The sequence below is a fragment of the Streptomyces sp. NPDC048479 genome (genome assembly GCF_040651435.1).
Taxonomy (GTDB): domain Bacteria; phylum Actinomycetota; class Actinomycetes; order Streptomycetales; family Streptomycetaceae; genus Streptomyces.
In genome coordinates, this window is record NZ_JBEZKA010000024.1 from 57,672 (window position 1) to 112,935 (window position 55,264).

At 69.6% G+C, this 55,264-nt stretch carries 48 protein-coding genes and 2 pseudogenes (1 of these 50 running past the window's edge); 10 read left to right on the plus strand and 40 right to left on the minus strand.

Features of this window, described 5'->3' with window-relative positions; genetic code table 11:
• The 6 genes and pseudogenes from AB0D12_RS30805 to AB0D12_RS30830 form a co-directional block, all read right to left on the minus strand.
• On the minus strand, positions 1-1,859 hold the 5' portion of the coding sequence (locus tag AB0D12_RS30805; RefSeq protein ID WP_362689951.1) for a hypothetical protein. Its footprint begins 439 nt before the window's first position; 1,859 of the gene's 2,298 nt are visible here — the first part of the coding sequence; its start codon is at positions 1,857-1,859; its stop codon lies beyond the left edge, outside the window.
• Positions 1,856-2,752 carry a hypothetical protein gene (locus AB0D12_RS30810; protein WP_362689954.1) on the minus strand — a complete coding sequence of 299 codons (897 nt, stop codon included), beginning with the start codon at positions 2,750-2,752 and terminating at the stop codon, positions 1,856-1,858. Before AB0D12_RS30810 ends, AB0D12_RS30805 begins: the two co-directional genes overlap by 4 nt.
• Before the next feature lie 75 nt (positions 2,753-2,827).
• Entirely contained in the window at positions 2,828-3,556 is a 729-nt protein-coding gene (locus tag AB0D12_RS30815) for a Crp/Fnr family transcriptional regulator (protein WP_362689957.1), read from the minus strand.
• 208 nt (positions 3,557-3,764) lie between these two features.
• Positions 3,765-6,320, minus strand: a complete 2,556-nt coding sequence (locus AB0D12_RS30820; protein WP_362689960.1) for a polynucleotide kinase-phosphatase — start codon at positions 6,318-6,320, stop codon at positions 3,765-3,767.
• On the minus strand, positions 6,317-7,855 hold the full coding sequence (locus AB0D12_RS30825; RefSeq protein WP_362689963.1) for a 3' terminal RNA ribose 2'-O-methyltransferase Hen1: 1,539 nt from the start codon (positions 7,853-7,855) through the stop codon (positions 6,317-6,319). The genes AB0D12_RS30820 and AB0D12_RS30825 overlap by 4 nt, the downstream gene beginning before the upstream one ends.
• A 286-nt stretch (positions 7,856-8,141) precedes the next feature.
• A pseudogene (locus tag AB0D12_RS30830) lies at positions 8,142-8,639 on the minus strand (diaminopimelate decarboxylase); the annotation flags it as partial.
• Between the two features lie 204 nt (positions 8,640-8,843).
• Between AB0D12_RS30830 and AB0D12_RS30835 the strand changes: the two are divergent.
• Together AB0D12_RS30835 and AB0D12_RS30840 are read left to right on the plus strand one after the other, a co-directional pair.
• Positions 8,844-10,754, plus strand: coding sequence for an amino acid transporter (locus tag AB0D12_RS30835; RefSeq protein ID WP_362690085.1), 1,911 nt, complete (start codon positions 8,844-8,846; stop codon positions 10,752-10,754).
• Between the two features lie 480 nt (positions 10,755-11,234).
• Positions 11,235-13,298 carry a SpoIIE family protein phosphatase gene (locus AB0D12_RS30840; RefSeq protein ID WP_362690088.1) on the plus strand — a complete coding sequence of 688 codons (2,064 nt, stop codon included), beginning with the start codon at positions 11,235-11,237 and terminating at the stop codon, positions 13,296-13,298.
• A 216-nt stretch (positions 13,299-13,514) separates the two neighbouring features.
• Here the strand turns inward: AB0D12_RS30840 and mmuM are convergent, their stop codons facing one another.
• The 21 genes and pseudogenes from mmuM to AB0D12_RS30945 form a co-directional block, all read right to left on the minus strand.
• Positions 13,515-14,432, minus strand: coding sequence for a homocysteine S-methyltransferase (mmuM, locus tag AB0D12_RS30845; RefSeq protein WP_362689966.1), 918 nt, complete (start codon positions 14,430-14,432; stop codon positions 13,515-13,517).
• Between the two features lie 29 nt (positions 14,433-14,461).
• Positions 14,462-15,385, minus strand: a complete 924-nt coding sequence (locus AB0D12_RS30850; protein ID WP_362689969.1) for an LLM class F420-dependent oxidoreductase — start codon at positions 15,383-15,385, stop codon at positions 14,462-14,464.
• 319 nt (positions 15,386-15,704) lie between these two features.
• Positions 15,705-16,154, minus strand: a pseudogene (locus tag AB0D12_RS30855) (DUF6099 family protein); the annotation flags it as partial.
• A gap of 182 nt (positions 16,155-16,336) precedes the next feature.
• A complete protein-coding gene (locus AB0D12_RS30860) occupies positions 16,337-16,669 on the minus strand; it encodes a nucleotide pyrophosphohydrolase (protein WP_362689972.1) in 333 nt (110 codons plus the stop codon).
• Positions 16,666-17,814, minus strand: coding sequence for an ATP-binding protein (locus tag AB0D12_RS30865; protein ID WP_362689975.1), 1,149 nt, complete (start codon positions 17,812-17,814; stop codon positions 16,666-16,668). Before AB0D12_RS30865 ends, AB0D12_RS30860 begins: the two co-directional genes overlap by 4 nt.
• Before the next feature lie 56 nt (positions 17,815-17,870).
• Entirely contained in the window at positions 17,871-18,275 is a 405-nt protein-coding gene (locus tag AB0D12_RS30870; RefSeq protein ID WP_362689978.1) for a cell division protein SepF, read from the minus strand.
• Between the two features lie 160 nt (positions 18,276-18,435).
• Positions 18,436-19,845 (minus strand): NADP-dependent succinic semialdehyde dehydrogenase, encoded by a 1,410-nt coding sequence (locus AB0D12_RS30875; RefSeq protein ID WP_362689981.1) that lies wholly within the window; start codon positions 19,843-19,845, stop codon positions 18,436-18,438.
• Positions 19,846-20,064: 219 nt separating this feature from the next.
• Positions 20,065-20,439 carry a hypothetical protein gene (locus tag AB0D12_RS30880; RefSeq protein ID WP_362689984.1) on the minus strand — a complete coding sequence of 125 codons (375 nt, stop codon included), beginning with the start codon at positions 20,437-20,439 and terminating at the stop codon, positions 20,065-20,067.
• Between the two features lie 90 nt (positions 20,440-20,529).
• Positions 20,530-20,739, minus strand: a complete 210-nt coding sequence (locus AB0D12_RS30885; protein WP_362689986.1) for a DUF6381 family protein — start codon at positions 20,737-20,739, stop codon at positions 20,530-20,532.
• Between the two features lie 99 nt (positions 20,740-20,838).
• Positions 20,839-21,846 (minus strand): glutathione synthase, encoded by a 1,008-nt coding sequence (locus tag AB0D12_RS30890; protein WP_362689988.1) that lies wholly within the window; start codon positions 21,844-21,846, stop codon positions 20,839-20,841.
• Between the two features lie 45 nt (positions 21,847-21,891).
• Positions 21,892-23,079: a hypothetical protein gene (locus tag AB0D12_RS30895; RefSeq protein ID WP_362689990.1), complete on the minus strand. Its 1,188-nt coding sequence runs from the start codon at positions 23,077-23,079 to the stop codon at positions 21,892-21,894.
• Positions 23,080-23,121: 42 nt separating this feature from the next.
• On the minus strand, positions 23,122-24,141 hold the full coding sequence (locus tag AB0D12_RS30900; protein WP_362689992.1) for a TauD/TfdA family dioxygenase: 1,020 nt from the start codon (positions 24,139-24,141) through the stop codon (positions 23,122-23,124).
• Positions 24,138-25,262: an aspartate kinase gene (locus AB0D12_RS30905; RefSeq protein ID WP_362689995.1), complete on the minus strand. Its 1,125-nt coding sequence runs from the start codon at positions 25,260-25,262 to the stop codon at positions 24,138-24,140. The genes AB0D12_RS30900 and AB0D12_RS30905 overlap by 4 nt, the downstream gene beginning before the upstream one ends.
• The gene (locus tag AB0D12_RS30910) at positions 25,259-26,302 is read right to left on the minus strand and encodes an aspartate-semialdehyde dehydrogenase (RefSeq protein WP_362689998.1); all 1,044 of its coding nucleotides are present in this window, start codon (positions 26,300-26,302) and stop codon (positions 25,259-25,261) included. Before AB0D12_RS30910 ends, AB0D12_RS30905 begins: the two co-directional genes overlap by 4 nt.
• Before the next feature lie 67 nt (positions 26,303-26,369).
• Complete coding sequence (locus AB0D12_RS30915) at positions 26,370-27,065, minus strand: HAD family hydrolase (RefSeq protein ID WP_362690001.1); 696 nt, start codon at positions 27,063-27,065, stop codon at positions 26,370-26,372.
• Positions 27,066-27,120: 55 nt separating this feature from the next.
• Positions 27,121-28,350, minus strand: coding sequence for an MFS transporter (locus AB0D12_RS30920; protein ID WP_362690004.1), 1,230 nt, complete (start codon positions 28,348-28,350; stop codon positions 27,121-27,123).
• 5 nt (positions 28,351-28,355) lie between these two features.
• Positions 28,356-28,574: a hypothetical protein gene (locus AB0D12_RS30925; protein WP_362690007.1), complete on the minus strand. Its 219-nt coding sequence runs from the start codon at positions 28,572-28,574 to the stop codon at positions 28,356-28,358.
• 36 nt (positions 28,575-28,610) lie between these two features.
• On the minus strand, positions 28,611-29,861 hold the full coding sequence (locus AB0D12_RS30930; protein ID WP_362690010.1) for an ATP-grasp domain-containing protein: 1,251 nt from the start codon (positions 29,859-29,861) through the stop codon (positions 28,611-28,613).
• Entirely contained in the window at positions 29,854-31,095 is a 1,242-nt protein-coding gene (locus AB0D12_RS30935; RefSeq protein ID WP_362690013.1) for an ATP-grasp domain-containing protein, read from the minus strand. Before AB0D12_RS30935 ends, AB0D12_RS30930 begins: the two co-directional genes overlap by 8 nt.
• Positions 31,092-32,120, minus strand: a complete 1,029-nt coding sequence (locus AB0D12_RS30940; protein WP_362690016.1) for a pyridoxal-phosphate dependent enzyme — start codon at positions 32,118-32,120, stop codon at positions 31,092-31,094. Before AB0D12_RS30940 ends, AB0D12_RS30935 begins: the two co-directional genes overlap by 4 nt.
• A gap of 150 nt (positions 32,121-32,270) precedes the next feature.
• A complete protein-coding gene (locus AB0D12_RS30945) occupies positions 32,271-33,413 on the minus strand; it encodes a hypothetical protein (protein WP_362690019.1) in 1,143 nt (380 codons plus the stop codon).
• 260 nt (positions 33,414-33,673) lie between these two features.
• Between AB0D12_RS30945 and AB0D12_RS30950 the strand changes: the two genes are divergently transcribed.
• The 5 genes from AB0D12_RS30950 to AB0D12_RS30970 all read left to right on the plus strand — a co-directional run bounded on the left by AB0D12_RS30950 (position 33,674) and on the right by AB0D12_RS30970 (position 39,541).
• Positions 33,674-34,171: a cobalamin B12-binding domain-containing protein gene (locus AB0D12_RS30950; protein ID WP_362690022.1), complete on the plus strand. Its 498-nt coding sequence runs from the start codon at positions 33,674-33,676 to the stop codon at positions 34,169-34,171.
• Positions 34,168-35,451, plus strand: coding sequence for a methylaspartate mutase (locus AB0D12_RS30955; protein WP_362690025.1), 1,284 nt, complete (start codon positions 34,168-34,170; stop codon positions 35,449-35,451). The genes AB0D12_RS30950 and AB0D12_RS30955 overlap by 4 nt, the downstream gene beginning before the upstream one ends.
• A gap of 129 nt (positions 35,452-35,580) precedes the next feature.
• Positions 35,581-37,578 (plus strand): FAD/NAD(P)-binding protein, encoded by a 1,998-nt coding sequence (locus tag AB0D12_RS30960; RefSeq protein WP_362690028.1) that lies wholly within the window; start codon positions 35,581-35,583, stop codon positions 37,576-37,578.
• 42 nt (positions 37,579-37,620) lie between these two features.
• A complete protein-coding gene (locus tag AB0D12_RS30965; protein WP_362690031.1) occupies positions 37,621-39,387 on the plus strand; it encodes an AMP-binding protein in 1,767 nt (588 codons plus the stop codon).
• 1 nt (position 39,388) lies between these two features.
• A complete protein-coding gene (locus AB0D12_RS30970; protein WP_362690034.1) occupies positions 39,389-39,541 on the plus strand; it encodes a (2Fe-2S)-binding protein in 153 nt (50 codons plus the stop codon).
• Between the two features lie 126 nt (positions 39,542-39,667).
• On the opposite strand, the gene AB0D12_RS30975 is transcribed toward AB0D12_RS30970, so the two are convergent.
• From AB0D12_RS30975 to ectB, 10 genes are all read right to left on the minus strand, one after another.
• Complete coding sequence (locus AB0D12_RS30975; protein ID WP_362690037.1) at positions 39,668-40,618, minus strand: DMT family transporter; 951 nt, start codon at positions 40,616-40,618, stop codon at positions 39,668-39,670.
• A gap of 236 nt (positions 40,619-40,854) precedes the next feature.
• Positions 40,855-41,451, minus strand: a complete 597-nt coding sequence (locus AB0D12_RS30980) for a cupin domain-containing protein (RefSeq protein WP_362690040.1) — start codon at positions 41,449-41,451, stop codon at positions 40,855-40,857.
• 51 nt (positions 41,452-41,502) lie between these two features.
• The gene (locus AB0D12_RS30985) at positions 41,503-42,525 is read right to left on the minus strand and encodes a LuxR C-terminal-related transcriptional regulator (RefSeq protein ID WP_362690043.1); all 1,023 of its coding nucleotides are present in this window, start codon (positions 42,523-42,525) and stop codon (positions 41,503-41,505) included.
• Positions 42,526-42,708: 183 nt separating this feature from the next.
• Positions 42,709-43,902 carry an MAB_1171c family putative transporter gene (locus AB0D12_RS30990; protein WP_362690046.1) on the minus strand — a complete coding sequence of 398 codons (1,194 nt, stop codon included), beginning with the start codon at positions 43,900-43,902 and terminating at the stop codon, positions 42,709-42,711.
• The gene (locus AB0D12_RS30995; protein WP_362690049.1) at positions 43,892-44,422 is read right to left on the minus strand and encodes a hypothetical protein; all 531 of its coding nucleotides are present in this window, start codon (positions 44,420-44,422) and stop codon (positions 43,892-43,894) included. Before AB0D12_RS30995 ends, AB0D12_RS30990 begins: the two co-directional genes overlap by 11 nt.
• A 42-nt stretch (positions 44,423-44,464) precedes the next feature.
• A complete protein-coding gene (locus tag AB0D12_RS31000) occupies positions 44,465-44,968 on the minus strand; it encodes a hypothetical protein (RefSeq protein ID WP_362690052.1) in 504 nt (167 codons plus the stop codon).
• A gap of 193 nt (positions 44,969-45,161) precedes the next feature.
• Positions 45,162-46,019, minus strand: a complete 858-nt coding sequence (locus tag AB0D12_RS31005) for an SDR family oxidoreductase (protein WP_362690055.1) — start codon at positions 46,017-46,019, stop codon at positions 45,162-45,164.
• A 58-nt stretch (positions 46,020-46,077) separates the two neighbouring features.
• Positions 46,078-47,115, minus strand: coding sequence for a pyridoxal-phosphate dependent enzyme (locus AB0D12_RS31010; protein ID WP_362690058.1), 1,038 nt, complete (start codon positions 47,113-47,115; stop codon positions 46,078-46,080).
• Positions 47,108-48,061 carry a hypothetical protein gene (locus AB0D12_RS31015; RefSeq protein ID WP_362690061.1) on the minus strand — a complete coding sequence of 318 codons (954 nt, stop codon included), beginning with the start codon at positions 48,059-48,061 and terminating at the stop codon, positions 47,108-47,110. The genes AB0D12_RS31010 and AB0D12_RS31015 overlap by 8 nt, the downstream gene beginning before the upstream one ends.
• Positions 48,042-49,346 carry a diaminobutyrate--2-oxoglutarate transaminase gene (ectB, locus tag AB0D12_RS31020; RefSeq protein WP_362690064.1) on the minus strand — a complete coding sequence of 435 codons (1,305 nt, stop codon included), beginning with the start codon at positions 49,344-49,346 and terminating at the stop codon, positions 48,042-48,044. Before ectB ends, AB0D12_RS31015 begins: the two co-directional genes overlap by 20 nt.
• A gap of 605 nt (positions 49,347-49,951) precedes the next feature.
• On the opposite strand from ectB, the gene AB0D12_RS31025 reads away from it, so the two are divergent.
• Together AB0D12_RS31025 and AB0D12_RS31030 are read left to right on the plus strand one after the other, a co-directional pair.
• Positions 49,952-51,163: an ATP-grasp domain-containing protein gene (locus AB0D12_RS31025; protein WP_362690067.1), complete on the plus strand. Its 1,212-nt coding sequence runs from the start codon at positions 49,952-49,954 to the stop codon at positions 51,161-51,163.
• Between the two features lie 114 nt (positions 51,164-51,277).
• A complete protein-coding gene (locus AB0D12_RS31030; RefSeq protein ID WP_362690070.1) occupies positions 51,278-52,513 on the plus strand; it encodes an MFS transporter in 1,236 nt (411 codons plus the stop codon).
• A 58-nt stretch (positions 52,514-52,571) separates the two neighbouring features.
• Here the strand turns inward: AB0D12_RS31030 and AB0D12_RS31035 are convergent, their stop codons facing one another.
• Positions 52,572-53,213, minus strand: coding sequence for a TetR family transcriptional regulator C-terminal domain-containing protein (locus AB0D12_RS31035; protein WP_362690073.1), 642 nt, complete (start codon positions 53,211-53,213; stop codon positions 52,572-52,574).
• 82 nt (positions 53,214-53,295) lie between these two features.
• Between AB0D12_RS31035 and AB0D12_RS31040 the strand changes: the two genes are divergently transcribed.
• On the plus strand, positions 53,296-53,790 hold the full coding sequence (locus tag AB0D12_RS31040; RefSeq protein ID WP_362690076.1) for a DUF1453 domain-containing protein: 495 nt from the start codon (positions 53,296-53,298) through the stop codon (positions 53,788-53,790).
• 211 nt (positions 53,791-54,001) lie between these two features.
• Here AB0D12_RS31040 and speB read toward each other — a convergent pair whose 3' ends face one another.
• Together speB and AB0D12_RS31050 are read right to left on the minus strand one after the other, a co-directional pair.
• Positions 54,002-54,991: an agmatinase gene (gene speB / locus AB0D12_RS31045; RefSeq protein ID WP_362690079.1), complete on the minus strand. Its 990-nt coding sequence runs from the start codon at positions 54,989-54,991 to the stop codon at positions 54,002-54,004.
• 126 nt (positions 54,992-55,117) lie between these two features.
• A partial coding sequence (locus tag AB0D12_RS31050) for a carboxyl transferase domain-containing protein (RefSeq protein ID WP_362687761.1) occupies positions 55,118-55,264 on the minus strand: 147 nt, incomplete at its 5' end.

A 55,264-nucleotide genomic window follows, 5' to 3' on the forward strand; every position in this document is an offset into this window, starting at 1 on the left:
TTCAGCCAGTCGGCGAGCCGGCCGGTCACCGTCTCCGGCTCACCGGAGGCAAGCAGCCGCATAACGCTGAACGAGGCCGTGCCGAGCACGTCGACGTCGTCGTCCTCCTGCCTGCGCACCACACTGACCAGCGCGTCGAGCGAGGCGCTGACCGAGCCGGCCGGCAGGACATAGCCGTGGGCCAGCACGGCGGTGGCAAGCAGCGCGTCGTCGTCGCTCTTCGCCCACTCCTTCACCAGCGACTTGACCGCCGGCTGCACCTTCGGGTCGCGCGCCGCCTCGGCGAGCGCCGTCGCCGCGGCCATCTGCGGTACGGGGTTGTCCAGTGCGGCCATGGGGCGCACCAGTTCACCGAATCCGTAGATCCAGTCCCAGGAGCAGAGAACACCTGCCGCGATGGAGGCGCGCACCCATACCTCGGGGCGCGGGTCGTCGCACAGGATCCGCAGCCAGCGCGCCATGGGGCCGCGGACATTGTGGTAGCCGTGCCACACCTCGCGGAGCACGGCCGTGGCCAGGCTCTCGCCCTGGAACCGGATGGCGCGCATCGGGACCCGGGCGTCTCCGAGGTCGATCTCGCCGTCCTCCAGTACGGACCGGGCGACCATCGGGCGGATCTCGGCGTGCGTACCGAAGAGCCGGCGCCCCACGGGCTGTTCCGGGTCCAGGGTCACCGCCAGCTCCCACGCGAGCAGTTCGGCGGCTTCCGCGGTAAGGCTGTAGGCGGAGCCGTTGAACACGGCCACGGCGATCCGGAAGGCGGCGGCGCTCAGCGTCGGCAGTGCCTCGGGAAGCATGCCGGGCCGGTCGGCTCCGGCGAACCACGCCCGCGCCTGTGCCCGGACGAAAGTGGCGCAGTCGTCGAGCAGTTGCTCGTCCGTCAGCTCCCCCTTCTGGCGGCGGGCCAGATGGTCGGCGAGCCGTGCGGCCTCGCGGGGCCGCAGTTCGTCGAGGCCGAGGGCCTCGGTGACATCGGAACGCCCGGCGAGCGCCCGCGCACTGTCGAGAGCGCCTTCGGGCTCGCCCTTCAGCAGCACCCGCAGATGACGGTGGAGCACCTCTTCGGCGGGTGCGGGCGGGCAGTACATGCCGTAGCGGCCGCTGAGCAGCCGGTCGGCCAGGTCTCCGCTCTCGACCAGCACCACTCCGTACGCATGGGATTTGCGCAGCAGTTCGCTGAACCTGTCGAGGTGGAGCTCGGAGAGGCGGCTGGGCCTGCGGGGCTCCTTGCCGGTCTCGCCCCGGCGGCGCTCGGGCTCCCGGCGTCCGTCGTCCGGCGGCAGCTCCAGGAGATGGCCGGCCCCGGCTTCGATCATCTGCTCGGTGATCTCGTGCACCGCGTGGCTCGGATCCAGCCGGGTCACTTGATTGTCCGCCAGTTCGGAGAGCAGGGCGAGGGCAGTGGCCTTGCGGCCGCTCCCGGATTCGCCGCACAGCACCAGAAGCCCGTCCGTACGCAGGAGTTGCTTCATCCGGTGGTAGCCGGAGGCCTCGCAGTAGACGTCGGCGAGGTGCTTCAGCGCCTCCAGCGGGACCGAGCCCTGGACCACGGGCGGGCTGCTGTCGGGGCCGAACTGACCTATGAAGTAGTTGCCTTCGAATACCTGGCCGTCGCCGCGGATCTCATAGGTGCGTTCGGCGCGGCCCGGCGCGAAGGTGCGGCGCGCGGCGTGTGCGGTGCCGGCGCCACCGGTGCCGCCCGAGCCGCCCAGCGGGTTGCGTCCGGCCTGCTCGAAGGGGTTGGCCTCGGGCTGCTGCTCCGCTGTGTCGGTACCGCTGTTCTCCGAACCGGAGGCCGGCGGTGACTGCGGTTCCTCGTTCTTCTCGTCCTGCGGTGGGGAGTCGTCCTGGTCGCTCATGCGTCGCCTCCCTCGCCGCGGGCGGAGCGGTCCCGGCCCTTGTTGATGCCGGTGAATCCGCCGCGGATCTCATTGCCCTTGAAGATCTGCATGTCTCCCTGGGCGTTGTACTGATTCGCGTAGTCCTGATCCGCGTAGTCCTGATCCGCGTAGTCCTGATCCGCGTAGTCCTGATCCGCGTAGCCCTGATCCACCGGCGACGGGGCGCCCGGAACCGGGTCGCCGGGTGTCCGGCCGCCGGGCGTAGGTGGCGGTGGGCCGTCCCCCTTCACCGGCCCACCGCCGGTCTGCTCCGCCGCCCGGTCGCCGAGCGGCGGCTCGGGCCAGCGGGGTATGTGGAACCAGGCGGTCTCGTCGGTCTCCTTGTACTGGACCGGCGCCTGGCGGTAGTGACCCGGTTCGACGTAGCGCCCACCCTCGGCGACCACGTTCACGTACAGCCAGTCGGAGACCACGATCAGCAGGTCGGCCTTGTCGGCGGTGGTCATGATCTGCTTCGCCGTGGGGCTGTCGCAGAGTCGGCAGGCAAGATCCACCGCACGTCCCACGAGGCCCTTGCCGTCGTCGAGGACGAGGCCGGCGTTCATACCGACGCGTAAGCGCAGTGGCCGTGCGATGCCGTTGTTGAGTTCCCGCAAGCTCTCGTACAGGGTGTCGACCCACCGGCCGACCATGAGGGTCGGCGGCACCTCGGGCCGCAGGGCCACGAGAATGCCGTCTCCCCTGTCCTCCTGGTGGACCCGTCCCGGCTCGATACCGACGGACGCGTGCGCCTCGGAGAACGCCTCGTACATGGCGGAGCGCATCCGCTTCTTGGCTTCCAGACCCAACTTCCCCGATCCACAGGCGTCTCCGAAGATCACCAGTCTGTGGACGGCTCCCGCACTGCTCACTAGGACTCCCTGCGTGCTGTGGCGCTTGGTGACAGGTCAACTCTGGGCGCGCGCGGCGGCCGGCGATGTAGCGGTTTACACAGCCGGCGGAGATTTCTCGGGTGGCTGTGTCCCGGGTGGCTGCCCGCGGCCCTGGGCGAGGAGGAGCAGCACCTGCATATCGGTGACGATCACCCGGCGGTTGGCCGTACGGACCACGTCCTGCTCCCGCAGCAGGCGGAGCGCCTTGGCGACCGCCTCTCGGGTCGCTCCTATGGCTGCCGCCAAGTCGTGTTGCGGCAGCGGGAGTTGCAGCACGGTGCCGTCGTCGCCGCGGCGGCCGGCCCGCTCGGCGAGCTCCACCAGCCGGGCGGCGAGCCGCTGCAGCACGGTGCCGGAGGCGAGGGAACGGCGCTCGATGTCCGCGCTGCGCAGCCGCGTGCTCAGCTGGCGCATGATCAGCGAGGTGGCGTGCGGCCTGGCGGCCAGGAAGCCCCTGAACCGGACTCCGGACACGGCCACCGCCTCCACCCGGCCGAGTGCGGTGACGGTGGCGCTGCGCGGCCCCTGATCGACGGCGGCGAGATCGCCCACGACCTCCCCCGCACCGCGCAGGGCGAGTATGAGCCGGGCGCTGCGCTCCGTCTCGACCGAGACAACGGCCCATCCGGAGAGCAGCGCCAGCACATACGTCGTTGTGTCGCGTTCGCGGATCATCACGTCACCGGGTTCGTACGCCCGCGGTGCACCCGCACCGAGCAGCGCACGGCGGTCCTGAAGGGTGAGGGCGTCGAGGAACGAGCGGTCCTGGCCGAACAGACTCATCGTTCCCCCACAACGATCCATCTGGCCCTTTCCGGGGGACCACGCGATCTGCCGGTGTGCTCTTCCTCCCACGTCACGTGGCGCCCTCAGCACCAGAATCGATGGCTTGAAGTCGTCAGGCGGTGGGGTGAAAACGCTAGGTGCTCGTCGAGACAGACGTCAACGAGAACAAACCGTGCGCCCCCTCAACCGCACCTGTGCGCCCCTTTTACAGCCGCGGGTCAACCGGCTCCGACTCCAGTGCGAGCACCGCGAAGACCGCTTCATGAATCCGCCACAGCGGCTCGCCGTCGGCCAGCCGGTCCAGGGCTTCGAGCCCCAGCGCGTACTCCCGCAGCGCCAGCGAGCGCTTGTGGTTGAGGAACCGGTTGCGCAGCCGCTCCAGGTTCTCCGGGCGGGTGTATTCGGGGCCGTAGATGATCCGCAGGTATTCGCGGCCGCGGACCTTGATGCCCGGCTGCACCAGTCGGCCCTTCTCGTCGCGCGCGAGTGCCTGGAGCGGCTTGACGACCATGCCCTCGCCGCCTCTGCCGGTCATCTCCAGCCACCAGTCGACACCGGCGCCGACCGAGGCCTCGTCGCCGGTCTCGACGACGAGACGCCGGGTGACCTGGAGCAGGCCGGTCGGGTCATGCTCCACCAGCCGGTCCAGCCACGCCAGTTGCTCGTCGTGCGGTACGGCGGCGAGCGAACGCCCCTGTACCGCGAGGATCTGGAACGGAGCGAGACGCACCCCCTTCAGCCCCTCGGTCGTCCAGCAGTAGCGCCGGTACGCGTCGGTGAACGCGGCGGCGTCGGCGGCGCGTTCACGCTGCTCGGCCAGGAGTCCGTCCACATCGACGCCGCGCCCGACGGCAGCCTCGAGAGCCGCCGTGGCACCGGGGAAGACGGCGCCGGACGCGGCGCCGACCGCCGCGTACTGCGAGCGCAGCAGTCCGGCCGCCTTGAGCGACCAGGGCATCAGCTCGGCGTCGAGCAGCAGCCACTCCGTGTCGAACTCGTCCCACAGGCCGGCCGCGGTGACAGCCGTACGCAACCGGTCGAGGACCGCCTCGGTGACGGACTGGTCGTCGAAGAAGGGCCGTCCGGTACGGGTGTTCAGCGCGCCGGTGGGGCCGTCGACCCCGAACCGCTCGCGCGCGGCCACGGCGTCGCGGCAGACGAGCGCCACCGCCCGCGAGCCCATGTGCTTCTCCTCGCACACGACCTTGGCGATGCCGTCCGCCCGGTACTGGGCGAAGGCCTCGGCCGGGTGCTCCAGGTATCCGGGCTCCTTCGATGTCGCGGTCGGCGACATGGTCGGCGGAAGGTAGGCGAGCAGTCGCGGGTCGACGGCGAAACGGCTCATGACCTCGAGCGCCGCCGCGGCGTTCTCCTCGCGCACACCGATACGCGCCATGTGCCGGGTCTCCACGACCCGCCGGCCGTGCACATCGGCGAGGTCCAGGGGACGGCCCTCGCGGCCGCCCGGCGCCTCGGTGGTGAGCGGCTTGGCCGGCTCGTACCAGACCTTCTCGGCCGGTACGTCGACGAGCTCGCGCTCCGGCCAGCGCAGCGCGGTCATCCTGCCGCCGAAGACCGCTCCGGTGTCCAGGCAGATGGTGTTGTTGATCCACGAGGTGCTGGGCACTGGTGTGTGCCCGTAGACGACGGCTGCCCGTCCTCGGTAGTCCTCCGCCCACGGGTAGCGCACGGGCAGGCCGAACTCGTCGGTCTCGCCGGTCGTGTCGCCGTACAGCGCGTGTGAGCGGACCCGTCCCGAGGTGCGCCCGTGGTACTTCTCCGGCAGACCGGCGTGGCAGACCACGAGCTTGCCGTCGTCGAGTACGTAGTGGCTGACGAGTCCGTCGATGAACTCCCGCACCTGCTCGCGGAAAGCGTCGTCCTCCTTCTCCAGCTGCTCGATGGTCTCGGCGAGTCCGTGCGTGTGCTGGACGTTCCTGCCCTTGAGCCAGCGTCCGAGCTTGTTCTCGTGGTTGCCGGGCACGCACAGGGCACTGCCGTCGGCGACCATGCTCATCACGCGGCGCAGCACACCGGGGCTGTCGGGTCCCCGGTCGACGAGGTCGCCGACGAAGACCGCCGTGCGCCCTTCGGGATGAACACCGTCCTGGTAGCCGAGCTTGGCGAGCAGGGTCTCCAGCTCGGAGCGGCAGCCATGGATGTCGCCGATGATGTCGAAGGGGCCGGTGAGGTGCCTGAGGTCGTTGTAGCGGCGCTCGAGGACGACCTCGGCGCTCTCGACCTCCTCCACGCTGCGCAGGATGTGCACCTTGCGGAAGCCCTCGCGCTCCAGTCCGCGCAGCGAGCGGCGCAGTTCGCGCCGGTGGCGCTGGATGACATGGCGGGGCATCCCGGCCCGGTCGGGGCGTGCGGCGTTGCGTTCGGCGCAGACCTCTTCCGGCATGTCGAGGACGATCGCGATGGGCAGCACGTCGTACTGGCGCGCCAGCTGCACAAGCTGCCGGCGGCTCTCGGGCTGCACGCTGGTGGCGTCGACGACGGTCAGCCGCCCGGCCGCGAGCCGCTTGCCCGCGATGTAGTGCAGTACCTCGAACGCGGCACCGCTCGCGCTCTGGTCGTTCTCGTCGTCGGCGACGAGCCCGCGGCAGAAGTCGGAGGAGATGACCTCGGTGGGCTTGAAGTGCTTACGGGCGAAGGTGGACTTGCCGGAGCCGGTGGCTCCGATGAGGACGACGAGGGACAGGTCGGTCACCGGGAGCGTGCGCTTCGCCGGCGCGGTGGTCGGAGTGGTGCTGGTCATGCGGCCTTCGCCTCCTTCTCGGCCTCGGTCTTGCCGGTGTTCCGGTTCTTGCCGGTGTTGCGGGTCCTGCCGGTGTTCTTGGTCTTCTCAGTCTCGTCGCTCCTGGTGAAGACAGCCATCTGGGTGGGCGGCCCCACCTCGGGGTCGTCGGGCCCCACGGCGACGAACTCGACGCCGTAGCCGTCCCGTTCGCCGACGGCATGCGCCCAGGAGCGGAATTCCGCGCGCGTCCACTCGAAGCGGTGGTCGCCGTGGCGCACATGCCCGGCGGGCAGCGTCTCCCAGCGGACGTTGTACTCGACGTTCGGCGTTGTCACGACCACGGTCTGCGGCCGGGCGGACCCGAACACCGCGTACTCCAGCGCGGGCAGCCGCGGCAGATCGAGGTGTTCGATGACCTCACTCAGCACGGCGGCGTCGTACCCGCCGAGCCGCTTGTCGGTGTACGTGAGCGAACCCTGCAGCAGCTTGACGCGCGCGGCCTGCCGCTCACCCATCCGGTCCAGCTTCAGCCGGCGCCCCGCGATGGTGAGCGCCCGCACGGACACGTCCACCCCGACGATCTCGGTGAAGCGCACATCCTTGAGCAGCGCCTGCACCAACTGGCCCTGCCCGCAGCCCAGGTCGAGTACCCGGCTCGCCCCGGCCGTGCGCAGCGCCTCAAGAATCGCGTCCCGCCGCTGCTCGGCGAGCGGCACCGGCTTCTCCTCGGTGTCCGTCGTCTCGTCCACGGCGTTGTCCACGTCCTCGACCTCGAGGTCGTCGGCCTCGGCCAGCCGCACCAGCTCAAGACGTTCCATCGCCTGCCGGGTCAGCCCCCAGCGGCGCGACAGATAGCGGCTGGTGATCAGCTTCTGCTCGGGGTGCTCGGCCAGCCAGCCCTCGCCCGCCCGCAGCAGCTTGTCCACCTCGTCGGGCGCGACCCAGTAGTGCTTGGCGTCGTCGAGCACCGGCAGCAGGACGTACAACTGCCGCAGCGCGTCGGCCAGCCGCAGCTCCCCTTCTAGCACCAGCTGTACGTAGCGGGAGTCGCCCCATTCGGGGAACTGCGCGTCCAGAGCCACCGGCTCCGCCTCGACCGAGGCCCAGCCCAGCGGCCCGAAGAGCTTTCGGACCAGCTCGGCGCCACCGCGCGCGGGCAGCGCGGGCACCTCGACGCGCAGTTGCATCGGCTCCTCGGCTCGCCCGGGCAGCGCGGCGCACACACCCCGCAGGGCGCTCTTGAACACGGCGCTCAACGCGACGGCCAGCAGCGAAGACGCGGCGTACGGCCGGTCGTTGACGTACTGCGCGAGCGCCGAATCCGGCGCGCCACCGCGGCCCTTGCCCTTGCCGCGCCGCACCAGCGCCACCGGATCCACCTCCAGCAGCAGCGCGGACGTGCAGCGTTCGGCGGACGCCTCGGGGTAGAAGACATGCGCCGTGCCGTGCGAGGTGGAGAACGTCTGCGCCTTGTCGGGATGCTTGTGCAGCAGAAAGCCGAGGTCGGTGGCGGGACGTTCGGGGGTACCGGTCGTACTGATCGTCAGGAACATCCGACGTACCTCTTTGACCTTCGCTTATACGGGCTGAAACGGCTGTGACCTGCTAGGACGGGTTTCAGAGGCTATCGGAGGCAGTCAGCGGCAGCCACTGAGTTTCGACCCGGATTCGATCCGGATTCGATCCGGTCGGCTCGGAGCCAGTCAGAGGCAATCCGTCCGATCCGGGCTCCGGGCCGGCCCGAGTCAGTCGGTGTCGAGCAGCGGTTCCCCTCTGGCGGCCCTCTGGTTCGGCCTCGGTCGAGCCGCGATGGGGACGTCTGCCTCCACCTCGGACTTCGAGCTCGGCGCGGATCCGGCCGGCCAGGACGCCCACATCGAGGCTCTTCTCGCCGGGCCGGTAGGCGATGGCGTGCCCGCCGCCGATGTCCAGCTGTGGGAGGGCAATGCCGTGCTGGTCCCGTATCCGGACCATCAGACCGATCATGCGCCGCACCGCGGCGGCGTACGGCTTGACCGTGGCGACCTGCGAGCCGATGTGGCAGCGCAGCCCGACGAGCTCCAGGGGAGGCTGGCCGAGGACCCGGGCCACCGCGTGCTGGGCGGAGCCGTCCGTGATGGAGAGGCCGAATTTCTGGTCGTCCGTGCCGGTGCGTATCTTCGTGTGCCCGCCGGCCGCGATGCCCGGCACCACCCGCACCATGACCTGCTGGCGGGTGCCCGCGGGTGTGATCGCGGACAGCCGGGCGATCTCCGATGCGCTGTCCACGACGATCCGTCCGACGCCGAGCCGGACGGCGGTGAGCAGGTCCTCGGGGCTCTTGGCGTTGCCGTGCATCCAGTGGCTGCGCAACCCGGAGCGCCAAGGCTCGCATCGATGCCGTGACCAGCCGAATCACCCACAGGCGGCGTTGCGTACGCTGACTGCGCCGTCCCATCGACGGCTGATTCCGTTTGCATACGACAGGAGTACCCGGTGGCCAGCCCCGCCCCTGCGGCTTCCGATTCCGCCGTCACCCCACGGCAGCGCCTGCGCGCTTGGATGCTGGAGGGCCTGTCCGACATGGCCAGGCACCAGCAGGGGCCGCAGGCCGAGACGGAATCCGCGCCCGCGCACAAGGGGCAGCGGTGGTGGCGGGTGATGTGCCTGACCGGCGTCGACTACTTCTCCACACTGGGCTATCAGCCGGGCATCGCCGCGCTCGCGGCCGGGCTGTTGTCGCCGGTGGCCACGATCGTCCTGGTGATCGTGACCCTGGCGGGCGCGCTGCCGGTGTACCGGCGGGTGGCCGAGGAGAGCCCGCACGGCGAGGGCTCGATCGCCATGCTGGAGCGCCTGCTGTCGTTCTGGAAGGGCAAGCTCTTTGTCCTGACCCTGCTCGGCTTCGCCGCCACCGACTTCCTGATCACCATCACCCTGTCGGCGGCGGACTCCTCCATTCACCTGGTGGAGAATCCGCATGTGCCCAGCGTGCTGCACGGACAGCAGATGGTCGTCACGCTGGTGCTGATCGCGCTGCTGGGGGCGGTGTTCCTCAAGGGCTTCCTGGAGGCGATCGGCGTAGCCGTCGTCCTGGTCGGGTTGTACCTGGCCCTGAACGCGGTCGTCGTGGTCGTGGGCCTGTGGCACGTCGCCACGGCCGCGCACGTGGTCACCGACTGGTCCAGCGCACTGACCACCGAGCACGGAAACGTTGTGGCCATGGTCGGGGTGGCGCTGCTGGTGTTTCCCAAGCTGGCGCTGGGCCTGTCCGGCTTCGAGACCGGCGTGGCCGTCATGCCGCACGTCGAGGGCGATGCCGGCGACACCGAGGAGAAGCCCGCAGGACGTATCCGCGGCACGAAGAAGCTGCTGACCACCGCCGCGCTGATCATGAGCGTGTTCCTGATCGCCACCAGTTTCATCACCACCCTGCTCATCCCGGCAAAGGAGTTCGAGCCGGGCGGCGAGGCCAACGGGCGCGCGCTCGCGTATCTGGCGCACGAATACCTCGGAGACGTCTTCGGCACGGTCTACGACGTCGCCACCATCGCCATCCTGTGGTTCGCCGGCGCCTCCGCCATGGCCGGACTGCTCAACCTGATGCCCCGCTACCTGCCCCGGTACGGCATGGCCCCGCACTGGGCGCGCGCCGTACGCCCCATGGTGATCGTCTTCATCCTGGTGGCGTTCCTGGTCACCTGGATCTTCGACGCCGACGTCGACGCCCAGGGCGGTGCCTACGCCACCGGCGTACTGGTGCTCATCTGCTCCGCGGCGATCGCGGTGACCATCGCCGCCCACCGCGCCCGACAGCGCAACTGGACGATCGCCTTCGCCGTCATATCGGCGGTCTTCCTCTACACCACCGTCCTCAACGTCATCGAACGGCCCGACGGTGTGAAGATCGGCGCCTGCTTCATCGCCGGGATCATCCTCGTGTCGCTCCTGTCGCGGCTCGCCCGCGCCTTCGAGCTGCGTGTCACCAGCGTGACGCTGGACGACATGGCGGAGCGGTTCGTACGCGACATCGCCAGCCGCAGGATCCGGTTCATCGCCAATGAGCCCGACAACCGCGATCTCGCCGAGTACCGCGAGAAGATCGATCAGATCCGGAAGGACAACGACGTCCCGTCCCAGGAGGACTTCGTCTTCGTCGAGGTGACCGTCCTCGACCCTTCGGAGTTCGAGGCGGGCCTGAACGTACGTGGCGAAGTCCTGCACGGCCGCTACCGGGTCCTGACCCTGGAGTCCTCCTCCATCCCCAACGCCCTGGCCGCCCTGCTCCTGCACGTCCGCGACACCAGCGGACAGCAGCCGCACGTCTACTTCGAATGGACCGAGGGCAACCCCTTCACCAACTTCCTCCGCTTCTTCCTCTTCGGCCAGGGCGAAGTCGCCCCCGTCACCCGCGAAGTCCTGCGCGAGGCCGAACCCAACCGGTCGAAGCGACCTCGCGTCCACGTCGGCTGAGCTGCGCCGCGCTACGGCAATCGGAGCACGGGTCGCCGCGAGGCCCGCGTGAGCGGTAGGGCCCGGAAGGAGGGCGGACGGCTCCCGCTTCCCCTTGAGCGCCGGTCTCCACGTGTCGTCGCGATGGGGCGGACGTATTGTCCGTATATGGGTGATGGTGGGTGTGGCTGGTGCGGCGCAGCCCTGCCGGAGTCGGCGGGACGTGGCCGCCGCCCGCCGGGGCCGGCTGGCGGGTGCCATTGTGCTGTGGTTGCCGAGGTTCCGCAGTGGGCGGGGCAGCTGGTGCACTGGGCGGTGCCGGTCGACCGGCAGGCCGGTGCGAGCTGGGCGGAGATCGGGGCGGGCCTGGGCCTCAGTGGTGTGGCGGCCAGAGCGCGTTTCGGTCGGATGCGGGGCTCTGCGCCGGCCGATGCCCGGGGAGGCTGAATGAGTCAGAAACGGGCCGGCTTCCCTGCCGATGCGGGTCCCGGCAGGCAGCTGATGGACGCCGCGTTGGTGGACGTGGTGCGGGAGAGCGTCGCGTCCAGGGGCATGCTGTATGTGCTGCCGCCGGACGGAGACGCTCTGTGGCTGGCGGCGGTCACGGGGACTCCGCGTGAGATCGCGGCTCCGTGGACACGTGTGGGGCTGGCCGATCCGATTCCGGTGGCGGACGCCGTGCGGGAGCGGGGCCTGGTCTGGGTCGGCGGCATGGAGGAGATGGCTCGCCGTTACCCGCGATTGTCGCTCGTGCTGCCTTATGACTTTGCGTTGACTGCTGCCCCACTGGCTTCCGGCAGCACGGTGTGGGGCGGGCTGGTGCTGCTGTGGCCGGGGTCGCATCCGCCGCAGCTGAGCCCCGGCGAGCGTGACGCCATCGACGCAGGCTGCCACCGTCTGGGCCGCATCCTGCGGGAGGTTGCCGATCACGGCGACCTGGTGCCGCAGGACCGGCCGCGGATCCTGGTCCCAGCGCCCGGCCGCGCACTGGGACCGGCCGAGGAGATGGCTGCGCTCATCGACCGCTTGCCTGGCGGGTCCTGTGCGCTGGACCTGAGCGGCCGGATCACCTTCATCACCGCAGAGGCCGCCGACCTCGTCGGAGCCGACGCCGGCGATCTGCTGGGCGCCCGGCCCTGGGAGGCGCTGCCGTGGATGGACGTCCCCGAAGTCGAGGACCGGTACCGGGCTGCGCTGGTCGGCCAGCTGCCCACCGCGTTCACCGCGCTGCGCCCGCCGGATACGTGGCTGTCGTTCGAGCTGTATCCGGATACTTCCGGCATCAGCGTCCGCATCACCCCCAGCAGCCCCGCCGAGGACAGTCCTGCCACCCAGCCCGCGTCGGCAGCCGGGCCGAGCCGCGCCACTGTGCTCTACCACTTGATGCACCTGGCCGCCACGCTCACCGAGGCCGTCGGAGTGAAGGACGTCGTGGACCAGACGGCCGACCAGCTCCTGCCCGCACTCGGGGCACAGGCCATGGCGTTGATGGCCGCGGAGGAGGGCCGTCTGAAGATCCTCGGCTACCGCGGCTACAACGACGCACTCATGGACCGCTTCGACGCCATCCCGTTGACGTCGGACACCCCCGCTGCCCGCGTGCTGGCCACCGGCGTCCCGAGCTTCGTCACCAGTTTCGACGACCTCAAGCGCGCCTACCCTCCGGCCGTGGATCAGGACGGCATGGCGTCCTGGGCCTTTCTGCCGTTGATCGCCTCCGGCCGCACGATCGGCTCGCTCGTCCTCGCGTACAACCGGCCCCAACGTTTCCCGCCCACCGAACGCGCGGTTCTCACCTCACTGGCCGGACTGATCGGTCAGGCCATGGACCGCGCCCGCCTTTACGACACACAGCACAACGTCGCCCACCGCCTCCAGGCCGCCCTGCTGCCCCACACCCTCCCCCACATCCCAGGCCTGAACGTGGCCGCCCGCTACCTGCCCGCCGGACACGGCCTGGAAGTCGGAGGCGACTTCTACGACCTCATCCGCCTCAATGACACCACCGCCGCCGCGGCCATCGGCGACGTCCAGGGCCACAACATCGACGCCGCCGCCCTCATGGGACAAGTCCGCACCGCTGTCCACGCCCACGCCACCATCGGCGTGCCCCCCGGCGACGTCCTCAGCCGGACCAACCGTCTGCTCATTGATCTCGACCCGGGCCTGTTCACCAGCTGCCTCTACGCCCACCTCGACCTGGCCCGCCACGCCGTCTGTCTGGCCAGCGCAGGCCACCCCCGGCCCCTGGTGCGCCACGCCGACGGCCACACCGAAGTCCTGCGCGTACCTCCCGGCCTTCTGCTCGGCATCGACCCAGAAGCCGACTACCCGGCCCTGGAGCTCCCCCTGCCGCCCGGCTGCGTGCTCCTCTTCTACACCGACGGACTCATCGAAGAACCCGGAGTCGACCCCGACGACGCCATCGCCGCGCTCGCGGGACTCCTCGAACACGCAGACGCCGGCAACCTCGATGCCATGGCCGACACCCTGATCCGGCACGCCCCCGCCCCCGTCGACGACATCGCCCTGCTCCTCATCAGCCTCCAACAGACCCTCGAATGACCAGGCACCACCGCCCCCTGCCAGCGCTCAACGTCAAATGAGCTGTTCAGGATGTAGCTGTGGCGGCCCGTCCGCCCTCGCCGCCTCCGGACTCGGCCGGGCCGCGTTCCACAAGGGCCGGATCCTCACCGTGGCCGCCACGTACTTCCTCGGCAGCGCCTACGAGGACGTCGCCGCCGACACCGCGTCAGCGGTTCACCCCGCGGCGGACCGGCCCTACAGCTCGCCTCCCGCAGAAGTCGCGAGTGCCGCGAGTTCCTCGATCTGTCCCGGTCCCACTCGGCAGCAGCCGCCGACCAGCCGGGCCCCCGACGCCAGCCAAGCCCGCACTCTCAGCGGGTCGTAGGTGACTCCGCCGCGCCACGCCCTCTGGGCAGCGTCCCACCGCTCTCCACTGTTCGGGTAGACGACCACCGGCTTGCCCGTCACCGCCGCCGCGAGCTCCACCGCACGGTCCGCGTCACCCGGCTCGCAGCAGTTCACCCCGACGGCGATCACCTGCTCCCGGCCGGCGGCGAGCGCGAAGGCCGCCATCAGCTCCTGGCCTGCCCGGGTCCGCTCGCCGGCGATGCTGTACGAGAGCCAGACCGGCACTCCGCACCCCTCGACCGCCCGCAGCAGCGCCTCCGCCTCGTCCGTATCCGGCACCGTCTCCAGGGCGAGCACATCGGGGCCCGCCGCCGCCAGGGCTTCGATCCTCGGCCGGTGGAAGCGCTCCAGCTCCGGCACGGACAGCCCGTACCGGCCCCGGTACTCGCTGCCGTCCGCGAGCATCGCGCCGTAAGGCCCCACCGAGGCCGCGACCCACACCTCCCGCTGAGCCGCGTCACCCGCACTCCGCGCCAGATCCACGCTGCCGGCGAGCAGCTCAGCGGCCTGCTCCCGCGCCACGCCTCTGCGCGCGAAGCCCTCGAAGGTGGCCTGGTAGCTGGAGGTGATGAGGACCTGGGCGCCCGCTCGTACATACGCCGTGTGGGCCGCTTCGATCTGCCGTGGATCGTCGGCCAGCGGCCGCGCCGACCAGAGGCCGTCGGACAGATCGCAGCCCTGTGCCTCCAGCTGGTTGGACAGCCCGCCGTCGAGGACGACGACCCCTTCGGCGAGCGCGGCGGCGAGTGTACGGCGGGGTTTCACGAGAACTCCCGGGTGCTCGGGTCGGCGGCTCAGCCCAGCTGGGACTGGACCTGCGATGAGATCAGCTCAAGATGGTCGAGGTCATCGAGGTCCAGCACCTGGAGATAGATCCGGGACGAACCGATCGCGCCATACCGCCCGATCTTGTCGACAACTTCGGCGGGCGAGCCGGCCAGCCCGTTCGCCTTCAGCTCGTCCACCTCCCGTCCGATGACCGCCGCTCGGCGCGCCACCTCCGCGTCGTCCTTGCCCACGCAGACGACCAAGGCGTTGGAGTACACCAGGTCGTCCGCCCCGCGTCCCGCCGCCTCGGCTGCGGCGCGGACCCGGCCGAACTGCCGCTCGCTGTCCTCGATGGAGGCAAACGGAATGTTGAACTCGTTGGCGTACTGCGCGGCCAGCCGTGGGGTGCGGCTCGCCCCGTGCCCGCCGATCAGCACCGGCACCTTCCCCTGGGCGGGCTTGGGCAGCGCGGGCGAGTCGGCCAGCTGATAGTGCGTGCCCTCGTACGAGAAGGTCTTGCCGACCTCTGTGGCCCACAGTCCCGTGATGATGGCCAGTTGCTCCTCCAGCCGCCCGAACTTCTCCTTCGGGAACGGAATGCCGTACGCCTTGTGCTCCTCCTCGAACCAGCCTGCGCCCAGGCCCAGTTCCACCCGGCCGCCCGCCATCTGGTCGACCTGCGCGACCTGGATGGCCAGCACGCCCGGCAGCCGGAACGTCCCGGCGGTCATCAGCGTGCCGAGGCGGATTCGCTTGGTCTCGCGTGCCAGCCCGGCCAGGGTGATCCAGGCGTCGGTCGGCCCGGGCAGTCCGTCGGCGGAGCCCATGCACAGGTAGTGGTCGGAGCGGAAGAAGGCGTCGAACCCGAGGTCCTCGGTGGCCTTGGCAACGGTCAGCAGGGTGTCGTAGCTCGCCCCTTGCTGGGGCTCGGTGAAGATTCGAAGATCCATGCATCCATCCTGCACCTTCGTACGGCCGTCAACCCCACCGTCCCTGCCATGCCCCCACCGGCTCGCTCGGGTGAAAACCGTCAACCCGGCGGCCCGAAGGAAGCCGTACCCGAGGTCACGACGGCCCCGCCGCCGAGTCCACCGCATCCATCTCATCCGCTTCCTCCACCGAGTCGGACAAAGAAGGCGAAGAAGGCGAGGAAGGTGAGGAGCGCGGGGTAAGCAATCGAGGCGGCGCGGGGGGAGGTGAGGGAGGCGAGTCCGAAATCCCCTCCCGCGCAGCCACCGGCCCGGCTCTGCCCCGGATGGTGTCGGGCGGTCTCTCCGAATCCCGCACCGCGAGCCTGCGCAGCATTCCCCGCACCCGGTCGCTCGACTCGTCAGCGGCGTCTATCGCCTCGATGCACTGCCAGTACAGCCCCTCCTCGTCGGTGGCGCACGCGACCCCGACCAGAGCGATCCCCACATCGCCCAACAGCACTCCCAGCCCGATCAATGTCCGCCGCGCATCCACCACCTCGGACAGCTGCGCGGCACGGACCCCGCCGCTGCGCACCATCGGATGGTCGAGCACCCCGCACCCTCGACCACCGATCTCGCTGAGCCCGCGCGCCTCGCTTCTCAGCTCCAGTGGCCCGTACAGCGCCAGCCGGCTGCCGATCGCCTGGGCGAGGGCTTGCGCCTGCCAGGCCTCGGCGACGATGTCCGGCACTGCCCGGCTCTGCGCCAAGGCGTGCCGACTGAGCCCGATCAGCCGTTCCGCATCCATGTGTACGCCACCCCCGCTCGTACGACTTTCTGCCCACTCAGTTCATTACCCAGAGTGAAGGTCGTTGAGCCTGAAAGCCAGGGGAATTCGGAAATCTGTGGACACCAAGCCCGTTGTGGATAACTCAACAACTCCATAGAGTGACGAAGGCCTGCGTGGAGGGGCCGCGAACCGGTCGAAAATCACCTCGCCGGGAAGCGAATCTCATTCCGGTCGATCTTGTCGGAGAGCGCCGCCAGCGCGTCGATCCCGAGCACCTCGCAGAACTGCAGCAGATACGCGAGCACATCCGCGACCTCGTCCCGCACCCGGTGCGCCGCCCCCTCCTTCTCCATCACTCGCGCCGACTGCTCGGGCGTCAACCACTGGAAGATCTCCACCAGTTCGGACGCCTCGACGCTCAGCGCCACCGCCAGGTTCTTCGGGGTGTGGTAAGGCTGCCAGTCCCGCGCCGCCGCGAACTCGGCCAGCCTGCGCTGCAACCCCGCCACATCCAGTCCGTCTTCTCTCGTCACGGCACCAGGTCTACCACCGTCACACCGTCCACCCCGCGCGCATACGACGCATCGGCGACCGCCCCCACCAGCCGGATGTGCCCGCGCGCGCACATCTCCGCGCCCAGCGACAGCAGTTCGCGCGACTGCCGTGGGTCCAGGCAACGGTCGAAGCCGTCCGCCAGAACGGTGAGCGACTGGTACGCCGCCGGCACCTCGGCCGCCTGGTCCATGGCCAGCACCCCCGGCCCGGTGAGCAGTACCAGCGCCAGCGCCAGATATCTCAACTCGCCCTCGCCGAGCCGCCCCACGGGCGTCGCTCCCCGCGCACCGCTCCGGCCGAGCAGCGCCCGTACCGTCCCGTCGCCGAGCTCTTCGACGGCCAGATCCGCGACGTCTCCCGCGCATCCCACCCGCGCCGCCGCGGCCAGCCGGGCATGCCGTTTGGCGCACTGGCTCCGCGTGCGGTGCAGCACCTCCGCCAGGTTGTCGCAGCCGCGCCGCAGCCTCCCCTCCCCCGCCGCCACCGGCTCGCGCATCCGCTGCGGCTGCGGGTCACAGGCGAAGACCGACCGCAGTGCCACGATGACCTGCTCGGCAGCAGCGAGGACTTGTAACTGGCCTTGCGTCTTGCCGGCCACGCGCAGCGGCAGCAGCGCCGTGCCGAGCCGGTCGTCCGGCAGCGGGGCCCGCGTCACGGTCGCGGCGCCCGCCGTGTGCCAGGCAGCTTGTACCGAGGACCGTCCGGGATCGCGCAGCGCGGTGGTCAGCAGGGTGCGCCCGCCGCTGGTCAGCCGCTCGCCCACCACGCGCAGTTCGGGTTCCGCCTGTACTGCGAGATCGAGCTGTACGGGACCGGCCGGGCCGTCGACCGTGCAGCCGATCCGAAATCCCCGTCGGCCCTGCCCGTCGGCCTCCGCCCACTCCGGCACACAGGCCGCGGGTTCCGGGAAGGCCGTTTCGAGCTCGTCGCCCGCGCCGAGCCGCGCCAGCGCCTCGTACATCTGCAGGACGCTCGACTTGCCGCTGCCGCTCGCGCCCGCGAAGAGGGTCAGCGGACCGAGGGGCAGGACCACGCCCCGGTGCGATTTGAAGGCGGAGAGCCGCAGTTCGGTGACTGTGGGGCGGGTGCAGTTCGCGCCGTTGAGCAACGTGGTTACGTCCATGAGCGGGACGGTACGCAGCAGGAAATGCGCCGAACCGTTCCGCCTCGATGACCTTCCTACGAACGGGGGACGGCGGCGGCGATCCCCTCGACCTCCGTGCCGACCGGGGCGAGCAGGAAGACATTCCGGTCGACCCGGTGCATCCCGCTGCCAAGACCGAAGACGACTCCACTGCTGAAATCCAGGATGCGCTTGGCCACTTCGGTTTCGGCACTGGTGAGGTCCAGCAGTACCGGGATCTGGGCGACGAGATACTCGGCGACCTCGCGCGCGTCGGCGAAGACCTGCACCCGCAGCACGACAAAACGACGCTGCTCGGCGGCCGCGTAGTCCTGCGGGATCGTGTTGTGGTCGACCCGCGAAGGCCACTCGTTACGGCTGCGCAATGGGACGACCTGCGCCAGCCCCTCCCACTGTTCGTCGGTGACGTCGTACCTCTCGTACCTACTCATGCGCCCCATCCTCGCCCCCCTCACCCGTTCGGCCCAACAGCGACACGGGTGAGTGGGCCGCGGATCGGCTTGTTCGAATCGTCGCGAACGGCCCCGGCGATCCGTCCGGCCGCGACCTCGGCCCCATGTCCGGGCGAGAGGTCTGCCGGGGGTCAGCTGCGTCGTCCGATCAGCTGGTCTCGTCCGGCTCGGCGCCGTGCCACACCGTGGTGACATTGCAGAACTCCTGGATACCGTGCCTCGACAGCTCCCTGCCGAAGCCGGAGCGCTTGACGCCACCGAAGGGCAGCGCGGGGTGGGAGGCCGTCATTCCGTTGAAGAAGACGCCGCCGGCGGCCATGTCGCTCACGAAACGCTCCACTTCCCCTTCGTCGCGGGTCCACACATTGGAACTCAGTCCGAAGGGAGTGTCGTTGGCGATGGCCAACGCCTCGTCGAGGCCGGCCGCGCGGTAGACCGTGGCCACCGGGCCGAAGGCCTCTTCCTGGTGGATCCGCATGCCGACGGAGATGTCAGTGAGGACGGTGGGCTCGTAGTACCAGCCCCGGTCCAGCTTCTCGGGACGCTTGGCTCCGCACCGTGCCGTCGCGCCGAGGCTCAGGGCGTCGTCGACCAGCGCTTCGAGATCCGTACGGCCCTGTTCGCTGGCGAGCGGGCCGACATCGGTGGACTCCTGCATCGGGTCGCCGACGGTCAACTCCCGCATTCCCGCGGTGAAACGCTCGCAGAAGTCTTCATACACGTCGGCGTGTACGATGAAGCGCTTGGCCGCGATGCAGGACTGGCCGTTGTTCTGCACCCGGGCCGTCACCGCAGTCCGGGCCGCGCGTTCGACATCGGCCGACGGCATCACGACGAAGGGGTCGCTGCCGCCGAGTTCCAGTACGGTCTTCTTCACCTCGTCGCCGGCGATGGCGGCGACGGAGCGCCCGGCCGGCTCGCTTCCGGTGAGTGTCGCAGCAGCCACCCTGGGGTCGCGCAGGATGTTCTCGACCGCGCCGGATCCCACGAGCAGCGTCTGGAAACACCCCTCCGGGAAGCCGGCCCGGCGGAAGAGGCCCTCCAGGTACAGAGCGGTCTGCGGCACGTTCGAAGCGTGCTTGAGCAGGCCGACGTTGCCGGCCATGAGCGCGGGGGCCGCGAACCGTACGACCTGCCAGAGCGGGAAGTTCCACGGCATCACGGCCAGGACAACGCCGAGCGGACGGTAGCGGACGCTGGCGCGGGAGGCACCGGAGTCCTTCAGGTCGGCGGCCGAAGGATGCTCGTCGGCGAGGAGTTCCTCGGCGTGCGCGGCGTACCAGCGCATCGCCTTCGCGCACTTCGCCGCCTCCGCGCGGGCGGCCACGATCGTCTTGCCCATCTCGGTGGTCATGGTGCGGGCGATGTCCTGCTGGTCGTGTTCCAGAAGGTCCGCGGCGCGGTTGAGCAACTCCGTCCGCCGGCTGAACTCCGTGGTGCGGTACTGCCCGAAGGCGGTCACGGCGAGCGCCAGGCGCCGTTCGATCTCCTCGGCTCCGAGCGCGTCGAACGTCCTGAGCGTCTCTCCGGTGGCGGGATTCACCGTGGCGATGGGCATGGAGCTGTCCTCCTCGAGCTCGGTCTTTCGACACTTGCGCGGTACGGACGGTCTGGCAACGCAGAGCGCCCGGGTGTCGGCCGGACATCCGGGCCGGACGCACTGGCGGACGCCGGGCCGGACAGTCGGCTTCCCGGACGCACTGGCGGACGCCGGGCCGTACTGGCGGACTCTCCGCACTGGCGGCTTCCGGGCCTGCCTGGTGTCTCCTGGACCGGACTAGCGGATTCCGCTCTCGAGTCGCATCTGGACGTCTTTCTCCTGATCGCCGGCGGCCATTCCCTCCACCTGCACGACGAACGCGGCTGCCAGCGTCTCGCCCAGCCGGTCCACCCCCCAGTAGGTGCCCTGCACACCGACTACGCACGGTGCTGTCAACTGCACAGGTACGGCAGGGGCGTGCGTGGGGCTCACCTCGAACGTCGAGGTCCACACGGTTGTGTGCGGGTGGGACGTGTACTGCGGTGCATCGTCATCGGCACGGTCCGAGGTGAAGGACTGCGCCAGCACGCGGAAGACGGTGTCGGCGTCCTCCTTCGAGCAATCGCTGAGCGTGACGACGACCGGTGTCGTTTCCTGCTGATCGCTACTCACGGTCATTCCTGCCTTTCCGTACCTTGCCTGCCGATGGCCTCCAGTCCGCACGGCGGACTGGAGGCCATGGGCCTGTGATGGCCAGGTGCTTCACGCAGGCGGGGACTGCTCCTGCCCACCCATCGAGCCCATCGAGCCCATCGAGCCCTCTTGCTGGCTCTGCTCCTTCAGTCGGCGCGCCTTCTCCTGCAGCTTCTGACGCTCCTGCGGGTCAGTCGCGCGCTCCGCAGCTTCGGACAGCTGCTGTGCCTTGTCGCGCATCTGCTGCGATCGACCTCGGGATTCGCCTGCAACGCTCATTGTCACTCCTTGACAGTAGGGAGAGCGGGCTCAACCAGCGAACCAGGACCTCGTCACCCCCGCACGTCGAACGGTGACTGTCCGCTATCGCCCCAGGTCTTATGACAGCTTTCCGGCGGTGCGCAGGGCGGCCAGCACCGTGTTGACGGCCTCGGACGACTGGTCCTCGCCCGTGACGCGCCGGTGATAGTTCAGTCCGCCAGGGTTCTCCATGTTGATCTCAATCACATACGGGAAGGCGAGGTCGACGCCCACGTAGAAAATGCCGTGGTCCATCATGCGCTTGCCGAGCCGGCGTACGAACTCACGCTCCTCGGGGGTGAGTTGCAGCACCTCGTAGCGTGCTCCCACAGTGGCGTTGGCCCGGTTGTCGTTCTCGCGGTGGAAGCGGAGAAAGCCGGAGACCGGGGTGTCGCCCGCGAGGATCACACGCTTCTCATTGGTGCGTACGTTGGGAATGTACTCCTGGACCGCAGTGTGGCGTTTGGCCATTCCGATGATCTCGCGCCCATAACTGACGTACCGCGACGTCGCGTTGCCCGTTGCGGAACTCAGCAGCGCGGAACGGTTGCGGTCCTTCTCGTTCACGACATAGACATCCGCGCCGCAACCGCCGTTGGTCGGCTTGATGACCCAGGAGCGGTCGGTGTCGGACTCGACGAGCCCGTTGAGGAAGTCGAAGTCGTTGGACACGTAGGAGACCGGCAGATGCTCGGGGGGCACAACGGCGCCGAGGTTGATCTTCGTGTTGAGGTAGAAGAGCGCGGACGCGTCGTTGACGAAGGGCACCCGCTGGTTGAGCAGCCACAGCAGCTGGAAGTAGTCGGTGGCCGCCTCGGGGTGCGTGCCCGCGAGAACCCACACCAGGTCGAAGTCCTCGGCGGAGGCATGGGGCTCGCTCAGCTTCGGGAATTCACCACCGGTGACGAACTCCTCCGAGAGCTGCATCCGGTCGCACACGACGACGGAGTCGTGCACGCCGAGCGTGTCGATATCACCTATGTGGACGTCATGGCCTTCCCGGTGGAGGGCGCTGGGAATGATCGAGTGGTTGTCCAGCTTGAACTTGGACGCCTCCGACACCAGGACCAGGATCTTGTAGGGCACCTAACTCGACTTTCTCGGACGGGGTATGGCGGTGGGGAATGCCGTTCACGCGCCCGGCGCTTCTGGTTCTTCCAGGTTCTCCAGAAGCCAGGCCTCGGCCTCGAGGAGACGCTCCTCCACTTGGGCGGTGTCGGCGCCGCTCACGATGACGAAGCACAGGTGTGAGGCGCTGTAGGTCGTCACCGCGCCGAGTTCGAGCCGTTCGTTCACCTCGTAGTGCCGCACCCAGTCGAACGGCGGCCTGCCGGGCGCGCGCACCGGGCGGCCCTGCGGCAGGATGGAGACCGAACCGTGCACCTCGGCGGGCGGGGCGGTCGGTGGCGCGTCGACGAGCAGGCCGCATGACTGGCGCAGCACGGCGGTGTGCAGGTCCACGCCGTAGCTGGCGCGGGTCAGGGCGGGGATGCGGTCACCACCGACGCGTGCGGCGATCTCGCACAGCACCAGCTCGTCCTCGGGGGTGTGGAACACCTCGAGGTGGTACGCACTGACCTCCGGGGTGTCGAAGGCTTCGAGCAAGCGGTCGAAGTACTCCTCGAGACGTCCGGCGAACGTGTCCCCCGGGCGCAGCTGCACCGAGCCGTTGTTCTGCCCCGAGAACACTCCGAGGCAGCTGCGCAGATAGCGGGAGGAGGCGACGAACCGGTAGCCGTCCGCCAACACCGCGTCGACGTGGTACATCGGGCCCTCGACGAATTCCTCGACCATGAGGTCCTCGCGCCAGGGCCGGCGACTGAACGCCACGAGGTCCTCCTCGCCCCGCAGCACCACGATGTCGCGTGAGCCACCCTGCTTCACGGGTTTGACGACCACGGGGTACGTGCCCTCGCCGATGAAGTCGGTCAGGTCGACAATCGTGGTCAGCCGGGCGAAGCGGGGCGTACGGACGGTACGGCTCGCGACCTCCTTCATCACGACCTTGTCGCGGAACGACAGGGCGCTGGCCGAGGACTGGCCGGGAATGCCGAAGTCCTCCCGGATACGGGCGGCCCGTTCGAGGTCGTACTCGTTGTCCGTGATGATGTGGGTGAACGGCTGCTCGCGCGCAAGCCGGCGAATCATCAGTTCCACATACGGCACGGACTCGCAGTCCTCGACGTACTCGTACCGGGCCAGATTTTCGGTGTTCTTCAGCTCGTGGTGACTGAACACCTGAAGGCTGTCGGCCAGGTCCGGGAACATGGCGGCATAGTCGAGCCAGGGGCTGTAATTGATCACTGCGACATTGGTCATGGAGGGTCGGCCTCGTGTGTCGTGGGCGGGCGTCGTGAGTGGTCAGTGGAGGCGGCGGCGGCCGGCGGCGGCCCGGTAGCGGATGTCCCACTGGTTGCGCCGCACATAGGTCCGCTGGAGCCAGCGGTCCCGCCCGTCGTAGCGTGCGGTGAAGCGCGAACGCGCATGCAGGCCCTTGCGGTTGTTGATCAGCAGCGCCTGCCCGGGGCGCAGGAACACCTCGTGCGCCACCTCCCGGCAGGCCGCCTGGAGACGGTCGAGGGCGGACCGCGCGCTGTCGTTCATCGGGCGGACGCCGTTGGCGGCGGCGGCAGCCTCGGGAAAGGCTCCGGGTCCGCTGATCATGGGGACCGGCTCGGACAGCACCTCGGCCCCGCCCGCGACATCACGGACGTAGCTGCCGGGGGCGTTCATCCGGAACAGGGGGCTGCGGAGAGTCTCCAGCGTCCGCTCGTCGACGGCACGGCAGATGTCGCGGGCGTCGGCGTAGTACGTGCGCGCCACCCCGTCGTGATCGGCGCGCAGACAGCTGAGGACGAGGAAGTCGGGGCTGGCGACGTCGTAGCGGCCGATCGCGTCATGGACGACGTCGTTGTGGAAGTTGAGGAAGACGGAGGATCCCTGGTTGGTCTGCGTCATGGCCCCGCCCTCTACGGGTATCACGTCGTGCACCAACTGACCGTTCTTCTCCGTCATGAATCCGACCGGCTCCCCGATCAGGCCACTCAGACCCAGCAGCACACCCTCGACCACGAACGTGGCCTTGTCCGGGCTGGGCTTGCCGTCCCGGGGTGTTTCGGGCAGCCGTTCGTCGACGGGGAGGTTGCGGACGTAGCCCACGCCGGGGGTGTCGGGGTGCCTGCCGAAGTCCAGGATCTGCTGGAGCGTCTCGGTGGGCAGCTGGGCGAAGACCTGCTGGTAGCGGGCCATCGACCAGTCGAAGTTCCGGGTCGGGTCGGGCGTGGCGGCCAGTTCCGCACCGAGGCTGTCGCGGACACGGTCGGACAGGTCGATCTCGATGAGCGTGGGTTCCGTGGCGAATGCGGACGCGTTGACGGTCATGAACGTACTCCTGCTGGTCGTCGGATGGCCGGTGCATCGGTGGGGGTGGCGGCGGGCGCAGGGAGGTTGTCGTGGAGTTTCCGGGCGAGCCGCACCGCCTCGTCCTCGTCGGCGGCGACGTGGACGGTGGTGTGCCCTCCGCTGATCTCGGTCACGGGGATTCCGACGACCTGTCCTGGTACGAGGCCGTGGCGGCGCTGGGACTCCTGCTGGTCCACGTAGCCGCCGATCAGCGCCACCGCGGGGCTGTCGTCCAGTCGGACCGTGTCCACTCCGTCGGAGCGGAACGCGCGGTGTGCCCGGTCCGCCGACCGGTGATCCGGGTAACGGAGCACGAGGGAGCGGAGGTTGAGGACCACCACGCCGGTCGGGCCGCCGCCGGTGCCGATGACGGTGCCGGGCAGGAACGGTTGCTTGTTGTGACGGCAGATGATCGTGACGCCGTTCCGTTCGGCGAGACGTACGGCACGGCGGTGCAGCACCTTGGCCCCCAGCCGGGACATGGCGGCGGCATCGTCGTACGAGACGTGGTCCAGCAGCCGGGTGCCGGTGACCTTGTTCGGGTCGCAGCTGTGGATGCCCGCGACATCGGAGTGGATCTCGCAGTGCTCGGCGCCGAGGGCGACGGCCACAGCGACCGCCGACAGGTCGGAGCTGTTCTTGCCCAGCCAGGTGGGCCGTCCTCGGCCGTCGACGGCCTGCCCGCCGGGGACGACGACCACCTGGTGCGCGGTGAGAGCGTGCTTCAGGGGCTTCGGGTCGATGTGCCGCAGCCGGGCCCACATGAAGGTCTCGTCAGTGGTGAACCCGGCCTCGTGCCCGGCCAACACGGTGGCCGGCCTGCCGAGGCGGTGCAGCGCGGCGGTCAGCAGCTGGGCGCTGATCGTGTCGGCAAGGGTGAGCAGGCCGGCAACACGGTCGTCCGAGGGATGGGGGTCGACCTCATGCAGCCGTTCACGCAGCCTCTCGGTCTCCCCCGGCATGGCGCTGACCACAACCGCCAACGGGCGGGCCTCGGCGTCGATCCGTGCCGACAGGGCGTGGGCCAGCTCCTCGTACGCGGCGGGCGCGGCGAAGCTGGAGCCGCCGAACTTCAGCACGGCGGGGACGACGGCGGTCACAGCGTTCCCCGTTCCGTGAGCGCCTCCGCGATCTGCAACGCGTTCAGGGCGGCGCCGATGCGCAGGTTGTCCGCCACGACCCACAGCCAGAAGCCTCGCGGGTTGTGCGGGGCTACCCGGATCCTGCCGACGTGGACGTGATCGGGCGTGCCGGCCGTGCGGGGCGTGGGGAAGGCGCCGATGACGTCCTTGTCGTGGACGGTGACCTCGGGCTGCGCGCCGAGCAGCCGGGCGAGTTCGTCCCGCTCCACTACGTCGTCGCACTCGATCCAGGCCGCTTCGGAGTGGCTGTTGACCACGGGAACGCGCACGCAGGTGGTGGTCAGGTCGAGATGAGGAAGGCCAAGGATCTTGCGGGACTCCTGGAGCATCTTCTGCTCCTCCAGGGTGAATCCGGAGTCCAGCAGCTCGTCGATGAAAGGGATGACGTCGAAGGCGAGTGCGGGGGTGAACTCGACGGCGGGCGGCTGGGCCGCGGGATCCTCCAGCGCGATCCGGCTGGCCTCCTTCAGCTCCGCGATCCCGGAGTGGCCCCGCCCGGACGCTGCCTGATAAGTGCTCACCACGGCCCGCCGGATCCCCCACCTGTCCTCGACGGGCCGCAGAAGGCGGACCAGCGGGATGGTGGAGCAGTTGGGGTTGGCGACGATGCCACTGGCCGGCCGCCGGTCCAGTTCGCCGGCATTGACCTGCGGTACGACCAGCGGCGTGCCGGGGTCCATCCGGAAGGCGTTGGTGTTGTCGATGACCAGGGCGCCCTGCGCGGTCGCATGGGACACCCACTTCCGGCTGACCGAGCTGCCCGCGGAGAAGAAGGCAAGGTCGACGGTGGAGAAGTCGAAGGTGTCGAGGGACTCCACCTGGCAGGTGCGGCCGTCGACGGTCAGTTCCCGGCCGGCCGAGCGCGGAGAGGCGACGAGGTGGATCTCCCGATAGGGGAACCCGCGCTCCTCGATGAGCTGGATCAGGGTGGTGCCGACGGCCCCGGTGGCGCCGACCAGGGCGATACGAGGAGCGCTGTCGCTGGGGGTGAGGGGCATGGTCCTTCTTTCCCAATCGTTCCGGTGTCAGCGGGTTTTCGGTGCGGGAACGCGGCGCGGTCTCGGGTCACAACAGGTGTTTGAGAACTCCGCGCAGGGCGTCGGGCCGGTCGGCGACGGGCAGTGGGTCCACGAAGTGGACGGGCGAGCCCAGGGCCGCCGCTCCGGCGTCGGCCAGCCGGTCGTCGCCGATCATCGCCACGTCGCCCGGGGCCAGGCCCAGTTGCTGGTAGGCCACCCGGAAGAGGTTCGGGTCGGGCTTCTGGATCTCGTGCTCGAAGGAGAGCACATAGGCGTCCACGTACGCGTCCATCCCGTGGTGATGGAAGACGGGACGCAGGTCCCAGCCGATGTTGCTCACCACCACCACCCCCACCCCGTTGCCGTGCAGTGCGGCAAGCACCTCCATGGCGTCCGGGTAGGGCTGCCAGGCGGGGGCGGTCATATGGCGTTCGTAGAGGGCGTCGATCAGTTCGGGCCAGGGCAGCCCCGCCGCGCGCAGCAGACCGGTGTACGCCGCCCGGTGCCGTACGGCGTCCAGGTCCCGCTCCTGCCAGAGCCGCGTCAGTTCGGGGCCGGCGTCGCGGGGCGCGGGGCCGCCGGGCACCGCTCCGAAGTCCCGCAGCCGTCGTGCCCACAGACGCACGTCGTGGTCATGGACGGTCCGGCCGGAGTCCTCGACGACGGCGCGCAGCCAGCTCTCCGCGTCCTCCAGGTGGAAGAGCGTGCTGGAAAAGTCGAACATGCAGCCTTTGACGGCCATTGGGCCTCCTTCTTCATGGCACGGTGTGCGTCGGCCGGGGACGGGGGCCGTGGCGTCATGCCGGCGTCCGTCCGCGCCGGCCGCGGTGGAGCAGGTGCCCGAGCAGGGCCGCCACGGCGGCCAGCGCGGCGATCGTGGTCAGAGCCCTCGGCAGTCCGAAGCCCTCGGTGAGGAACCCGATGCACGGCGGGCCGAGCAGGATGCCGGAGTACCCCAGGGTGGACGCCACCGCGACGCCCTGGGAGCCACCGAGGGCGCCGGCACCGCCGACCGCGATGGGGAAGACGTTGGCGAGGCCCAGCCCGGTCAGCGCGTAGCCCAGCAGCACCAGCCACAACTGCGGAGCCAGGGCGCCCACGAGCATCCCCAGGGCCGCGAGGAGGCCTCCGGACACCAGGACGCGGGTGCCGCCCAGCCGTTCGAGAAACCAGGTGCCCGACATCCGGGAGACCGTCATCGTCAGCGCGAAGACTGCGTACCCGGCCGCCGCCGTGCCCGGTCCCGTGTGCAGGTCACCGGAAAGGTGCAGCGAGCCCCAGTCGGCCATCGCGCCCTCGCCGTACGCCGTGCAGAGGGTGATCAGTCCGTAGACGGTGATGAACAGCCGCGCACGGCCCGGGGCCGTCCGATCGTGCTCCCGCCGCTCCTCCGCCGGGGCGCCCCGCAGGTCGCTGCCGGCGGCCGGCGCCGGCGTGCGCAGCAGCACCCGGCCCGCGCAGGCGGTCACGACGAGTCCGGTGAGCGTCAGCAGCACCAGGTGGCTCAGCGGGCTCAGGTGGGGGGCAAGGATTCCGCCGAGTCCGGCACCCGCCAGTCCGCCGGCGCTGAAGGCCGCGTGGAACGAGGGGAGGATCGGGCGCCGGACGGCCTCCGCCAGTTCCACGGCCGCCGCGTTGAAGGCCACGTTGAGCCCCCCGTATGCGGCCCCGAAGACCAGCAGTACGAGGCCGAGTTGCGGGGCTGAGTGAGTCAGCGGGGGCAGGGTGACCGACAGCGAGAGCATGGCCGCGGTCACCACCGTGACCCGGTGGTTGCCGTAGCGCCGGCACAACCGGCCGGCGAGCAGCATCGTGGTGACGGAGCCCACCGACACGCCCAGCAGGGCCAGTCCGAGGGCGCCGGCCGAGGCGTCGACCTGCTCCTTGATGGCGGGGATGCGGACGACCCATCCCGCGAACACGAAACCGTCGAGGGCGAAGAAGAGGCTGATCGCCCGGCGCAGCCGGGTCACGGTCGTCGGGGTGGTGGCCGGACCGCGCCGTCCGGTGTCCGTGAGCTGATCCATGGGGTTCAACCGTTTCCGTGAGGAGCTTCGGCGGCGGGAAGCCGGGCGACGCCCGCACGGCGGCGGGCCGGCCGGACGCGTGTCATCAGGACGACGAGGGCCGTGGCGGCGAGGGCCGTGGCGGCAAGGCCCTGGAGGGCGGCGTACAGGTAGAAGTGCTCCGCACCGCCGCCGGACCGGGCGTACGAGTAGAGCCGCGCGGGGATGAACGGCGCCCCGGGCACAGGCTGGTGGGGAGCCCGGCCGGTCCGGCCCGCTTCTCAGAACGACGGATGCCAGACATCGCCGTCCTCGAATTCGACCCAGTAGGTCCGCGCGATCGCCTGCTTCGTCCGCTCCGCCGCGGCATGGTCGGGCAGGCGCAGCCAGATCAGCCCGGGCCGCTTGGTGTTGGCGGCGACAGGCAGCGGCACCTCGCCCGGACGGATGCCGATCTCGAAGTCGTCCACTCCCTCGACAGCGCGCAGGAGTTCGGCGTCGGCGGTGCGGCGGACCCGCTTCGCCGGCGGGATCAGGGAGACAACCATCCCGACGGCGGTGGTCGGGGGCAGGTGGGGGGAGGTCACACTCTCGCCGCCGGGCAGGAGGCTGCGCAGTACGGTGGCGATCTCGTCGACTCCGCCGGCGTGTTCGACCATCCGGAAGATCCGGAAGCCGCCGATGCGGGTCTGGGACTCGATGATCACCGGCCGTCCGTCGGGGGCCACTTTGACCTCGGTGTGGGTGAGGCCCCAGGTGTGGCCGATGGCGTCGAGAAAGGCCAGGACCGTGCGGCTGATGCTCTGAATGGGCCGGTCGTGGGGAGCCGGCGGCGGCACCGAGATTTCGGTGATCGCGAGGTTGGGGTAAGGGGCCAGCCGGCACAGCGAGATCCCGGCGACGGCGTGTTGGCCGCCGAGCGTCACGGTCTCAACGCTGTAGAGCACCTCTCCCTCGACGAGTTCCTCGGCCAGATAGGGCCCTTCGATCCAGAACCCGGCGTCGTCCAGCACGGCGCGGAGCTCGTCGGGGGTGCTGATCTGGCGTACCCCGACGCTTCCCGACCCGGCGACGGGCTTGACGATCAGGGGCAGGCCGTGGCTGGCGTGGAACGTCGCGAGACCCTCGGCGTCGGCGACCCGGGCCCAGCCGAGCGCGAGCTGCGGGTGGTCGGCGAGGATGCCGCGCATCCTGTCCTTGTAGCGGGTGGCCGCCACGGAGGCCAGGGGTAAGCCCCTGATGCCCAGCGCGTCGGCGATGACGGCGGAGCTCTCCAGGCCGAACTCGCCGAAGGACACACTGGCGTCCAGGGGGTGCTTCGCGTGGATGAGGCGGGCGGCCTCCAGGGCGGCGACGATCTGCTCGGCGGGTATCTCGTACACGAACCGGCAGCGGTCGAGGACATCCCGGTCGCGCGGAGTGAAGTCGTCGGTGGACCCGATGAAACTGACGTCGAACCCCAGGGACAGGGCGGTTTCGAGCACTCCGGCCCAGCCGCTGAGTACGAGGAGATGAGGAGTGCGCTCATCCACGGCCGTCACCCTCCATACGGACATGCACCTCACCGGCAGCGGACAGCGCGTTCTGCAGGGCCAGTTCGGATGTGGCCCCCGTGGCGAACAGCACGGCGACGCAGCCGTCCTGGTGGGCGACCGAGCGCACGGTCGCGCCGGCCGGCAGCGCCGGATGGAGGACGGGCGCGCCCGGGTGGCCGGTGAGCGTCTCCTGGCCCTCACACCCCAGGAAGACCCCCGATCGCGGGGCGTAGAGCCGCGCATGGGCGGCGCCGTGGGCCGGTGTCAGTGGCGCGTCCAGGAGAGCGGGGCGCCGCCGCAGTACGAGGTCGAGGAAGGTCGCGTAGAGGTTGATGCCCAGCGTCTGCGAGATCTCCTCGCCGAGCAGGGCTCCGCCGAGCCGGGGGTTGATCTCGACGACCTCGAAACCGTGGTCGGTCATGATGAATTCGGTGTGGGCGAAGCCTTCGGTGTACCCCACGGCCTTGAGCACCTGCTCGATCCACTGCTCGGCGTCCTTCGCCATGGCGGGGGGCAGAGCGACGGGGAAGCCGAGCGCCTCCTCACGGAACATCGGCGGTGGGGACAGGACGCGGCTGCTGACGCCGAGCACCCGGGTCCGGCCCTCCCAGCTGAGGGTCTCGATGCTGTACAGCGGACCGAGGAAGTACGGTTCGGCGGTCAGCTGTCCGCGCAGGTTGCGGCGCCGGGACTCGGGTAGCACGGCGGTGAGTTCGTCGAGGGTACGGGCCAGCCAGACGTGCTCGCTGCCGGTGCCGGCACTGTCCTTCACAACGAGGGGCAGACCGACCCGGGCGGCCAGGGCCGTGGCGTCGTCGTCGGCGGTGACGGGGGCCCCGTCGACGCGGGAGAGCCCGTGCTCGTACAGGAACCGGCGCAACCGGGCCTTGTCGCGGACCAGGCGCACGCAGGCGGGGTCCTGTCCGGCGAGGCCCAGTTGTTCACGGACTGCGAGGGCCACCAGGCTCCAGCTGTCGGTGGTGTTGACGAGACCCGCCACGTCGCCGATCCGGCGGATCGTGCCGACGACCTCCGCCACATCGTGGGTGTTCACGTCATGGACGACCAGGTGGGGGCTGTCGACCGTGGACAGTTCGTGCAGGTACTCCGACCGGTCACAGGTCAGGAGATGGACGGTCAGGCCTTGCTCGGCAGCCGCGGCCACGAGCCGGCCCAGGCCGAACTGCAGCCACTCCAGAGCGATGACGTTCCGGCCCGGGGGTGTGTTCACCGGTGGTTCTCCTTGCTTCGGGGGTGGAAGGGCCGGCGGCTCCAGTCCATGACCGACCAGGGGAAGGTCAGTTGTTCCAAGGTGTCGATGTACGCGGGCATCAGGCCCTCGACGCTTCCGGCGACCGGGGAACGGGCGTAGACGTTCTCCGCGTAGCGGTGTCCCGTGTCCGCGGCGACGAAGACGCAGGGGCGCTCGGGGTCACGTGCGGCCTCCCACCGGGTGGCGAGGTAGTTGCAGCCCGAGGACATCCCCGCGTAGACGCCGTGGCGGCGGAAGAGGTCGATCGTGGCGGCCACCGCGCTGGTGAAGCCGATCCAGTGCACTCGGTCGTACAGCTCGTAGCGCACATTCCGCATGACAATGGGACTTCCGATGCCGGAGATGCTTGCCACCGGGTCCTCGACCGGGTCGCTGCCGAAGGTGACGCTCTCGAAGGGCTGAACGCCGACGAGCTCGATGTCGCTGTTGAGCTCGCGCAGATAGGTGCTGAGGCCGCCGGTCGAGGCACCGGTTCCGACGCCGCCTACCAGGGTGAGCGGTTCGCCGCCGAACTCCTTCTGCAGCAGCTCGGCGCACTCGCGGTAGCCCAGGTAGTGCACGTCGTCGTGATACTGCTGCATCCAGTGGACGTCGTCCTCGGTGTCGAGGATCCGGGCCACCCGCTCCAGGCGGGCGCCCTGGTCCATCTTGTCGACCAGCGGTCCGGGGGGTATCTCCACCTGGTCGACCTGGGCGCCCAGCATTTCGAACTGGCGGCGCACCTGGGCGTCGACCTTTGTCGAGCAGACGATGCGGCACTTCATGCCGTACTTGTGACAGGCCAGCGCCAGTGAATAGCCGTAGGTGCCACTGGAGCTGTCCATCAATGTGTCACCGGGCTTGACGACACCAGTAGCCAGCAGCTGACGGACGGCTTCGAGGGCCGAATGAAGTTTCATCATCTCGAAGCGCAACACATAGGTGTTGCGGTCCAGCCGGACCACATCCGGCTGTTTCATCGCGTCCGCGATGTGATCGAACACGTCCCCATCCTGTTCTGTCGAAATGGCATGGCCGGCCCGCCCCAGGAGAATGAAAGAACTCACGGAAAATGCTCCGGGATTTGTTCGTGGGGGGAGACGCGGCCGGCGCCGGGGGAACGCCGGCCGCGCCGTTGAAGGGGCGGAATGGGGTCAGGCGGCCACACCGACCGCTTCGGCGCCGGCGGTGATACCGAAGGTGCGGTACGCGGTGCGGGTGGTGAGGAAGCCGATGTCCTCGTCCGACAGACCGTTGGCCTTCGCGTTGGCGATGTGCAGGGCCAGCGGCTGCGAGCCGGCCGCGACGACGCCGTTCTCCTCGTACCACAGCCCGTTGTCACCGGTGTGGTGCAGCGGCCGGCCGCCGAGCCGGGCGGAGTCGCACCGGTCGGTCATGATCATCGCGTTGCGCGGCCCCATCAGCTGGACGGCGCGGGTGGCCAGGGCCAGGTCCACGTGCTCGCCGTCGAAATTGATGCACGCGGCGATGCGGCAGTTGACCGCCTGCCGGATGATGGCGCCCGGCACGGGGCCCGCAACCTCGCTGATGTTGTCGAGGGTCCAGTTGGGCACGTCGTACGACTCGATGATCCGGTCGCGCTCCCGGCGGGCCCGCTCCGTCCGGAAGGCGTGCCGGATGTTGAGCGGCATGTCGTTGAACAGGTGGTCGGTCGTCACCCGCACCCCGGTGCCGTTCCACTCCGACTGGTAGGCCGTCTCCACGATGGCGTCCACCGTGTCCGCGCTGCGCCGGGGGTCGTCACGGGTGAAGTGTCCGAGCGCCGGGCGCACTCCGTGGGCCAGGAGCGTCGGCACGATCCAGGAGAAGTCGCTGGTGCGCAGGTTCGGGTCGTCATGGAGGACGGACTCCGGGGAGTAGGCGTCGGGCGAGACGACCGTGTAGACCAGGCCGTGCTCACCCAGGCCGGCCAGCCGCTCCCACTCCGCACGGCTGGGCGCCCAGACGGTGGAGGTGGGGGTGCCGCCCCGGTGCGACAGGAGCGGGCCCTCGAGCGCCACGCCCGGCACATGCGGGAGCAGCCCGTCCTGGCGCATGCTCGCGTAGCGGCGCATGAACTCCTCGAACTCGCCGAGGCGGTCGCGGTGCAGGTACATCGTCGGCAGGGCGAGCACGCCCTCGCCCGCACACCACTTGTCGAGGCGGGTCAGGTCCACGCGGGTGAAGTCGGAGAAGTCCACGTCCCCGAATCCATGGCAGTGCACCTCCACCGGGCGCATACCGTTCTCGTCCGGCTCGAACGGTTTCACGCCGGGTGCAGCTTCTGTCGAACTCATCGGTCAAAGCTCCCTCTTCGGTCGGGGGGTTCGCCTTGATTCTGGGGCGCCCGCAGGCTCGGTATCCAGTCCAGATCATGGTCATGAAGCTGCATTGCAGGTTGCTGAAGGAGCGGAAAGCAGGGGCCTCGGGCGTATTCTCACGGTGCCGGGCCGCGCGATCTTTATGGGCGGTGTACGCATGAACGGCCCGCGGATCCCCACGAATTCACCGCACTCAGCACCTCCGACCCCCCTTCATTCCACGGGAGCGAACCTCCATGTCTTCTTCTGCGGTCATATCCGACCGGGAAACCACTTCGTCCCGCCGAGGCCGCCGAGCCCTTTTATCCAGCGTCTCGTCCGATTCCCACACCTGGAATCTCGTGTATCTCCAGCTGCTGCTCGAGGAGCTGGACCACGAGGTGCGCAACGTCGGCGCCTGTGTGCCGGACGAGCTCCTTGTCCAGGAGTGCCGCCGCCACCGCCCGGACCTGCTGGTGATCAGCAGCGTCAACGGCCACGGCTTCCTCGACGGGCGCCGGCTGATCGCCCGGCTGCGACGGGAGCCGGACCTCGCGGAGCTCCCCGTCGTCATCGGCGGCAAGCTCGGTACCGAGGGCGCGGCCGAGGGAACGTACGGACCCGAGCTGCTGGCCGCCGGTTTCACGGCCGTTTTCGAGGGCGATGCCGCCATCGAGGAGTTCCGCGCGTATGTGGACCCGGCCCGCGTACGCGGGCCCGCCGCGCCACCGGTCATGGCGGGAGCGGCCGCGTGAGGAGCGCTCCGCGCGGCGCTCGCGACTTCACGCCGGCCGCACCGCCGTTCGGCGCGGCGGTCGCGGCGGCCAAGGCGGCGGGTGAGCTGGTCGTACAGCCCCGGATGGGATTTCCCACCGGACCGGCCATGCGGCGTGGCCTGGAGGCGGTCCGGGATGTGCCGTCGCGCACCGTCGGCACCATCACGCTGGACAGCTACACCCGAGTCGGGGACCACGGCTCCGCGCGCCGCGCGCTCGACAACGGCGAGAGCCTCAACGGCTACCCCCTCGTCGCCCATGGGCCCACTGCCGCCCGGTGGTTGACCGCGGGACTGGGCGGCCGCCACTTCGCGGTCCAGGTGCGGCACGGCTCGTCGCTGCCCCTGGACATCTTCCGGGTGCTGCTCGACTCCGGACTCGACGCCACCGAGGGCGGACCGGTCTCGTACTGCCTGCCCTACAGCCGTACTCCGCTGTCGCGGTCGGTGGACGCCTGGGCCCGCTGCTGCGAGCTGCTGGCCGACCGCTCGCCCACCGCTCACCTGGAGAGCTTCGGCGGCTGTCTGCTCGGCCAGCTGTGCCCACCGGGTCTGCTGGTGGCGATGGCCGTCCTGGAAGGCATGTTCTTCGAGCAGCACGGACTGCGCGACATCTCCCTCAGCTACGCCCAGCAGACCGACTTCGGCCAGGACGTGGCGGCGATCGCGGCGCTGCGCCGGCTCGGCGGGGAGAGACTGACCCGGTCCTCCTGGCACATCGTGCTCTACACGTACATGGGCGTCTTCCCCCGGACCGAGGCGGGCGCGCTCGCTCTGCTGCGTCACAGCGCGTCGCTCGCCGCCCGCACGGGAGTCGAACGCCTCATCGTGAAGACCCCGGCGGAAGCCCATCGCATCCCCACCGTGGAGGACAACGTCCGGGCATTGGAAGAGGCGGCCCGGTCGGCGGCGGACACAGACACCACGCCGCCGGGCGAGACGGCCGACGACGGGGTGTACGAGGAGGCCCGGACGCTGGTGGACGCGGTTCTGGACCTCCACCCGGACGTGGGGACCGCCCTCGTCAAAGCCTTCGCGCGCGGCTGTCTGGACGTTCCGTACTGCCTGCACGCCGACAACGCCCAGCGCTCCCGCAGCTACATCGACGGCGACGGGCGACTGCGGTGGCTCTCCGTGGGCGCCATGCCGATACGCGCCGCAGCCCCGCCCCGGAGCTCCCGGCTCCGCGCGGACGACCTCATCGACATGCTCTCCCACGTCCAGTCGACGTTCGACTGCGCCGCCCTCGCCTGGGCGTGACCGCGCGACGCGAAACCGGCGTTGTACCGCGGCTCCACGCCTCCCGCGCCGCCCTCCGCTCTCCGTCCCCCCACCGCTACCGATCCGTGCGGCCCACACCGCAACCCTCGTGGCACAAGGAGAATCGCAGTGAACCTCCCCATACCCCCGCACGATGACTACACCATCGCCGTCGTCGGCACGGGACCCCGGGGCCTCTCCGTACTGGAACGCCTCGCCGTCCTCCTGAGCGACAGCGGTACGGACCCGCGCCCCGTCCGCATCTACGCCATCGATGCCGTGGAGGTCGGGGCCGGCTGCGTCTGGCGGACCGACCAGGACGACTGGTACACGATGAACACCGTCATCGGACAGGTCACCATGTTCTCCGGTGAACCCGACGGCGGCCGGCCCCGTCCCGGCGCCGGGCCCTCCCTCGACGAGTGGCTGGCCGGCTTCTCGCCGGACGCGGACAGCCGGCCGGCCCTCGGCCCGGACGACTTCGCCTCCCGCCGCGACTACGGGCGCTATCTGAGGTTCGTCTACCGCACGATCACCGACGAACTGCCCTCCCACGTACGCCTGATCCCCGTCCGGGCGCGGGTGACGGCGATCCGGCCCGGGCCGCTGGGCGACTACCGGGTGACCCTGGACGGCTCCCGGGCCCTCACGGCCGACCGGGTCGTGCTGGCGACGGGGCATCCCAGGAACGACCCCGACGGCTTCGACCGTTCCATGCTCCGATTCGCCGAGGGCCGGCCGGGGGTGCGTTATATCGGCGGCGACTCGGCCGCGAACATGGACCTCGACGGCGCCGTGCGCCCCGGATCCACCGTGGCGATCCGCGGACTGGGCCTCTCCTTCTACGACGTCCTGTTGTCGCTGACCGTCGGCCGGGGCGGCGCGTTCGTCCGCGACGGGGACGGACGCCTGCGGTACGTGCCGGGGGGACGCGAGCCCCGCATCGTCGCCGGCTCGCGCAGCGGTCTGCCCATCCCGGCGCGCGGACGCAACCAGAAGGAGCCCGGGTATGTCCATCCCGCCCGGTTCCTCACCCAGAGGGCCATCGCGGCGGCCAGGGCACGCCGCCGGGCCGCGACCGGCAGCACACGCCTCGACTTCGACGAGGACATCCTGCCGCTGCTGCTCAAGGAGATCGAGCACGTCTACTGCACCACGCATGTGCGGGCCGCATCCGGAGTCGAGGAGGCGGAGCGGTTCGCCCACCTGCACGCGGCAAAGCTGGCGGCGGGTGACGACACCTCCGTACTGCTCAAGGAGGCGGGGCTGGGGGACGTCCCCGCCCTGGACCTGTGGGCGCTGGCCCGCCCCTTCGCGGGCGAGGCCTTCCCGAGCCACGAGCATTGGCAGGAGCGCCTGTTCGCCGTGATGCGACGCGACCTCGACGATGCCGCGCTCGGCACACTTGACGGTCCGCTGAAAGCCGCGCTGGACGCCCTGCGGGACCTGCGCGGCGTCGTGCGGTCGGCCATCGACTACGGCGGCCTGCTGCCCGCGTCCCATCGCGACGCGTTCCTCGGCGGTTACGCCCCCGTCAACGCCCTGCTGTCCGCCGGGCCTCCCATGGTCCGCACCGAGCAACTGATCGCGCTCATGGAGGAGGGACTGGTCGAGATCGTGGGGCCGGACACCAGGTTCGGCGCCGACGAGGCGACCGGCCGGTTCACGGTCCACTCCCCCCAGGTGCCGGGCTCCGAACGGGCCGCCGACGTACTGATCGACGCACGCATTCCCGCTCCGGCCCTGCCACGCGACAGCTCGCCTCTCACCCGTCAGCTGCTGAGGGGCGGAGTGATCCGTGAGTTCGTCAACCACGACGCCGCATCCGGAACGGAGTTCGCCACCGGCGGGCTCGACATCGTCCAGGGGACCTTCCAGGTCCGCGACGCCGAGGGGCGGGCGCATCCGGGGCTGTACGCGCTGGGCATCCCCACGGAGCACGTGCGCTGGTTCACCCAGATCGGCAACGGCCGCCCCGGGGTGGCCACCGACTTCATGAAGGTGGCGGACACCGTCGCCAGGGAAGCCCTCGGTCCGCTCACAGCGGCACGCGAAAGCCGCGAGCAGCGCCCGTTCGCCGCCGCCCGGGCAGTCCTCGTGGGCCATGACGCTCCCGCGAACCGCTAGGTCGTCCCCGTACCGCTTCCACCACGAAAGGCAACACCATCCATGACTCTTCCTGACACCGATGCCACGCGCGCGTTCCGGGAGGCGCGCGATGTCCTGCTCGCCCATCGGGACGACCTCGACACGGCACGCCGACTGTTCCAGTGGCCACGGCTGGACCGCTTCAACTGGGCACTCGACTGGTTCGACGTGGTGGCCCGCGGCAATGCCCGGCCCGCACTGCGCGTCGTGGGGCCCGAGGGCGACACGGACTTCTCGTTCGACACCATGGCCCGCCGCTCGGACCAGGTGGCGTCCTGGCTCCAGGGGCTGGGGGTGCGCCGCAAGGATCCCCTGCTGCTTCTCCTCGACAACCGGGTGGAGTTGTGGGAGACGATGCTCGCCGCGACAAAACTCGGGGCGGTGATCGTCCCGACGTACACCACCACGACACCGGCCGAACTGACCGACCGCATCGAACGGGCGGGCGTACGGCATGTCGTTGCCGCCTCCGCTCTGGTGGACCGCCTGGCGGAGATCCCCGGCGACTGGACACGCATCGCGGTCGGCGCACAGCGGCCCGGCTGGGTGCCGTACACCGATTCCCTCGCGGCTCCCGCCGAGTTCAGCCCGCAGGGACGGTCGCTGGCCGACGACCCGCTCTTCTGCTACTTCACCTCGGGCACCACCTCGCGGCCGAAGATGGTGACCCACACCCACCTCAGCTATCCGGTCGGCCATCTCTCGGGGATGTACTGGAACGGGGTGCGTCCGGGCGACTTCCATCTGAATGTCTCCGCGCCGGGCTGGGCCAAGCACGCCTGGAGCTCGTTCTTCGTGCCGTGGAACGCCGAGGCCACGGTGGTTGCCCTGGCCGACCCGCGCCCGGGCCCCGACACGGTCCTGGACGCGCTGCGCACGAGGAACATCACCACACTCTGCGCCCCGCCCACGGTGTGGCGCGGCATGGTGCGTCAGGGTCTGGGCGAGCGGCCGGCGCGTTTGAGGGAAGCCGCCGCCGTCGGGGAGTCGCTGGAGCCGACGCTCTTCCACGCCGTACGGCAGGCCTGGGACCTGCCGGTCCGGGACGGTTTCGGACAGACCGAGACCACCGCCCAGATCGGCAACCCCCCGGGCCGGGAGCCCGCGCCGGGACGGATGGGATGGGCCCTGCCGGGCTATGACCTGGTGCCCATCGACCGGGAGACGGGCGACGAGGTGCCCGACGGCACGCCCGGCGAGCTGTGTGTACGCCTGTCGCCGCGTCCCGCCGGCATGATGACGGGCTACTCGGGCGACCCCGAGCGCACGGCCCGGGCCTTCGCGAACGGCCTCTACCACACGGGCGATCTGGTGGTGCGCCACGAGGACGGCGGCTTCACCTATGTCAGCCGCACAGACGACATGTTCAAATCGTTCGACCACCGGATCTCGCCTCTTGAGCTCGAATGGGCGCTGCTGCACAGTCCGTTGGTCGCCGACGCCGCGGTCGTTGCGGTCCCGCACCAGGTGGGGCTGTGGGAACCGAAAGCGTTCGTGGTCCTCGCCTCCGGCCACGAGCGGGACGCCGGGAGCGCCGGGGCCGTCTTCCGCCGTGTGATCGAGGAGCTGCCCCGCGAGAAGTGGGTGCGCGTCCTGGAATTCGTCGAGCGGCTGCCTCTGACGCCCTCCGGCAAGATCCGCCGAGCCGAGCTGCGGGACCGTCCGGAGACACCGGACATGGTCCACCGACTGCCGAACACCTGGGAAGGGGAAGGGGACTTCGATGGAAAAGCACATGGACGAGCCGAGCCCGCTGCTGTGCCTTTGCGCACACGTCACGGAGCGTGAGGTGGTCGAGGCCGTCGAGCGCGGAGCGCGCGACCTGCCGGCCGTGCGCGAGGCCACGGAGGCGAACACCGGCTGCGGCGACTGCGCCCACGACATCGAGGGCCTGATCGCCGACTGCCAGGAGCGGACCACGGTGCGCACCGCCCGCCGCTGACCGTACGACGCGGGCCGGAGGCCGCACACCGGCCCGCGCATCGACTCGCGCATCGACTCGCGCGCCGGGCGGGACGTGCGACGGGGAGGAGGGAGAGCCGGGCCCAGCGCCCGGCTCTCCGGCCGTTCAGCGGCGGACACGGTTGGCGAGGAGGGTGCCGGCCGTGGCGAGGACGAGCCCCGCGAGGGTGAGGGGGCCGAGCCGCTGCCCCAGGAGCACGGCCCCCAGACCTGCCGTGCTCATCGGAACCAGATAGAACAGGCTGCTGACCTGGCTCGTCCCATGACGCTGCAGCAGGTGGTAGAGCAGGCCGACGCCGACGATGGAGTTGATCAGCGCACTCCACAGCAGCACCGGCCAGTAGGCGGCGGTGAGGTCCACGTCCCACCCCTCGACCAGGAGGGCGGGTACGAGCACCACGGCCGCGGCGGACAGCAGTTGGACGGCATTGCCACTGACCGGGTCCATCTGTCCGCAGAAGCGTTTCTGGTACACGGTGCCCACGGAGATGCCCAGCAGCCCCAGTGCGAGGAAGCCCAGCCCCAGCAGGTAGCCGCCGGACAGTTGGATGCCGTCGGCGACCGCGAGGGCGACGCCGCCGAGGCCGAGCACCAGACCCAGATACTGGCCCGCCGATACCCGCTCATGGAGCAGCGGCACCGCCAGCAGTGACGCGGTCAGCGGGTAGAGCGCGATGATCAGGGCCGCGAGCCCGGAGGGCACTCCGAGGTCCATTCCCATGTAGATGCTGGAGAACTGGACCGCTTGGACGAGGGTGCCCGCGACGGCCAGGTGCAGCAACCTGCGTCCCCGGGGCAGATGTTGGCGGCGGATCCCGGCGACAGCCAGGAGTACCAGGCCGGCGACGGCGAAGCGTAACGACGCGAAGGTGTAGGGCGCCGCGTGACGCAGACCGAGCTTGCCGGAGATGAACCCGGAGCTCCAGACCACCACGAGCGCCGCACGGGTGGACAGGTCGGCCAGTCGGGCCGTGGGCCGTGCGGCCGCCACGTCCGGTTCACGGCTCGGGGCCGCGGACCACTCGGGATTCTCGACGGGCGGGTTCGGACTCTTCACCGCTGACACTCCCCTCGTGTGCAATAAAAAGCACTGTAGAGCAGAATATCGCTCAGGGCGAGAGGGGTCTGCCCTCCTGTCCCGAGGGGCCCGCATTCCTCTCCCGAGGCGTCCGCATTCCTCTCCCGAGGCGTCCGCCCTCCCGCGCTTGCGCCCGGACAGCGAGAAGCCCCACGGACGTACATCCGTGGGGCCGTCGAAGCCGGGAGACGAGAGAGCCGGACCGAGCCGACGAGTCAGTAGAGGCTGGAGAACAGGATCCCGACCAGCTGGGCCGGCTCGTCGGTGTCGTTTCGGAAGCTGTGCGGGTGGCCCGCCGACCACTGGACGCAGTCCCCGGCGCCCAGCACGTGATCCAGCCCGTTGTAGCGGGCCACGAGGGTGCCCCTGGTCACCATGATGAGGTCGGAGCCCTCGTGCTGAAGGTCTTCGGCGAGTCCGCTGTGTGGCTCGAAGTCCCCGGTCACCACCTGGTATCCGAGCTCCGGGGAGCGCAGTACCCGGTAGACCACGCCCGGTGCGCGGTCCAGTACTTCCTGCCCCTCCCTGGGGAAGAGCGAGGGGGTCGCCCGGCCCCGCGAAAAACCCAGGAACGAGCCGACATCGTGGTCGAACACCTTGGCCAGGCGGCCGAGCCGCTCCAGCGCGATGTCGGTCTCACCCCGCTCCAGAGCGGCCAGGAAGGAGACGGACAGGCCGCACTCCGCCGCCACTTGACGGAGCGACATTCCCTTGTGCGTGCGGAGCCGATGCAGCACTTCGCCGGGAGGCGGGAAACCGAGTTCCGGATCCCGCGAGGCGGTGGTAGGTGTGGAGGGGTCCGGCTCTCTCATGCCACGCATCCTAAGGCCGCCGCCCGCGCCTTCGGCGTGGCTCCGTGCGGCTCACCCCTGCCCGAGGAGCCCCGACTGCGCGATGAGGACTCCCAACTGGCAGCGGCTGCGGGCTCCGAGTTCCTGGTAGATCTTGGCGACATGGGTACGGCAGGTCCGCACGCTCAGTCCGATGCGGCGGGCAATCGCCTCATCGGTCTCGCCCTCCGCGAGCAGTTGGATGATGGACATCCGGACACTGGAGACCAGTTCGCTCACGTCCGCCGCACGGTTCTGGCTCTCGAACGGTCTGGCGTTCACCCACGCGCGCCCGAAGACCCCCAGCAGGAAGTCGACAACACCAGGCTGCCGGATGGCCACAGCCACGTCACGGTTGCTGTCCGCCGGGATGAAGGCCAGCTCACGATCGAAAATGATCATCTGCTCGAAGGAGTCACCGAGCGTGCGCACCTCTCCGCCGGCTCTGCCGATCCGCTCCACGCGCTTTCTCGTGGGCCCGTCGAAGCGGGTGGAGTGCTGGTACAGCGTCCGCGCCCTGACCTGTCGCTTGAGCGTGGATTCGGGCGGCTCCCACGCGTTCTGCAGGACGTCGGCGGCGCTGCGGCCACCTCCGGGGCGGGCGACCAGCATCTCGGAGTCGCAGTTCTCCGCGGCCGCCATGATCTCCCCGGCGATGGCGTCCGCTCCCACGACGGTCTGGAACGGCTCCGCGAGGTAGGACTCGCGCAGCGTCCGTTCATGCACTTCCTGAAAGACAGCCAACTCCGCCTGTATTCGCTCCGACTGGCGCTCCATGCGCGCGATCTGCGAATGCAGTGGAGCAAGCCTCCGGGAGGCCGCCGTGCGCGGGGCGACGGGGACCAGCACGCTGCGGTCGTCGGCCAGCGGCCGCATGAGCTCCCCGTCCACCAGCAGCCGGACCGCCCGGTCCATTCGGGAGTCGTCCCAGCCGAGCTCCCCCGCCGCCTGGGAAACACAGAGAACTTGGCACCGTATCGCCAGCCGGTAGAGCTCCTCCAGATCTTCGGTCTCCCGTAACAGATCGGGGTACCGGGTCTTGAGGTCTTCCTGCATCTCTTCCCCCTCGGTGCGTCCAACAGCGTTGCCGCGTAAGGGAAGAACTCCCGCGCGGCACTCAAGGAAAGGGCTGCCCTGTCCGTGGCAAGGGCTTGACCATAGAGTGTCACTTATAATGGCCGATCGTCCTTAATATCGCACGGACGCGTGAGTCCGTCAACCGTGGCGAACGGAGGTTCCCTAAACCGTGGGCACCCGTCCGTCACGGCGGACAGCCTCTTCCGTCGAGTCGAAATCCCGGATGACCGGCGAGGAGTAGGCCATGGCGACCTGCACCAGGAACGAGGTTTCCTCATGGAGGTCTGCGGTACGGGAGGCGGCCGCCTCCACCGGCAGGGGCTGCGGTGGCAGATGATCCAGCATGGCGCGGCGGGCCTGGCGCAGCACACATGCCAGCACCGCGGCGTCATGGCTGACGGGGGGCGTTCGTACCGTCCGCAGATAGGCACGGGCCCGGTCGGGGACCGACGGCCGGCAGTACCCCTGCAGGACGAGAAGGGCGTCGCGGATCTCGATGATCTTGCGGTACTGGAGCAGGGAGAAGGGCCCGTGCGGGCGCAGGAGTTCGGCCGGCCGTGAGCGGCGTCGGTCCAGCACGACATGCGGTACGAGGGAGGTGAGGTCGTACCAGAGCGGCCAGAGCCGCCAGATCGTCATGATGCGCCGCACCGTCTGACGGGCCGCGGAGACCACCGGGATCGTGATGGCCGACGCTCTCAGCAGTGCGTGGAGAACCATGCAGAACGGCAGCACCGCCGCGACCCAGTCGACCGGAAGAGCCAGCCGAAGCCCCTGGCCGATCCAGTACAGCCCGGCGAACGCGGTCCCAAGGCCGAAGAGGCGCAGGGTGGTTCTCGTCACGCGGTTGTCGCTGCGGCGGCTGTAGCGGCCGCACACCGCCGCGCAGGCGGCGTCGGCCGTCAGATGGGCGCCTATCAGGATCAGCCAGTACGCCAGGCCGGGGTGGCAGGAGCCCATGTGCTCGATGCCGTGCTCGGCGTGGGAAGGCGCGAGGCGGTCCTCGACGACCAGCGCGAGGATGACACCAACCGTCATGAAATACAGGGCGTTCCGGTATCTGCGGCCACTGCCGGTCGCGGTGACGACGAAGTCCAGCACAGCGCTCGCCGAGACGACCCCGAAGAGGTTCGTCAGCAGGCTGAGGACATGGAACGATTCACCGGTTCGCCGGACCAGACACCCGGTGACGAGGCTGAGCGTCATGGCCGCGGCCGCGGTCGCCACCGCCAGCCACAGCCCGCGCTGCCGGGGCAGACGGACCGTCGAAGGGGCCCGTAGCACCACGGCGATCCACAGGACCACGACCGCGACGGTTTCCAGTCGGCGGCCGAGGACGACCCACTCAGCGATCACGTGATGTTCCGACGCCCAGCGCCGCTTCCAGCGGGTTCGGGGAGCCGACCGTGCCCGCCGGGTCCCCACCCCGCAACCGCCCCTGCCAGGTGCCCAACACACTGGCGAACATCTCGGCCTCCTGCTCCTCCCGCGTGGTGTAGTCGGTACGCCCGAGGAGGCGTTCGATCAGCCGGGGGCTCAGATCGGGAAGAAGCGTGGTCAGGCCACCGAACTCGTCGGCCCCGACGGAGTGATGGTCGAAGAGCATGTGCCCGATCTCGTGGAGCACGATGTGTTCCTGGTGCGAGCGGGTCGTCTGCTGCTCGAAGAAGATGTGGTCGTCGGTGCTGGTGGCCAGCCACAGACCACAGGCCCCCGCCGTCGCTGCCTGGAGCGGCAGCGGATGGAGGTGCAGTGTGCGTCCCCGTTGCGCTTCCAGTCTCTGGCGGAGCAGGTCGAGGGAGAACGGGCGAGGCGGGTCGAGCTGTTCCAGTAGCGCCTCGCAACGCCGACGGAGCTTGACGTACCTGGCCGGCATGCGGTGTGCCCCCGTGTTCCTTTTCCGGCGGTGACTGCGTCGTCAGCGCTGCGGGCCTCGAGGGTCGGGCCCGGAGGCCACGTCCTCCTGGGCGTGATCCTGCCCGTCGATCCGTGTGAGGTCCTGAAGTCGGCGGACTTCGTCCACCATCGCCAGCAGCGCGTCGAGACTCGCTGTGGAGAGCCCGTTCGCCCGCAGCGCCAGGTTCCGCACCTGGGCGTCGCCCAGCGCCGAGGCAAGCGCCAACTGGGCGTTGACCTTGTTGGCCACCCCCTCGTTGACGAAGTACTCGACGGGAACACCGAAGAACTCGGCGAGCGCCTCAAGATGGTCGAGTGTGACGTTGGACTTCTTGCCTGTGGCGAGTTCCCACAAGTAGGTGCCGGAGATCGCCCGTCCGGTGGTCTCCCGTATCTCCTGGGCGAGCTTCGCGTACCCGGGCCGTCGACGCTCGTCGGGGTAGAGCGCGGCGATCAGCGTGGTCAGCCGCTGGTCGATCTTCCGCTCGCAGGGCGGACCCGAGCGTCTGGACTGAGATCCGCTCATGCTCGTCTGTGTTCCTTCCATGTCGGAACGGCATCCCGCCGGCCCCCTCCGCTGACACGAACGAGTACCACCCCCATCACCATATGATCACCCGCCCACGTTGACGAGCTACCTTCAAGACGTAGCGGCCCGCCCCCGGCTCGAAAGCGCCCCGGGCCCCGGTTCACTGTTCCCGGCGCACTGTCCGCGCGCACTATTCCGGGCGCGAGGTGCGCGGTTCGACGTGGAAGTCGAACGCGACGGTCCCGGGGTCGACGGCCGTCACACCGCCGTCCACCGTGAGCACCGCTCCGTTGACGAAGGAAGCGGCGGGAGAGAGGAGCCACGCGATGGCCTCGGCGACCTCGCGCGGCTCGCCGGGGCGGCGCGCGGGAATGAGCCGGGTCGCCATCTCGTACGCCGCATCGATGCCGCGCTCGCCCGCATCGGTGCCGCCCTCCCCCGCGTCGCCACCGACCAGGCCCGCCTCGTCGGCGAAACGTGTCATCCGCCGGTCGGCCATATCGGTGCGCACCCAGCTCGGGCACACGGTGTTGGCCCGTACGCCGCGCGGCCCGTAGTCGACGGCCAGGGATCGGCAGAGCTGGAGCAGAGCGGCCTTGGACGTCGCGTACGCGGCGTTGCCCACGCCGTTGCGCAGCGCGGACACCGAGGCGACAGCGACGACCGAGCCCCGTGCCTCCAGCAAGTGCGGGAGCGCGGCGCGCTGCAGAAGGAACGGACCGGTGAGGTTGGTACGCATCACGGCCTCCCAGTCCTCGACCGACAGCTCACCCACACCGCCGCCACGCCCGATGCCCGCGTTGAGCACGAGCCCGTCGAGCCGGCCGTACGCGGCCACTGCGGCGTCCACGAGACCGCGCACGGCGTCGGGGTCACCGATGTCGGCCGGGTGGGCCAGAGCTCCGGTCTCCTCCGCGAGGCGACGCAGCGGATCGGGTCGCCGCCCCGAGACGACCACGTGGTGCCCACTCGCGCGCAGCAGCCGGGCGGTGGCGGCACCGATACCCGTTCCCCCGCCGGTGATGATGACAACGCGCTTGTCCGCCATGTCTGTTGGCCTTCCAAGTGGTCCGTACGGTCTCCATGATCGTATGCGCGCCCGCTTCTCAACCGGTCATCGCGGCTGCCCCTCCCCGGGCCACCCGGTACGGGCGGCGGTGCCAGTCCATGACCGACCAGGGCAGGGCGAGGTCGGCGAGGTCGTCGATGGTCTTGGGTTCGAGTCCGGTGATGGGGGCGACCGTGGCGTGCCTGCGGTAGACGGTGTCCATGTAGCGATGGCCCGTGTCGGCCGCGATGAAGACGTACTGGCGGCCGGTGCCGAAACGGGCTTCCCACGCGGCGGCGAGGTAGGCGCAGCCGGAGGACATCCCCCCGAACACACCGTGCTCACGGTAGAGCCGCACCGTGGCGGAGATGGCCTGCTCGTGCGCGATCCAGTGAATGCGGTCGTACAGGGCATGGCGCACGTTCCGGAAGTGCACCGGGCTGCCGATACCGGAGATGCTGGCCACGGGGTCCTCGACGGGCTCGCTGCCGAAGGTGACGCTTTCGAAGGGCTGGACGCCGACGAGTTCGGTCTCGGGCCGTACCTCACGGAGGTAGGTGGTGAGTGCGCCGGTCGAGGCGCCGGACCCGACCCCGCCGACGAGCGTGAGCGGCACATCGCCGAACTGCTGGTGGATGAGCCGGGCGCAGTCGCGGTAGCCGAGGTAGTGGTAGTCCTCGTGGTACTGCTGCATCCAGTACACGTCGTCTCGTTCGGCGAGCAGCTCGTGGACGCGCTCGAGGCGTACCTCCAGGTCCATCTTGTCGACGAGGGGTCCGGGCGGGATGGGCACCTGATCCACCTCGGCCCCCAGCAGTTCCAGTTGGACCACGACGGACGGATCGACCTTGGTGGAACAGACAATGCGGCACTTCATGCCGTACTTGTGACAGGCCAGAGCCAACGAGTAGGCGTAGGTCCCGCTGGAGCTGTCCATCAGCGTGTCGCCGGGGCGCACACGGCCGGTGTCGAGCAGATGCTTGACGGCCGCGAGCGCCGAGTAGACCTTCATGGTCTCGAACCGGGCGACCACGAGGTTGTCGCCGAGCCGGACGAGATCCGGGAGTTTCACCGCGTCGGCGATGTGATCAAACATGTCCCCACCCCACTTGCGAGAATTGGCACTGGTGGCCCAGGCCGAGGAAGAACTCGGAGAGTTCCGCATGGGCCTGCTGGTCGGGGCGCCGCCGGAAGAGGTATCCGATGACCGTGCCGGTGTGGGCCACGAAGAGTCCGTCGGCCCGGAGCTCGGCGCGGTGATCACGGAGCATGTCGAAGGCTCGTTTGGGGATGACGCCTTGGGACAGGGTGGCACTGCGTGTGGCAGCGGCCGCGACGGCTGTGGCGTCGGAGCGGGCGAAGGCCGCCACGAGATCGTCGACGCAGTCACGGTAGGCCTCGCGGAGGCGACTGTAGTGGGCGAGCAGCGTCGGCCCGGCCGCCTCGGTGTCGACGGTCCCTTCCTCGGCGATGTAGCAGGCGTACAGGCCCACCTGGGCGCCGAGAGGGCGGACCACTCGCTGTGTGGCGCTCAGATAGAGGGCGAACTCGTCGAGGAACACGCTGTCGGCACGTTCGATCCGGCCCAGGATGCCGGTGACGGCGTTCTGGTCGTACGGGAGGGCGAACAGCCGGAAGAGACAGCGCAGGGTGGCGACGATGTCCGCGGTGGAGCTGGCCATGCCCTTGCCCATGGGCAGTTCGCTGTGGAAGGTCATGCGGCCGGGAGGCATGGTGAGGCCGTAGCGATCCAGGAAGAGACTCATGGCGCGGGCGGCCTTGTGCCGGGTGTCCAGGGCGGAGGCGTCGAACTCGGTGCCGTCGGGGTCGACGGTGAAGTGGCACCAGCTGAACTTGTCGACTGGCAGCGAGACAATGGAAATGTGGGGGATGCCGGCCTCCCAGTGCGGTCCCTGGAAGAGCTCACCGAGGGTCCCCCTGCTGACGCCGCTGTGGACGGCCGGACCTGTGCCGGGCGTGGCGCCCCGGAGAGGATGGCGTCGGGTCCGTGGTTCCCGCAGGTCAGCGGAGGTCCGCGGCATGACCGGCCCTTCCCGGAGCGGTGGTGGCCAGCGCGGAGAGGATGATGTCCAGGCCGCGGACGAGTTCTTCGCGGCCGATGATGAGCGGTGGCAGGACCCGCAGCACCTCGTCGCGGCGGCCACAGCGCTCCAGGACCAGACCGTCCTCGAAACACCGTTCCTGGATGCGCCGGGCCCGGTCGGCGTCCGCCGTGTCCACGCCGACCACCAGCCCGCGGCCACGGACGGACAGTCCGTGCTCGGCGACGACCTGCTGGCCGAAGCGCTCCAGGGTGGCGGCGTTCTCCGCCAGAAGTCCCAGGAATTCCGCGTCACTCCAGTACTCGAGAGCGGCCGTTGCCGTGATGAAGGCCAGTTGGTTGCCCCGGAAGGTGCCGCTGTGCTCACCGGGTGCCCAGACATCCAGCTCCGGGGAGATCAGCAACAGGGACATGGGGAGCCCGTATCCGCTGATGGACTTCGACAGCGTGATCAGATCGGGGACGATGCGCGCCTGCTCGAAACTGAAGAACTCCCCGGTACGGCCACAGCCGGCGAAGATGTCGTCGACGATGAGGACAATGCCGTGCCGCCGGGTGAACTCACGCAGTTCGCACAGGAATTCGGGGGAGGCGCAGTAGATACCGCCGTCGGACTGCACTGTTTCCAGGATGACCGCTGCCGGGAGTGGTGTGCCGCTGGATGTGTCCGCGACCATCCGCTCCAGATAGGCCAGGGAGTCGAACGGGCCGGTGGGACCCTCGGGGTAGGGCACGAAGACAGTGCCGTGTGCGTCGGTACCCAGGGCCGCGCGGGTGGCGAGATCACCGGTGACGGCGAGGGAGCCGGCGGAGACACCGTGAAAGCCGCCGTAGAACGAGACAACACCGCGGCGGCCCGTCGCCTTGCGGGCCAGTTTGAGTGCCGCCTCCACGGCGTTGGTGCCCGTGGGTCCGCAGAACTGCACTTTGTGGTCCAGTCCGCGCGGGGCGAGGACGGTGTCGTGCAAGGCGTTCAGGAAGTCCCGTTTGGCGACGGTGAAGAGGTCGAGGCCATGGGTCAAGCCGTCCGACGCGATGTGGTGGAGCAGACGGTCCTTCACGGCCGGGGGGTTGTGGCCGTAGTTGAGTGCTCCTGAGCCGCAGAAGAAGTCGAGATACTCCCGGCCGTGCTCGTCGTGGAGAAAGGCTCCGCGGCCCTTCGCGAAGACCGCGGGGAACTTGCGGGAGTAGCTCCGTACCTCCGACTCGAGTCGGTGTTGAGGGGGCTGTGCCCGAGAGGGTAAGGGTGCCGACGGGGTGCGCATACGGTGCTCCTTCGACCTGGTGGATCAGTGTGGGAGGACGTCGTGGATGAGTGCGGCAGGACGTCTTCGAGGCATCCGGCGACCGCGTCGTGGGCGGTGTCGCGGTCGCGGCTGGTGGGGGCACGAGGGCTCCTCCGACACGGGCCGAGCCCGATCGGAACTTCTGGAGTGGTTCACAGGCACGGGAACGCGCGCCCGGCGGACGCCGACAGGAGCCCCGGGGAGTTCACCCTCACCGCAATGGCAGCGCCCAAGCAGGCCGCCACACAAACATCTGGACGGTGTGCTGTCAACGAGGTGGATCAGCACTGAAGGTCGGCATGGGTTCCGTTTGAGTCGCGAATGAGCCCTTGGTGTCTGCATTTACGGGAGTTGAGTCATTCCGGAATAACACGCGGACCACCCCCGGGTCCGTCCGTCGTCCAAGAATCCTCTCCTACGGCCCCAGGGCGGCGCGGGGTCTTGGCCGCGATCTGAGGGGTCCCCCAGCTTCCTGCGTTGCAGCTTCATGTGCCCCGTGAACCCTGGAGGCCGGTTCCGCCGCCGGGCCATACTCGGCGCACTTCCCTCTCTCATGAACCAGGCTGACGATTGGAGAATCCGGCGTGCACGTCGCAGCTCTCGAATGGCTCACCTTCGGGCTCGCCAGGGCGGTCACAGCCGCCGTCGAGCGGGGCCTGACCCTCCACCTGCTGACCTCCGATCGCACCGAATACGCCTTCGGGTTACGGCGAAGCGCCCCTGGCTCCCTGGTCATTCACGATGTCGACACATCCGACCCCACGTGCGTGGCGAAGGAACTGCGGGCGATCGACGGACTGGCCGGCCTCATCAGCACCACGGACGTCTGCAGCCTGGTCTCTCTGGAGGTGGCGGCCGAACTCGGTCTGGCGGCCCAGCCCTCCGACGCCGTGCGTCTCGTCCGGGACAAGGGGGCGCTGCGCCGGTACCTGTACATGATGGGCCTGTCGCGGGCGTCCCAGGTGACCGTGGACCCGTTCGCCGCCGATGTCCTGGCCGCCACGGGCATGCTGACGTACCCCGCCGTGCTGAAGGACGCGTCGGGTACTGGAAGCGAAGGGGTATGGATCGCGCAGGGCCCCGACGATGTGCCGGGCATTCTCGACGCCGCCCGCACCGGCCGCCTGCGGGGCGGGGTGCTCACCGCCGAGCCGTACTTCTCCGGGCCGCTGTACAGCGCCGAGACCCTGAGCTGGGACGGCGAGACCCGGTTGCTCGGCATCAGCAGCCGGCTGCTGTCGCCGCTGCCGCACTTCCGGGAGGAGGGCGAGGCGTTTCCCGTCGCGTTCCCCGAGCCGCAGGCCGCCGAGCTGGCCGGCTGGATCTCCTCGGTCCTGAACGGCATCGCATACCGCGGCTTCTCCCACACCGAGTTCATCATCACCGACGACGGCTACGAGATCGTCGAGATCAACCCGCGGCTGGGCGGCGGCATGATCGGCGAGCTGATCTGCGACGCGTACGAGACCAATATCTACGAGGCCTTCTTCGACATGGCCCTCGGGCGGCGCCCCGCCCTGCTCGACGCGCCCCTGGTCGCGGTGCGCGGTATGGCCGAGGTCGACCTCATGGCCGACCGGACCGGCGTGTTCGACGGCTTCGACGGAGAAGACCGCCTGGCCGGCCACCCCGGCTCGCCCCGCCTCTGCTCGGCACGCTCCCACGGAGAGACCGTCGACTCTCTGACCGACTGGCGGGGCAGTCTCGGGTCCATCGTGGCCGAGGGCCCCACGGCGGAACTCGCCATGCACAACGCGGCGGCGGCAGCCCGGCTCGTGCGCCCCCGCGTCATCTGACGACAGCCGCCCCCTCCGACGACGGCCCCTTTTCCCGCGCAGGACGAGGCGTCCGCGGCAAAGAGGGGCGGTCCGTGACACCTATCCCTGACGACTACTGGGCGGAGCTCGACGATGGCCACATCTGGCACCCCTTGTACGGAACCGCAAGCAGCCGCCGAGCCGGGTCACTCGCCACGCCGCCCCGTACTGACCCCACGTCTGAAGTTCTTCCTGGTCTCCTCCTTCCTACTGCCCCTGGGCAGCTTCATGGTGCTGCCCTTCATGTCCGTCTTCCTCCGCCAACGCCTGGGCTTCTCCATGAGCGTGGTGGGCCTGGTGATCGGTGCGGCGTCGCTGGTGCAGTTCTCCGGTGGCATGGTGGGCGGCATCGTGGCGGAACGCGCCGGACTGCGCCGCACCATGCTCGCCGGGCTGACGGTGCGGGCCGGCGGCTTTCTGCTCTTCGCACTTTCACCGGGCGCACCCGCACTGGCCGTGGCCGCGCTCCTGCTGACCGCTGCGGGTGACGCGCTCTACACCCCGGCCAACAAGGCGTACGTGGTCCAAGAAGCCGGCCCGGACCGCCGTCCGCTGGTGCTGTCGCTGACCAACTCGGCGCAGAACAGCGGCATGGCGGTGGGTCCACTGATCTCGGGACTGTTCATCATGACCGCGCCGGTGCCGGTCTTCGTGTGTGTCACTGCCGTGTTCACGGGTGTGGCCGTCGCCCATGCGGTGCTCCTGGCACCCGACCGTCCGGTGCCACGCTCTCCCGACGAGCGCAGGGAAGTGCTTGCCAGGGCTCTGCTCAAGCCGCCCATGCTGGTCGGCGCGTTCGGCACCTATGTCTATATGTTCTTCCAGAACTACTTGGTCGTCTATCTGTCGGATCGCCATTCCGCGGGCGCCTTCAGCCTTGTCCTGCTGGTGAACACGGTCCTTGTGATCACGATCCAGCCGCTTGCCTCCGGTTGGATCGGCCGGCTCCGTTTCCGTACGGCGACCGTTGCCTCCTTCGCCCTCTTCGGAGCGGGATTGGCTCTGGTCGGCGTCTGCGGACTGGTGGGCGTCTTCGCGGGGACGGTGTTCGTGTCACTCGGCGAAGTGATCATCTTCCTCAAGTGCGACCTGACGGCCCTGGACCAACTGCCGGACCGACCGGCCGCGGCCGTGGGCACGGTGCGTATGGCGGAGGGCCTGGGTGCCCTTGCCAGCGGAGCCATGGGCGGACAGCTCTACGCCGTGACAGCAGACCCGCAAGGAGCAGGTACGCCGGTGTTCTGGCTGGTGCTGGCCGCCCAGAGTGCGGCGTTGGCCGCCGGTGCGGCTCTCGCGTCACGACGTGCGTCGGTTCCCGGAACCGCCTGACCCTTTCCACACCGCGCCGGATCGGGCGAGCCCGGGGGCCGCCCCCGGGTGTCACCGGCTATGGATGACCTGTCGCACGACCCTGGTCAGGATCCACGAGGGTACGCAGATGGCGATGGAGAATCGCGCGCGCGGCATCGGGCGCCACCTGATCGGGATGGAGCACTCCGCCGAGGGTCAGACCGTCCAGGAGCGCGGCCAGCCGATGGGTCTCCAGTGCGATGTCGAGATCACCGGGGACACCACCGGACCGCTGGGCCTCGTGCAGCACGCGCGCGATCAGCTCGCGCGCCTCCTCATACATCCGGCGTGCGCAGGGCCGGAGTTCCGGGCGGGTGCGCGCAGCGGTGATGAACGCCAGCCAGAGCACCGCCTCTTCGCGACGGGTCTCGTCGAGGGGAAGGAATTCGGCGAACAGTTCCTCGGTGCGGGTACGGCGGTCGATGCTCGCGCCAGGGTCGAGGAGCTGCTCGGCATGGCTGCGGATCCGGCCGTCGATGCGCCGCCGCAGCTCCTCCATCGTAAAAATCATCAACTCGGTCTGGCTGGCGAAGTAGTGCCTCACGGAACCGATGGCCAGCCCGGCCTCCTGGGCGACGTTACGCAGTGAGGCGCTTTCCAGACCTTCCCTGCCCACGATGCGGAGAACGGCCTGCGCGACATCTTGGCGCCGGGTTTCGGCTACGACGACTCTTGGCATGTTGCTGTTATAGCACGGCCGCGCTAAATTAACTTCACGCCCTGCGGGGGCACGGACAGGCCGGGAACAAAGGGGTGCAGTGGTGGACACATGGTTACTCGTAACGATCATCGCCGTCGGGGCGGTCGCGGTGGTGATCAAGCGACTGATGGGCGAACCGCTCAACGCCCGGGATCTGTTCGCACCACCGCTGGTGCTCACCGGCCTCGGGATCTGGGCTCTGACCGAAGTGAAGGGACTGACCGGTACGGACCTCGGCTGGGTCATCGTCGGTTCACTGCTCGGTATCGGGCTCGGCGCGGTGCGTGGCGCCACCATCCAGGTCTACCCCAAGGATGGAATCCTCTACCAGCGCTACACCGGTAGGACGTTCCTCGTCATCATCGGGTCCCTTGCGGTGATGGCCGCCTTCGGCTTCCTCGCGGTGCACATGGGCATGCAGGCGGAGGCACGGCCCATCAACCTCTCCATCGGCGTCGGATTCCTGGGCGAGGCGCTGGTCGTCGGCGCCCGGGGACTGTCCACGGGAGTCCCCTTCGCGCCCGAGAAGCCGCGCTTCGAGAGGCCACGCATCTGACAGCCGCACAGCACGACAGCATGACGGTGGCCCGGAGACAGTGACTGTCTCCGGGCCCATTGTTATGGCGGGGTAAGTCGACCTGGTAATGCGTGCCACGTCTGCTGGTGCAGACCGACGCGCGAGGCATTGACCAACACAGCCAGGCACGCCCCCCGGGCCGTGGGGTGACGGTGGAGCTTCCGGCTTCCGGCTTCCGGCACGACGGTGGTTACTGCGCCGCACCCCAGCGGACCGGGGCCATCTGCTTGGACATGATGGTGATCAGCTCATAGGCCGCGTGGGACGCGGCCACCGAGGTGATGTCGGCGTGGTCGTAGGCCGGAGCGACCTCCACGATGTCGGCGGAGACCAGGTGGCAGTCGGCGAGCCCCCGCAGGATCTCCAGCAGCTCGCGGGAGGTGAGGCCGCCTGCCTCCGGAGTGCCGGTGCCCGGGGCGTGCGCCGGGTCCAGGACGTCGATGTCGATGGAGATGTAGAGGGGACGGTCGCCGACGCGCTCGCGCAACTGCTGGGCCACCTCGTCCACACCGCGCCGCATTACATCGGCCGAGGTGACGATGCCGAAGCCCAGCTTCTCGTCGTCGTCGAGATCCTTCTTGCCGTAGATCGGGCCGCGGGTGCCGACGTGGGAGAGGGCGGAAGTGTCGAGGATGCCCTCCTCCACGGCGCGGCGGAAAGGCATGCCGTGGGTGTACTGCTGCCCGAAGTAGTCGTCCCAGGTGTCCAGATGGGCGTCGAAGTGCAGGACGGCGACGGGACCGTGCTTCTTCGCCACGGCACGCAGCATCGGCAGGGCGATGGTGTGGTCGCCGCCCAGGGTCATCAGACGGGCGCCGCTGGAGAGCAGGTCGTCGGCGGCCGCCTCGATCGTCTCCACGGCGTCGTTCAGGTCGAAGGGGTTGGCGCTGATGTCGCCGGCGTCCGCGACCTGGCTGTAGTGGAACGGGTAGACGTTCTGCGCCGGGTTGTAGGGGCGCAGGGTGCGGGACGCCTCCCGGATGGCGTTGCCGCCGAAGCGGGCGCCCGGCCGATAGGTGACGCCGCTGTCGAAAGGCACGCCGACCACGGCAATGTCCGTCTTCTCCACCTGGTCGAGCCGCGGGACGCGGCCGAACGTCGCGGGGCCCGCGAAGTGCAGCGTCCGGTCGGTCTCCGTCGGCGGCAGCGGCGGGGTCACTCCGTTGGGGTGGGCGGTCATGGTGCGATCAGTGCCTTTCCATGAGTACGGCGGCCCGGAGCCTGGGCGGGACCACAGGGGGCGTTCAGGGACGCCGGACCCGCTCGGGCGGGTCGGATACGTGGGGGTGCGAGCGGACCTGGTGGGTTACTGCGGGGGGTTGCCGTGCTTGCGCGACGGCAGGTCGGCGTGCTTGGTGCGGAGCATGGCGAGGGATGCGATCAGCACCTCGCGCGTCTCGGACGGGTCGATGACGTCGTCGACCAGGCCGCGCTCCGCGGCGTAGTAGGGGTG

Excerpts from the sequence above, each read along its gene's own strand:
- AB0D12_RS30965 (WP_362690031.1), top strand. The coding sequence starts at position 37,621 with ATGACTCTTCCTGACACCGATGCCACGCGCGCGTTCCGGGAGGCGCGC.
- AB0D12_RS30995 (WP_362690049.1), bottom strand. The coding sequence starts at position 44,422 with ATGCCGGCCAGGTACGTCAAGCTCCGTCGGCGTTGCGAGGCGCTACTG.
- AB0D12_RS30985 (WP_362690043.1), bottom strand. The coding sequence starts at position 42,525 with ATGCAGGAAGACCTCAAGACCCGGTACCCCGATCTGTTACGGGAGACC.
- AB0D12_RS31030 (WP_362690070.1), top strand. The coding sequence starts at position 51,278 with ATGGCCACATCTGGCACCCCTTGTACGGAACCGCAAGCAGCCGCCGAG.
- AB0D12_RS30900 (WP_362689992.1), bottom strand. The coding sequence starts at position 24,141 with ATGACCGTCAACGCGTCCGCATTCGCCACGGAACCCACGCTCATCGAG.
- AB0D12_RS30815 (WP_362689957.1), bottom strand. The coding sequence starts at position 3,556 with ATGAGTCTGTTCGGCCAGGACCGCTCGTTCCTCGACGCCCTCACCCTT.
- AB0D12_RS30950 (WP_362690022.1), top strand. The coding sequence starts at position 33,674 with ATGTCTTCTTCTGCGGTCATATCCGACCGGGAAACCACTTCGTCCCGC.
- AB0D12_RS31010 (WP_362690058.1), bottom strand. The coding sequence starts at position 47,115 with ATGTTTGATCACATCGCCGACGCGGTGAAACTCCCGGATCTCGTCCGG.
- AB0D12_RS30945 (WP_362690019.1), bottom strand. The coding sequence starts at position 33,413 with ATGAGTTCGACAGAAGCTGCACCCGGCGTGAAACCGTTCGAGCCGGAC.
- AB0D12_RS31035 (WP_362690073.1), bottom strand. The coding sequence starts at position 53,213 with ATGCCAAGAGTCGTCGTAGCCGAAACCCGGCGCCAAGATGTCGCGCAG.
- AB0D12_RS31005 (WP_362690055.1), bottom strand. The coding sequence starts at position 46,019 with ATGGCGGACAAGCGCGTTGTCATCATCACCGGCGGGGGAACGGGTATC.
- AB0D12_RS30980 (WP_362690040.1), bottom strand. The coding sequence starts at position 41,451 with ATGAGAGAGCCGGACCCCTCCACACCTACCACCGCCTCGCGGGATCCG.
- AB0D12_RS30915 (WP_362690001.1), bottom strand. The coding sequence starts at position 27,065 with ATGGCCGTCAAAGGCTGCATGTTCGACTTTTCCAGCACGCTCTTCCAC.
- AB0D12_RS30920 (WP_362690004.1), bottom strand. The coding sequence starts at position 28,350 with ATGGATCAGCTCACGGACACCGGACGGCGCGGTCCGGCCACCACCCCG.
- AB0D12_RS30895 (WP_362689990.1), bottom strand. The coding sequence starts at position 23,079 with ATGACCAATGTCGCAGTGATCAATTACAGCCCCTGGCTCGACTATGCC.
- AB0D12_RS31015 (WP_362690061.1), bottom strand. The coding sequence starts at position 48,061 with ATGCCGCGGACCTCCGCTGACCTGCGGGAACCACGGACCCGACGCCAT.
- AB0D12_RS31000 (WP_362690052.1), bottom strand. The coding sequence starts at position 44,968 with ATGAGCGGATCTCAGTCCAGACGCTCGGGTCCGCCCTGCGAGCGGAAG.
- AB0D12_RS30875 (WP_362689981.1), bottom strand. The coding sequence starts at position 19,845 with ATGCCCATCGCCACGGTGAATCCCGCCACCGGAGAGACGCTCAGGACG.
- AB0D12_RS30825 (WP_362689963.1), bottom strand. The coding sequence starts at position 7,855 with ATGTTCCTGACGATCAGTACGACCGGTACCCCCGAACGTCCCGCCACC.
- speB (WP_362690079.1), bottom strand. The coding sequence starts at position 54,991 with ATGACCGCCCACCCCAACGGAGTGACCCCGCCGCTGCCGCCGACGGAG.
- AB0D12_RS30850 (WP_362689969.1), bottom strand. The coding sequence starts at position 15,385 with ATGGATCTTCGAATCTTCACCGAGCCCCAGCAAGGGGCGAGCTACGAC.
- AB0D12_RS30870 (WP_362689978.1), bottom strand. The coding sequence starts at position 18,275 with ATGGGGCGCATGAGTAGGTACGAGAGGTACGACGTCACCGACGAACAG.
- AB0D12_RS30835 (WP_362690085.1), top strand. The coding sequence starts at position 8,844 with ATGCTGGAGGGCCTGTCCGACATGGCCAGGCACCAGCAGGGGCCGCAG.
- AB0D12_RS30865 (WP_362689975.1), bottom strand. The coding sequence starts at position 17,814 with ATGGACGTAACCACGTTGCTCAACGGCGCGAACTGCACCCGCCCCACA.
- ectB (WP_362690064.1), bottom strand. The coding sequence starts at position 49,346 with ATGCGCACCCCGTCGGCACCCTTACCCTCTCGGGCACAGCCCCCTCAA.
- AB0D12_RS30885 (WP_362689986.1), bottom strand. The coding sequence starts at position 20,739 with ATGAGCGTTGCAGGCGAATCCCGAGGTCGATCGCAGCAGATGCGCGAC.
- AB0D12_RS30840 (WP_362690088.1), top strand. The coding sequence starts at position 11,235 with ATGGACGCCGCGTTGGTGGACGTGGTGCGGGAGAGCGTCGCGTCCAGG.
- AB0D12_RS30820 (WP_362689960.1), bottom strand. The coding sequence starts at position 6,320 with ATGACCAGCACCACTCCGACCACCGCGCCGGCGAAGCGCACGCTCCCG.
- AB0D12_RS30910 (WP_362689998.1), bottom strand. The coding sequence starts at position 26,302 with ATGCCCCTCACCCCCAGCGACAGCGCTCCTCGTATCGCCCTGGTCGGC.